This window comes from Neisseria sp. N95_16 (assembly GCF_002551535.2).
GTDB classification, from domain to species: domain Bacteria; phylum Pseudomonadota; class Gammaproteobacteria; order Burkholderiales; family Neisseriaceae; genus Neisseria; species Neisseria brasiliensis.
In genome coordinates, this window is the sequence record NZ_PDBT02000010.1 from 1 (window position 1) to 47,498 (window position 47,498).

Consider the following 47,498-nt stretch of genomic DNA (forward strand, 5'->3'; position numbering starts at 1 on the left):
TGAATTTAAAAAAGCTGAGTCCTGTGGCTTACAGAACCCAGCTTGAACAGGCTGTTTGAGAAAGATTATTAACTTGTCCAAGAATTGGGGGACAGTTCATTGTTTCAGACGGCCTGTTGTTTCACCTATTTTAAATACACAGCCTCACTTATTCAGCACGTTTGCCCTCTTCAGCCTCTTCCGCTTCTTCATAAGCTTCAACAATTTTCTGCACCAAAGGATGGCGCACCACGTCTTCGCTGGTGAATGTATGAAAATACAAACCTTCCACGTTGGCGAGTTTTTCGCGTGCGTCTTTCAAGCCGGATTTGATATTGCGCGGCAAGTCAATTTGGCTGATGTCACCGGTAATCACAGCTTTGGCGCCGAAGCCGATACGCGTCAGGAACATTTTCATCTGCTCGGGCGTGGTGTTTTGCGCTTCGTCTAAAATCACATATGCGCCATTGAGCGTGCGGCCGCGCATATAGGCCAGCGGCGCAATTTCAATCAAGCCTTTTTCCATCAACTTGGTGACTTTGTCAAAGCCCATCAAATCATACAGCGCGTCATACAAAGGGCGCAGGTAAGGATCGACTTTTTGCGCCAAATCACCCGGTAGGAAGCCAAGTTTCTCGCCCGCCTCCACCGCCGGACGTACCAACACAATGCGCTCGATTTGGTGTTTTTCCATCGCGTCCACCGCTGCGGCCACAGCCAAATAGGTTTTACCGGTACCGGCCGGGCCTAAGCCGAAAACAACATCGTGATTGAGCAAGGCGCGGATATAGCCGTTTTGACGTGGCGTACGCCCGCCGATGCTGCCGCGTTTGGTACGGAAATAGTATTGATGATCGCGGTGTTTTTCTTCATGTTTTTCATCGGCGGTTTTGGCTTCCACTGCAGCCAACTGAATCACATGATCGTCTAAATCGCCTTTTTCGGCGGTTTCGGCCAAAGCCAACAACGCGCGACGGCCTGCGTGGGCGAGTTCACCCATAAAAGTGAAATGTTCAAAACGGCGACTGATTTCAATATCCAAAGCCTTGGCCAAGGTCTCCAAATTGCCGTCGAGCGCGCCGCACAGGCGTTGCAGCACGGTATTGTCGATGCCTTCAAATTGCAGATGAACGGTATGGCTCATGTTTTTTCTTTTTCCAATCAAATAATTTCTGTTTCATTGTTATAAGGCTTAGTGGGCAAAAATTCAATGCACGGTGGTGAGTTTTTCATCATAAATTTGGCAATACTGATAAAAATAAAATACAATTCATTATCATTTATATTTTGAATCGCCGACAGGCCGTCTGAAAATTAACACAGAGACCTTTGCAAAACCCTAGATTTGAGTACAGTTCAAAGTTGTAGCAGCGTAGAAAGCGAAGACATATCACGAAGATAGGCAAGCTTTCGAGCAGCGCACAACGAAGAAATGTGCCAAAGATAGGGATTTTGCAAAGGTCTCACAAGGAGTTCATCATGAGTAACCTCTGGCAACAATATCAAGCCAACAAAGCCGCCCGCGAGGGCATGTATTTTCCGCGCGAAGGTGCGGCGGATTTGGGTGTTAGCGAAGGCGCATTAATGGCCGATGCGCCTCAAAGCGTGTATTTGGGCAGCAACATTCGCGACGTGGTGCTCAAGCTTCATTCTTTGGGAGAAGTGCAGTGCGTGGTGCGTAATGATGTCTGCGTGCATGAGAAACAAGGCGTGTATGAAAATGTTAGCTTAGCACCGACTTCGGGCATCGCGCTCAATATCGGTGGCATCGATTTACGGATTTTTCCGGCGCGTTGGCATCATGTTTTGGCGGTGACCAACCACAACGGCGATAAGGTTTCGCGCTCGATTCAGTTTTACGATGAATTCGGCACCGCGTTACAAAAAGTGTTTATGCGCGATGATAGCCGCATTGCTGCATGGGATGCCTTGATTGCCGAGTTCCAAACCGAGGGCAAACCGCAATTTGCCACTGCCGATCTGCCGCCGGTGGAGATTCCTGCCCCCTTGCCGGAAAACCGCATTGCCGCGTTTCAAGAGCGTTGGTTGGAAATCAAAGATGTGCATCATTTCAGCGGCCTTTTGGAAACCTTCGCGCTTGACCGCCAAGCGTCCTACCCTTACGCGCCGCAAGGCATGACGAAAAAGCTCACCCATGAAGCATGGCAATCGGTTTTAGAACAAGCACGCGATGCCGGTATCGAAATCATGATTTTCGCCGGCAACCGCGGCTTGGTGCAGATTCAAACCGGCAAAGTGCATCACATTGTGCGCGCGCGCGGGTATTTGAATGTGCTCGATGGCAAAGAAGAAGGCTTCAGTATGCACCTGAAAGACGATGAAATCGTCGAAACATGGGTCGTGTGCCGTCCGGTACGCGAAGGCTTTGTGACCTGCATTGAAGGTTTTGATTCCCGCCGCCGCACCGTGATCCAGATTTTCGGCCGCCGCCAAGAAGGCGAAACCGAGCTAGACAAATGGACAGAAATCACCAACAGCTTACCGACTTAAAATCCAGTTTAATATCAATAACTTTTTATTCAATTGACTAAAACAACCCAAAGGCCGTCTGAACATTCAGACGGCCTTTATTCACATAAAATTGATAATAACTTGCATTTTTTTAAATTTTTGTAAATAATAATTACTTCTATTCAATAAACACACACATTAATTATCATGAGACCTCGTATCTTAACTCTCAGTATCGCCGCCCTCTTTACCACTCCGCTTTATGCTGCCGAAATGGCACAACAAGAGCTGGAAACCGTGACCGTCACCGCCGACCGCACCGCACAGAAGCTTGATAAAGCCGCGCCGAATGTGGCCGTGATTACCCGCCAAACGCTCAATCAAGCGAATGCATCTAACCTTGACGACATCACGCTGTATGAAGCCGGTGTCAGCGTGCCGTCGGACAACAACCGCCGCGGCCATGCCGGTGTGAATATTCGCGGCATCGACGGCAACCGCATTCTGATGATGGTCGACGGCATCCGTATTCCCGAATCTTATGCCGGCGGCGGCACCAACGGCGCGATTTCCGGCCGCGATATGGTCGAACCTGACACTTTGAAGCAAGTCGATATTGTCAAAGGCCCTTATTCCGCGCTATATGGTAGCGATGCCTTGGGCGGCGTGGTGAATATGGCTACTTACTCGCCATCTGATTTTGTCGATGCTGACAAACGCAGCCATTTCGGCCTGAAATACGGCTACAAAAGCCGCGACCGCAGCCACGGTGTCACCGCCAGCATGGCCGGTTATCATGAAAATGCCGAAGGTTTGCTGATGCTGACCCGCCGTCAAGGCCATGAAACTGAAAACATGGGCAGCAATAAAAGCTATTCAACTTCCCGCACCGCCACCAATCCACAAAAAAACAACAGCTACAATATCTTAGCCAAAGGCAACATCGGTAACGAAACCCACCGCATAGAAGCTTTGTTTGAACAATTCTACCGCGCCAACGACACCAATCTGGCCAACAGTTTGGGTAGCAGCACCGTTACACGCAACAATATGGCCATCACCACCGACAACAGCCTGGCCACCGCACGCGACCGCGTGCGCCGTCAGCGCATGGAATTGGGCTACCGTTTCCGTGGCGAGAATGCATTGAAAGAAGCTTCAGTCAATGTGTATCAACAAAAACTGACTTCCGAAGACGATGCCGTCAATGCCAGCGTGACCAGCATCAACGGCCGCACCACCGCGGATTCAACCCGTTATTCTGATTACGGCTTTGATCAAACCATCCGCGGCATCAACAGCAAGGGCGTATGGGAAGCGCAAACCGGCGCAGTGAAACACACCATTGTCGCCGGTGCAGAATTCAAACACACCGAAACCGCCCGTCCGCGCGACAGCCTGACGGTAGATAACTTAACCGGTGCCACCAGCAAGGTGTACGCCGGCAGCACTTATCCCAATAAAACCTTTCCCGACAGCACACGCAAAACCTTCAGCCTGTATGCCCAAGACAGCTTAACCTTTGACAACGGCGTCGTGCTGACCCCTGCCATCCGTTATGAAAAAGACAAACTCAACACCCGCATCGACCAAGCCTATCTCAACGCCAATCCCGATGGCCAAGCCACCAGCTTCAGCGACCACACTTTCGCTCCCAGCCTGCGCTTGAGCGTGCCGATGGGCGAACGGTTCACCGGCTTTGCTAGCTATTCGCGCGGTTTCCGCACACCGCCTTTTGACAGCGCCACCATGTCTTTCTCTAACACCACCTACGGCTATGCTGTATTACCCAACAACAACCTGAAATCCGAATATTCCAATAGTTTTGAAGCAGGCTTGAAATACCGAGACGAACGCACCCGCGCGCAAATCACTGCGTTTTACAACCGCTATAAGAACTTTATCGACCGCACTGAAATCGGCACGGCAACGGTCAACGGCCGCAGCATTATCCAGTATCAATACCAAAATCTGGACAACGTCAAAACCTACGGTGCCGAACTGGCCGCCAGCCACAAGTTCACCGACAACTGGCGCGTCAACGGCAGCTTGGCTTGGATGAAAGGCGAACAGAAAGACGGCACGCCGCTCAACACTGCCTACCCACTCAACGGCGTATTGGGCGTGGATTATGTGCAAGAAAAATGGGGCGCCAACGCCAAACTGCGCTGGTCGAAAAAACACAGCCGCGTCAGCAGCGACAGCATTTTCCAAGCACCGGGCTACGGCGTGTGGGACATCGGCGCATGGTATAAACCAAGCAAAAACATCGAATTGGGCGCAACGGTGTACAACGTCGGCAATAAAAAATATTGGCAGCACGCCGATGTGGCCGGCATGAGTACCGCCAACGTGCTCGACCTCTACACCGAAAGCGGCCGCAATGTGGCGGCTACCTTGCAGATGAAATTTTAATATTCAGACGGCCTTTAAGATGGAAACAGGCCGTCTGAAACAATAATCAGAAAGACCCCGATATGAATTTCAAAACCTTAAGCTTATGCGCATTATTGTTTACCGCCGCCACTGCCCACGCCCAACGTATTGTGGTGCTCACACCCGATGTCGGCGACATCGTCGTGGCACTCGGTTCGATTAACGAAGTAGTCGGCCGCGACCAAACCGTGCAAAACCCTGTCTTAAAAAGCAAACCCAGCATCGGCATCCACCGCAACCTGAGCGCCGAACCGATTATCGCCGTGAAACCCGACATCGCACTTGGCACATGGATGGCGCAGCCTGCCGGTATTTTCGCCCAATTGAAAAAGGCCGGCGTGAATGCCGTCAACGTTGCGCCGACTGACGACATCAACACCTACCCGCAAAGCATCCGCACAGTAGGCAAACTCATCGGCAAAACCACCCAAGCTGAGCAGCTCGCGACTAAATGGCAGGCGCAGATGAAGCAGCAGCCGGCCAACGGCAAACGCTATCTCTTCAGCTACGACGGCCGCATCATCGCCGGTAAAAACACCGCTGCCGACGAACTCATCAAACGCGCCGGCGGCATCAACGCCGCAGCGGCCATTGATGGCATGAAACCAATGACGCGCGAAGCATGGCTGGCGGCCAAGCCTGATGTCATCATCATCGCCGACCACCACGCACAAACGCTGGGCGGCCTCAAAGGCTTTGCCGTGAAACCCGAAGTCGCCGCCTCGCCCGCCGCTAAAAACGGCAAAATCTATTTCTGGAAAGCCAACGACATGTTCCGTTACGGCTTGGATACACCGCAAGTGGTACAGCGTTTGAATGCATTGGGTAAATAAGCTCAAGGCCATCTGAAAACGGTTTGCTTTCAGACGGCCTGCAACCTTTAGGTAAACAGTAAAACAAAAACCATCAACCCAACCACAGCAATCCTCACCCCCACAGCAACCCGTACCCTCTCCCGCCCTGCGGGGGAGGGGATGGGAGGGGGCAAAATCGTTCCTGCCCGAAACCTTCGCCTAAAATTTAAAAGATTAATGTCCCCAACAATAAACCCAAAGGCCGTCTGAAACACTTTACCGACATGAAACCACACACCCTTATCCTGAATATCCTTCTCACCCTCGCCGCCATTTATATATGCAGCGGCATAGGCTTCGGCGAATGGCAATCACCGCTGCAAATGGACGAAACCGTTCAACAAATCCGTCTGCCGCGCATCTACACCGCTTTGCTGGTCGGCGCAGGTTTGGCAGCTTCCGGCGCGGCTTTGCAGGCTTTATTTGAAAACCCCTTGGCCGACCCCAGCCTGATTGGTACATCAGGCGGCGCGGCCTTGGGGGTGATTATTGTGTTGGCATTCGGTGGCGGTGTGATTGGCGTGCCGATGGCGGCATTTCTCGGTGCGTTGGGCGTTTGTTTGCTGATTTTGGCGGCGCATCGCTTATTCGGCGGCGGCACGCTGGGCTTGCTGGTGATGGGTTTTGTGTTGAGCGCATTTTCCGCTGCGATTGTGAGCCTGCTTCTGTTTCTTTCAGACGACATGGTGTTACGCAGCGCAACCACTTGGCTGTCGGGCAACTTGGCCGAATCGGGCTTCACTTCGCCCCTATTCGCCTTAATCACAATGGCGGCAGGCTTTATGATTTTACTGTTTTGCGGCAAGCGTTTGGATGTGTTGATGACAGGGGAAGACACGGCGGTCAGTATGGGCGTGTCGGTAGCGCGGTGCGGCTGCAAACTGTTATCGGCGCGGCTTTGATGACCGGTGCGGCGGTATCATTAGCAGGCATCATCGGCTTTTTGGGCATGATGATTCCGAATGTGCTGGCGCAAACGGTTGGTGGCAGCCGCAGCAAACTGATTGCCCTATCGGCTTGGTTTGGTGCGGTTTTCCTGTTGGTTATTGATGGCGCGGCGCGTTGGCTGACTTATCCGGTGGATGTGCCGGTGGGCATCATCATTGCGTTGCTGGGCGGGCCGTTTTTCCTGTATTTGTTTATCAAACCGTTGCGGAGCCGCTGATGAATGCTTCCTTTGAAATTCAGTCGCTGCAAGTCGCCATTCGCGGTAAAACCCTGCTTGAAGTGGACGCGCTTTCGTTCCCATGCAATCAAAACACCGCTATCATCGGCCCCAACGGCGCGGGCAAATCCACCCTGCTCAAAGCCTTAATCGGCCAAGCCGGCAGCGGCACAGTGAACCTTTTCGGCCAACCTGCCACACCACAAATCAAACAAGGCCGAGTGGCATGGGTCGGGCAACACGGCCAATACGCCATGCCGATGACCGTGCGCGAATACATTGCGTTATCTGCGTTTGCATACACAGGCCATCTGAAACAGACAGCCGCACAAACCGATGAATTATTGGCATATTTCGATTTAATCGATTTAGCCGACAAGCGCATCAGCCGCTTATCCGGCGGCGAACAGCAACGCGCCAACATCATCCGCGCGCTGTTGCAAAACGCACCCGTGTTGCTTTTGGACGAACCCTGCAATCATCTCGATATTCGTCACCAGCATAAATTGATGCAATATTTGCGCGAGCAACAAAACACGTTCAGCAGCATTATGGTGCTGCACGATTTGAATCTGGCTGCTCATTACGCACAACATATTGTTTTAATGAATCAAGGCAAAATCATCGCCACCGGCACACCACAAGACGTGATGCGCGAAGATTTGCTGCAACAGGTTTATCATTGGCCGATACGTTGCATCCGTGATGGGACAGGTTTGTATTTCCGCGCATAACATAGCCATTTAAAACCATAGCCATACAATATTGCCTGCGCTCTTATGTATTACTTGTACAAGGTGGTCGCTGTCGCCTTGCCTGATTTCTATTTGAAACAACTATAAAAGGCCGTCTGAATATTAATATTCAGACGGCCTTTTATTAACAATGATATATTTTACATAAACACCTATGAAAACTTGATGTGTTTTTCATCATATTTTCATACGCATTCATCTATCATTACAGTTTTACATCTAAGCGTTTCAATGCGACGCGTGATTCTTTATCGCCGACTGCGGCAGATTTTTGATACCATTCAATTGCTTCATGCAAATCTTCGCTTTCCGACATACGGCCTAAAGCAGTCATAGCAGGGGCAGAATAAGCATCACCTTGGCGGGCAGAAAGCTCATACCATTTCAAGGCTTGCTCGCGGTTTTGGGCGACACCAATGCCTTGTTCATAACAATAACCCAACCAGAATTGGCCGGTCACATCGCCCCATTGCGCGGCTTTGCTGAATTCGGCTACTGCACGACGGGCATTTTTTTCCACGCCGTAACCGTTTAAATACATCATGCCAATGTAGCGTGGTGCACTCATATGACCCGCTGCCGATGCTTGGGTGAAATATGTCATGGCTTCGGCGTAGCGATGTTGCTCATAAGCTTGTATGCCTTTTTCCACTAGATTATTGGTTTGTTGGCGTGTTTGGCTTTCGGTAATGTTTTTAGGCTGTGTGTTTTGGTTGGGTGCATGGCAGGCACTGAGGGCTATTGCCGTCATCAACAACGGTATCCATTTCATTGTGTCCCCCTTCATTCAGAATCCGTTTAAGCTATTTATTGAACATTATAGGCCGTCTGAAAAAATATTGTCGCTAAAATAGCTGTTTTTATGCGCTTTTTATGTTACATTACAATTCTTTGCGCGTATCGGCGCATTAATAACACTCGGTGTTGTATTCGCATTATCAATAAAATTTTGCGAAATCTAATGTTCTCATCTCCCTATATATAGGAATCACCATGCCTGCGCTTGATTTTATTCGCGACGACATTAAAGCCATGACAGCTTATCACGTTGCCGATTTACCGAAAGATTTTATCAAATTAGATGCGATGGAAAGCCCGTATCACCCGTTTGCCGGTTCGCCTGAGCTGTTAAACGAATGGACGGCGCTACTGGCTCAAGCCGATGTGCATCTCTACCCCAACCCTGCCGCCAGCGGCCTGCAAGAAGCTTTGCGCGAAGCTTTTGATATCCCTGAAGCAGCATCTGTGGCTTTGGGCAATGGCTCCGACGAATTGATTCAGTTCATCAGCCTGCTGTTGGCCAAACCGGGTGCAACCATGCTGGCGGTAGAACCGAGCTTTGTGATGTATAAACAAAACGCGGCTTTATTTGGCATGAACTATGTCGGTGTGCCATTAAATGACGATTTCACGCTTGATTTACCGGCCGTTTTAGCTGCCATTGACACACACAATCCCGCGCTAACCTTTATCGCCTACCCCAACAATCCGACCGGTGTGCGTTTTAAACGTAAAGAAGTTGAAGCCGTGATTCGTGCGTCAAAAGGCATTGTGGTAGTGGACGAAGCTTACGGTGCGTTTAGCGACGACAGTTTCCTACCGCAAGCCGGCAGCGTGGATAATTTGGTGGTGATGCGCACCGTCAGCAAAATCGGTTTTGCCGGTATCCGTATCGGCTATGCGGCCGGCAGCGCAAACATCATGAATGAATTGGCTAAAGTCTTGCCACCCTACAATATGAACCAATTAAGCTTGGCCACGGCAAAATTTGCCATGCAACACTTTGAAATCATTCATGACAATGTGCTAAAATTAAAAACCGAGCGCGAACGCATGTTTGCCGAATTATCCGCGATAGGCCGTCTGAAAGCCTTTCCGAGCAAAGCCAATTTCATTACCGTCCGCGTGCCTGATGCGGTCGAATTATTTGAAACCTTAAAGCAGAACAACATTCTGATTAAAAAACTGCATGGCAACCATCCGCTTTTGGATCAATGCGTCCGCGTGACCATCGGTTCGCCCGAGCAAAATGATGCCGTCTTAAATATTATCCGCAAGCTTTACGCTTAAACACGAGACTTGTCACCATGAATAAAACCAAACGCCATTTAGACAATCTATATTTACTGATTGAAGAAGCTGGCTCTCTCACCAAGCTGGCGCGCCAATGCGGTTATGAAAATGCCGCCTCTTTGTCCCAACTCAAACGCCGCTTGGAAGAACAAGTCGACGACGAAAAAGCCCGCGGTATCCGTCCAAGCTTGGCGCAGAAATTAGAACAAGGCATGAGCAAGCGCAAAGGCTGGCTTGACCGCGACCACAGCAAAGACCAAGAAAAAGCCGCAGCGCAAGAGCAGGAACAAGCGGCAGAAGCTGCTAACTTAACTCTCATCCAAGGTGGTATGCCGTCTGAAAACGATGTTGCACCCATCGCCACCGAAGGCCGCTATGTCAGCGTGACGCGCAACACGAGCGAAACCCAAATTACCGTACAGCTCAATCTGGATGGCAGCGGTATCGGCCGTTTCGACACCGGCGTGCCGTTTCTCGACCACATGCTCGACCAAATTGCCCGCCACGGTTTGATTGACTTGGATATTGTGTGCAAAGGCGATTTACACATCGACGACCACCACACCGTTGAAGACATCGGCATCACCGTAGGCCAAGCCTTAAAACAAGCCTTGGGCAACAAAATGGGTATTCGGCGCTACGGCCATGCCTACGTTCCTTTAGACGAAGCCTTAAGCCGCGTGGTGCTCGACCTCTCCGGCCGCCCGGGCTTGGAATACAACATCGAATTCACCCGCGCCATGATTGGCCGTTTTGACGTCGATTTGTTCAGCGAATTTTTTCACGGCTTGGTAAACCACAGCATGATGACACTGCACATCGACAACCTGCGCGGTAAAAACGCCCACCACCAAGCCGAAACCGTGTTCAAAGCCTTCGGTCGCGCCCTACGCATGGCAGTGGAATACGATGAGCGTATGAGCGGCAAAATGCCTTCGACCAAAGGCACTTTGACTGCTTAATTTAGCTATTCAAATCCAAGCTGTACATATTGGCCGTCTGAAACAGATTGTTTCAGACGGCCTTTTCTTTCTTTGCTATAATCGCGATTTCCCAACCCAATCATTTCTCCATCATGTCAAACGTTCTTGTGCTGCAACACTCCGATCTTTCACGCTGCGATTTAAGCGCATTGCAAAACCTTAATCTCGCTGCACCACAACACATGCCACACAGCTTGCGTTTTACTGTAGCCGAAGATTTTACCCTGCCTGCTGCCGCGAAATCCGAGCTTGACCGCCAAGAAATCGATGCCGCAGTCTTGCCCGATATGGCATTTAACGATTTGGGACTGATTGTCAGCGATATGGATTCCACGCTGATTACCATCGAATGCATTGATGAAATCGCCGCCGGTGCCGGCTTGAAAGCACAAGTAGCCGAAATTACCGAGCGAGCAATGCGTGGCGAACTGGATTTCGAGCAATCTTTACGCAGCCGCGTGGCTCTACTCAAAGGTTTGGACGAACAATTTTTACACGATGTGTATGAAAACGTATTGCAACTGTCGCCCGGTGCGGAATATTTATTGGCAGAATGCAAAAAACACGATGTGAAATTCCTGCTGGTTTCCGGCGGCTTCACCTTCTTCACTGAACGCCTGCAACAACGATTCGGCTTTGAATACCAGTTTGCCAATGTTTTGGAAATCATCGATGGCAAACTCACCGGCCAAGTCTTGGGCGATGTGGTGGACGCGCAAAGAAAACAAAATTTGTTAAAAGAATACCGCGATAAACTCGGCTTAACCGCTGCACAAACTTTAGCCATGGGCGACGGTGCCAACGACATTCCTATGCTGGAAGCCGCCGGTATCGGCGTAGCGTATCGCGCCAAGCCCAAAGCACAAGCCCATGCCGATGCCTGCATTAATTTTGGCGGATTAGAGCGCATACGCGGCTGGCTCCGCTAATCAACTTGACCAATTTAAAAGGCCGTCTGAAACATTAAGTTTCAGACGGCCTTTTGCTTGAATGTTTAACGTTTTTCCTGTTTGCGAATCAGGTAAACCGCCCAAACAGCAAAGATAATGGTTGGCAGTGCACCGGCCAAAAACGGCGGCACACCATAAAGCTGGCTGGTAAAGCCAAACAAGCGGCCGGCGAAGTGGAAGGCTAAGCCTAAGCAAATACCGCCGAACAGTTTCAAACCCATGTTGCCGTGGCGCGTGGTTTGCGGGGTAAAGGCATAGGCCACCAAAGCCATCACTAAGGCGGCGATCGGATACATCACTTTCCGCCACCAAGCAATCGAATAGCTCTGCGTTTGCTGATGGTTGTCTTTCAAATGCGCGATGTAGGTGGTGAGCTCGGACACCGACATTTGATCGGGATCGACCAACAGCACATCCAGCAATTTGCTATTAAGCGCGGTTTCCCAGCGTTGCTCGGCTGCGGTTTTGATTTCAATTCGGTCATCGTGAATCACGCTGTGGCGCACATTTTTCAACTGCCAGCTGCCATCGGCATTCAACACCGCCGATTCGGCTTCGCCTGCTTGCGCCAATTCGTATTGCTCGTTGTGCTGCCACACTTTAACACCCAGCAGGGTTTTATCCGGCAACATTTCGCGCACGTTGATGATGTTGTTTTTCTCTTTCAGCCATAAACCAGTATCGCCTGCAGTAAGCTTGCCGTTGATGGCGGTGATTTTCAGGTTTTCGGCGCGTTGGCTGAGTTTTGGTGCGACCCATTCGCCCAAGGCCACAGTAGCCAAGGCAAAAATCAAACCGAATTGCGCCAAAATAATCAACAGCTTTTTGGTGCTCAAGCCGCTGGCTTTCATCACCGTCAATTCACTGCCCGCCGCCAATTGGCTCAAGGAAATCAAGCCGCCGATTAATACTGCCAACGGCATCAGTTCATACGCGCGCGCCGGCATCTGCATCAGCACATATTGCGCCATTGTTGCGCCGTCGTAGCCGCCTTTGCCAAGGTTGCCGACTTCGTCAATCACTTCAAAAAAACTGTACAAAGCCAAAAACGCCAACAAAGCATACAAAGCCATCACGGCCATTTGGCGGATAATATAACGTGAAATCAGATTCATTTTCCGCCTTTCAAACTCAAGCTTTTCGCCACGGCTTGCCAAAACGGTTGCGCCGGCATATTGCGCACACGCAGCAACACCACGGCAATGGCAAACATCAACACGTGCATCGGAATCAGGCCGATGAAGAAATGGATTTTGCCGTCTTCCACCGCGTTGCGCAAAAAGGTCAGGCCGTTTTGATAAATCAGAAATAAACCGATGGCAATCAATATATTATAAGTATGACCGGTGCGCGGATTGAAATACGACAGCGGAACTGCCAGCATGGTCAGCAACAACACGCTAATCGGCAAAGACACGCGCCACATGAGTTCGGCTTGGTGCTGCGGATTGTTGCTACCGATCAATTGCGTGGTCGGAATGGTGCGGCGATGGGAAACCGGATCAACGATTTTCGGCGTAGTGCTGATAATCAGGCTCAGCTTTTCAAACGACACCTGATTGTAATCGGCCTGCCCCGGTGTGCCGCTGTAGCGGTAGCCGTTGCGTAATTCTAATGTGCGTTTATTATCGGTCAGCGCAAAATTGCCTTCTTTGGCAAACACGATGTTGTCGTTACCTTTGTCGTCTTGTTCGCGCAAAAACAGGTTTTTCATCACACCTGAATCGGTGTCGAAGGTTTCCACGAAATAAACGCGGTTGTTTCGCTTGCCTAAAGCGTTGAACTCACCCGCTTCGACTAAAGAAAGCTCTTGTTTCTGCTTCAAAATTTCGGCGTATTCGCGGCTGCGTAATTCTGCCCACGGCATCACCCAAAGCTGCATCACGGCAATCAACACGGCAAACGGCACGGCAAACTGCATCACCGGTTTAATCCATTGTTTCAAGGCCAAGCCGCTGGAGAGCCACACCGACATTTCACTGTCGCGCCAATAGCGGGTCAACACCGTCAAGGTACTGATAAACGCCGTCAACACCAGCAGCAGCGGCGTCATGCCGATGACCCAGAAGCCAACTAAGGCCAACACGGCATCGATCGCGACCCGTCCGTCGGCAGCGCGCCCGAGCAGGTTAATCGCCTGCGTCGACACCAATACCGCCAGCAGCACCACAAAAATGCCGACCGCGGTAAAGGACAATTCTTTAATAAAATTTCTTTGATAAATCATATGATTGCTATTTCAAGCTGGGCGGCACAAAGCCGGTTGGCAGGTTCTCGCTGTCTTTTTTGCAGGCCGTCTGAAACGCCATAACACAAACGCGCAGCCTGCCGACATCATGAAATAAGGTTTCAGACGGCCTGATGATGGAGTACAATCATTTCATCTTTTTCACACGGCAACAGGCCGTCTGAAACATCCGAACACCCACATTCAATCAGGAGAATAAACGTGGAATTTAGCACAAAAGCCGAAAAATTGCAGCCGAATCAGGCAGGCGCAGCGTTATTTGTTTGTACGGAAGAAGCCCAGCTCAACAACGACACCGCCCTTGCCCTGTTCCGCTCGCTGGAAGAAGGCCAATCTTTTGCCGAAACCAAAATCCCTGCTACTAACGGTTTGCAAGCCATCGCCGTAGTGTATCTGAAAGACTTAGAACGCGCCACGTTCGACAAAGCCGCTGCCGAAGCCGCCCAATGGGCGCAGAAGCAAGAGAAAGTCAGCGTTGATATTATGCCGTTTTGCGAAATCAACGCCCCGCGCGTGGCCGAAGCCTTTGCCGTAGCATTTGGCAACGCCGCCTACCGTTTCGACCGCTACAAAAAAGAAGCCAAACCGGCCAAGCTCACCCACACGACTTTCCACACCGAGCATGCTGAAAAAGTTAACCAAGCCGTAAAAGTAGCCGATGCACAAGTGTTCGGCCAAAGCCTGTGCCGCGATTTGGGCAATGCCGCGCCAAACGAATGCACGCCGGAATTTTTAGCCGCCACCGCCAAATCTGAAGCAGAGCGATTGGGGGCACAGGCGAAAATCATCGAAAAAGACTATATCAAAGCCAATATGGGTTCGTTTTGGGCGGTAGCAAAAGGCAGCGTGCAAGACCCTTATTTGGTCGAACTCTCTTACTTTGGCGCGGCAGACAAAGAAGCCGCACCCATCGTGTTGGTCGGCAAAGGCATCACCTTCGACACAGGCGGTATCTCGCTGAAACCGGGCTTGAACATGGATGAAATGAAATTCGACATGTGCGGCGCGGCCACCGTCATCGGCACCTTCTGCGCGGCCGTGAAACTTCAATTGCCGATTAACCTGATTGCGATTGTACCGACTTGCGAAAACATGCCATCGGGCATGGCCACCAAACCGGGCGACATCGTTACCAGCATGAAAGGCTTGAGCATCGAAGTGCTGAATACCGATGCCGAAGGCCGTCTGATTTTGTGCGACGCGCTCACCTACGCCGAACAGTTCAAGCCGAAAGCCGTCATCGACGTGGCAACCCTCACCGGCGCCTGCATCATCGCCTTAGGTCACGATGTCAGCGGCGTGATGGGCAACAATCAAGAATTAGTCGACAGCCTGCTGGCTTCGTCTAAAGAAGTCAACGACAAAGCATGGCAACTGCCGCTGTTTGACACCTACAAAGAACAGCTCAAATCCAACTTTGCCGACCTGCCGAACATCGGTACACCGGGCGCCGGCACCATTACCGCCGCCACTTTCCTGTCGCATTTCACCGAAGATTACCCATGGGCGCATCTCGACATCGCGGGCACGGCATGGAAATCCGGCAGCGAAAAAGGCGCCACCGGCCGCCCTGTTCCTTTGCTGTTGAATTACTTGCGTAATGTGAAATAAACTACATTCATCAATCAGGCCGTCTGAAAAGCATATTTTCAGACGGCCTTTTGTTATAATTCAACACGATTCAATCTTGCCCGATATTGCCATGCCCAAAGCCACTTTTTACACCCATGTCGCCCAACCTGCCGTTTTCGCCTGCCGTTTGGCTGCCCGCGCAATTCGTTATGGCGGCCGCGTATTGGTTTGGTCGGATTCGGCCGACGCGATTGCCCGTCTCGACCGCGATTTATGGCAGCAGGATGCGGAAAGTTTTATCCCGCACGAAATTTGGCAACCCCATGAAACGATGCCGTCTGAAACACCGGTTTTACTGGCTACCGGCCATACCTTACCCACGCTTCCTGCCGACATTACCGTTTTAAACCTATCGCCTGATTTTTGGACAGACGCGCTACAACCGCCCGAGCGTGTACTGGAAATTGTCGGCAACAGTTTGGAAGATTTGGCCGAAGCACGCGAACGCTTCCGTGCTTACCGTCAAAGCGGTTTCGACATTGAGCATCACAAAATGGAAGGCAAGGCATAAGTGTTCAGACGGCATAGGCCGTCTGAAATCCATCCATCATCTTTACAAATCCAACGATAATTTTTCAGACGGCCTGATTCATTTTCAGGCATTCTGGGCTATAATCACGTTTTCCTTTTTCATTCAAAGAAACAGCATTATGAACAAAACTTTCAAATTCAGCGCGCTGGCTCTGGCCGCCGCCTTGTCATTGGTTGCTTGTGAGAAAAAAGATGCGGGCGCAGCCCCTGCAGCAGCTTCTGCTGCTTCCGGTGCAGCAAACAGCGTGGATGCCATCGGCACACCGGCGCAACAAGCCAGCTACGCAATGGGTGTGGACATCGGCCGTTCTTTGAAACAAATGAAAGACCAAGGCACCGACATCGACCTGAAAGTATTCAACGAAGCTCTGCAAACCGTGTATGACGGTAAAGAGCCGAAAATGAATGAAATGCAGGCGCAAGAGGTGATGATGAAATTCCTGACCGAACAGCAGGAAAAAGCGCAAGCCAAACGCACTGAAGATGCCAAAGCCAATCTGGAAAAAGGCGAAGCCTTCCTGAAAGAAAATGCGGCTAAAGAAGGCGTGAAAACCACTGCTTCAGGCTTGCAATATGTGATGAAAAACGAAGGCACCGGCAAGAAACCGACCAAAGACGATGTGGTGACCGTAGAATACGAAGGCCGCTTGATTGACGGCACAGTATTCGACAGCAGCAAACAAAACAGCGGCCAACCGGTAAGCTTCCCGGTTAACCAAGTGATTCCGGGCTGGCAAGAAGCCGTACAATTGTTGAAAGAAGGCGGCGAAGCAACCTTCTTTATCCCTGCCAAACTGGCTTATGGCGAACAAGGTGCAGGCGATAAAATCGGCCCGAACTCAACCTTGATTTTCGATGTGAAGCTGGTGAAAGTCGGCGGCGTGGAAGACATGCCAGCCCAACCTGACGTACAAATCGAAAAAATCCAATAATCCTTTATCATGCCAAACAGGCCGTCTGAACATGTTCAGACGGCCTGTTTATATCAAAATCATGTCCCATTTTATTAACGGTTTTCTCATTTCTGCCGGCTTGATTATGGCCATCGGCGCACAAAATGCATTGGTGCTGAAACAAGGCTTGTTGCGCCAGCATGTTTGGCTGGTGGTGCTGTTGTGTTGGTTGTGTGACGTGGTGCTGATGACTTTAGGCGTGTTTGGCTTAAGGGCCTTACTCTCCGGCAGCCCGAAACTATCCGGTGCGCTGGCTTTGGCCGGCGGCTTATTTTTATTGGCCTACGGCGCCATGAGTGCCAAACGCGCATGGCAAGGCGGCAATTATCTCACGGTAGATACGGAAAACCACATTCCCCCTTCTGCCTTGAAAATCGCCGCAACCACACTGGCGCTGACTTTGCTCAATCCGCATGTGTACATCGATACCGTGGTATTGATTGGTGGCAGCGCAGCCAACTTGGATCAAACCGCCAAACAATTCTTTTTAGTCGGCGCCATCAGTGCCTCAGGTTTATGGTTCAGCGGACTGGGCTTCGGCTCGCGGCTGTTGTTGCCACTATTTAGACGCGAGCAAGTATGGCAGCTGCTCGACAGCCTAATTGCTTTGGTGATGTTTTATTTGGCTTTCGGGCTATTCAAACAGGCTTTTAATGCCCTTATTTAAGCTTCAAAGCCGCCTGAAAAAAGTTTCAGACGGCCTTTCCCATATCATTTACAATATCAACCTTAAACTTAACGCCGGTTAAATCAGGCTAAAATGCTTGTTCTCATCTCTCATTGGCTTTAATTTAACCCCATACAGAAAGTCTATGTCATGAAAAACGTTGTTATTTTGATTTCAGGTCGTGGCAGTAATATGCAGGCCATCGTCAACGCCCAAATCCCCAATGCCCGCATCGCTGCAGTATTAAGCAACAGCGAAAGCGCAGCCGGCTTGGCTTGGGCAGCAGAACGCGGCATTGCTACCGACAGCCTCAACCACAAATCATTTGAATCACGTTTGGCTTTCGACCAAGCTATGATGGCAAAAATTGATGCTTATCAGCCCGATTTAGTGGTGTTGGCCGGCTTTATGCGCATTCTCACCCCTGAATTTTGTGCCCATTACGAAGGCCGTTTGATGAACATTCATCCGTCGATTCTGCCCTCGTTTACCGGTTTGCACACTCATGAACGCGCCTTGGAAGCTGGTTGCCGCGTGGCCGGTTGTACCATTCATTTTGTGACTGCCGAATTAGACTGTGGCCCGATTATCGCCCAAGGCGTGGTGCCGATTTTGGATAACGACACTGCCGATGATGTGGCCGCACGCGTGTTAAGCGTCGAGCATCAATTGTTTCCAAAAGCCGTGGCCGATTTTATTGCAGGCCGTCTGAACATCCAAGGCAACCGCGTTTTAAACACCGACACACAGCCGCAATCACCTGCATTGCTGGCTTAATATCAGGAGAGAGAATGAAAAAAATCACTACCCTTACCGCTTTATTGGCCACCGCTTTGGCCGCGCCTACACTTATGGCGGCCGAGTTGCCGAAATCGGCGACCTTGCAATACTCAGGCAATCTGAATATTCCGGCCACCATGAATTTCACCCGAACCGGCAACAGCTACAAAATCGTATCAACGATTAAAGTGCCGCTGTATCAAATCCGTTTTGAATCGGCCGGCACCATTTCGGGTAATACGCTGAAGCCGACTTACTACAAAGAAATGCGCAACGGTAAGGTGTATGCTGATGCCAAATTCAACGGCAACCGCGTCACCTACGGCAAAGCCGACAGCAAACAAACCAAAACTGTTTCCGGCACTACCATGGATTTGTTCACGCTGGCATGGCAATTGGCCGCGAGCGACGCCAAGCTGCCAAGCGGTTTAAATGTCACCAACGGCAAAAAAATCTACCCGATCAGCAATATGCGCAAATCGGGTGACGCAAGTTACAAATTCAGCGGCGGCTCGACCCCTGTCAGCAATTATGTAGTGCATCGCGGCGATGATACGATTAACTATTCTTTTGCCACGAATTTAAACAATATCCCGGCGCAAATCGTCTATAAAGAAGACGACGGTAAATCGTATAATCTGCGTCTGACTAGTTTAAAAATTAACGGTAAAACCGTTAAGCCTTAATCAACATTACTTTATGTAGAACCATGCCGTCTGAAAGTTTCAGACGGCATGTTTTTTTGAAAGATTGATTAAACATCATTTCAGTTTACTCACTTAAATCTATAAAATAAAGGCCGTCTGAAAAAATATTTTTCAGACGGCCTTTTCTAGCTTAATCCATTATTTATTGGTGTTCAAATACAGATTAATCAAACGCTCAGTAGAACTGTCATGTTTTTGTAGTTCGCTCTCACCGGTCAGTTCCGCCAAAATGGTTTTAGCCAATTGCTTGCCCAATTCCACCCCCCATTGGTCGAAGCTGTTGATGCCCCAAATGGTGCCTTGCACGAAGGTTTTGTGTTCATACAAAGCAATCAGGCTGCCCATGTTGCGCGGGTTAACTTTGTCCATCAGGATTAAGTTAGTCGGGCGGTTGCCGGAGAAGGTTTTGTGTGGCACCAATTCTTCAACGCGCGCTTCATCCAAACCTTGCGCCTGCAACTCGGCACGCGCTTCTTCAGGCGTTTTACCACGCATGAAAGCTTCAGCTTGGGCAAATACGTTGGCCAACAGGATTTCGTGGTGGCCGCGCAGGTTGCTGCGTTTTTCCAAAGAGGCAATCAGGTCAATTGGCGTGATGTGCGTGCCTTGGTGCAGCGATTGGAAGAAGGCGTGTTGGCCGTTGATACCGGTTCCGCCCCAAATAATCGGCGATGTTTCATGTTGCACGGCTTGGCCGTCGAGTGTGACTTGTTTGCCGTTGCTTTCCATGTCGAGCTGTTGGATAAACTTCGGCAGGCGGTGCAGGTGTTGGTCGTAAGGGGCGATGACATGGCTGCCACCGCCATAATAGTTGATGTACCAAATGCCGATTAAGGCCAAAATCACCGGCATGTTGCGTTCCAGCGGTGTATTGTAGAAATGCTGGTCCATCAAGTGCGCGCCGTTGAGCATTTCGATGAAGTTTTCTTCGCCCAAAAACAGCATAATCGGCAGACCAATCGCCGACCACAAGCTGTAACGGCCGCCAACCCAATCCCAAAACTCAAACATATTGGCGGTATCGATACCGAATTCGGCCACGGCTTTTTTGTTGGTCGATACGGCGACAAAGTGCTTCGCCACCACGCTTTCATCACCGGCATGCGCCAAGAACCATTCACGTGCGGTCAAGGCGTTGGTTAAGGTTTCTTGAGTAGTAAAGGTTTTAGAGGCAATGATAAACAGCGTGGTTTCAGGGTGCACTTTTTCCAATACATCACGCAATTGCGAACCATCCACGTTAGATACAAAATGCATGCGCATGCGTGGATGGCCGTATTGTTTCAACGCGGTACACATCATCAACGGGCCTAAATCCGAGCCGCCGATACCGATATTCACCACATCGGTAATCACTTGATTGGTGTAGCCCAACCAATTGCCGCTGCGCACTTCATGTGCAAATTCGCCCATGCGGTGCAACACATGATTCACTTTCGGCATCACGTCTTCGCCATCCACCACAATCGGTGAATTAGTGCGGTTACGCAAGGCAACATGCAACACGGCGCGATCTTCAGTTGAGTTGATTTTCTCGCCATGGAACATCTGCTTGATACGCTCAGGCACACCGGCTTCGCGAGCCAAATCCAGCAATAAAGACAAGGTTTCGTCGTTGATGCGGTTTTTGGAATAATCCAGCGTCAAACCACCCACTTGCGACCAGTAACGTTCGGCACGTTGTGGGGCTTGCTCGAACATGGCACGCATGTGGTCGGTTTTGGTTTGGTCGAAATGCTTCCACAATTTCGACCAGCTTGGTAAGTCGTGAAGGTGTTTCATGATTTTTTAGTCCTTATCATATTCAACATGTTTATTGTGAATACTTCTTTTACTTTTTTGCAGTTGCAGACTGGCTTGGTCGCCCAAGCGTAAGGCCAAGCCGATGGCCAAAATGTCGATCACCGCCAATTGCAGCAGGCGCGACACCATCGGCGTGTAAAGCTCGGCATTTTCCTGCGTGGCCACGCTTAATACGCAATCAGCCAATTGCGCCAACGGTGATTCCGCACGCGTCACCGCAATCACGGCCGCACCATTTTGCTTGGCAATGCTGACCGCATCCAGCAATTCAATTGACGAACCGGTGTTCGAAATCGCCACCAGCACATCTTTATCGGTCAACACCGATGCCGCCATCAGTTGGGTGTGGGTGTCCACATAGGCGACGGTTGAAATGCCGAAACGGAAAAATTTATGCTGCGCATCTTGCGCCACAATACCGGAGTTACCCACGCCGTAAAATTCAACGCGACGGGCGTGCATTAAGGTTGCGATGGCGTTTTCTAATTCCGCCTCTTTCAGGTAACGGCGCTCGCCCAATAAAGACGCAGCAGCGTTGCCCAATACCTTTTCCACCACATTATTCATGTCGTCATCGGCATTCAATTCTTCATGCACATAAGGCATGCCCTCGTGGCCGATACTGGCCGACAAAGCCAATTTGAATTCCGGCAAACCTTTATAGCCCAAGCTGCGGCAGAAACGGATTACCGTCGGCTGACTAACCGAAGCGCGCTCGGCGATTTCCGCCACCGCCGCATGCACAAACCATTTTGGTTCAGCTAAGGCAGATTCGGCGACTTTACGTTCCGCGCCGGACAAGTTCGGCAATGACTCACTGATTTTACTTAACATGATGGTGATCCCTCTCCATTATCGCAATGTGACAGACTGGTTTTCTGCACTGCAAATTTATTTGCTTAAACAATTTTTCAAATGATTATCCAAAGCCGCAGCTGCGCCGGTGATACCCGGGAACTCACTTAACACAACATACACCGGAATGGCAGCCAAATAGGCTTCAAAACGGCCTTTATTTTCAAAGCGGCTGCGGAATGATGAATTTTTAAAATAATCCAACACACGCGGAATGATGCCGCCGCACAAATATACACCACCGCGCGCGCCCAAAGTCAACGCCAGATTCGAGGCAACCGTGCCCAACATGGCACAGAAAATATCTAATGTCTGACGGCACAAAGGCGATGTGCCGCTCAAGGCGCGATCGGTAATTTCAGACGGCGTCAGTTTGCTTGGTTTGGCTTTTTCTTTGGCAGCCAAGGCTTCGTAAATCAGGCTCAAGCCCGCGCCGCTCAAGAAACGCTCGGCAGAAACATGGCCGTATTTGTTTTTGGCGTATTGCCAAATGGTGACTTCCATGTCGTCAAACGGCGGGAAGCTGGTATGACCGCCCTCGCCTGCCAACGCCACCCAACCGGCCGGACTGTGTACTAAACCGCTCACGCCCAAACCGGTGCCCGGTCCAATCACGGCTTTAGGTTGGTGTTCAGCTGGTGCCTGACCGCCGATTTGCACCAAATCTTTGTCTTCGGTTTGGGTCACAGCCAAGGCTTGTGCAGTGAAATCGTTCAGGAAGATCAAGGTTTCCAAGCCCAATGCCTGACGGGTGGTTTCAATGGAAAACGCCCAGTGGTGGTTGGTCATCTGCACCCAATCGCCGACAATCGGATTGGCAATCGCCACTGCGGCATGGGCAACATTCGGCTGGCCGGTCAAGCGCAGGTATTCGCGTGCGGCATCGACAATGGTGTCGTAATCCTTACACGGCAACACATGTGCCTGCTCAATTTGCTGCGGCGCAACTTCCAGCGCAAAGCGGGCATTGGTACCGCCGATATCGGCAACTAAACGTGGGTAATCAGTTGGTATAGAAGACATGGCAATCCACTCTTTCGTTATTTAAAATCAGGCTGATTGGGTATGTTTCATTTGGCTCTTCCGCTGCTTTGTCAAACACGGCTTTTTTATCTGTACCCTGAATGGCCAAAAACACATTCAAGGTATTCAAAATCGCATCCAAGGTCATGCTCACGCGCTCGTGTGGCGCGGTGATTGGTGTGGTATGAATCAGGGTCAGATTGTTTTCCAGATTAATCGCTTCCGGCAATTGCGGCGCTTGCGGGAACAACGAAGCGGTATGGCCATCGCCGCCCATGCCCAACACCAGCACATCAGGATGCTTGTATTGTTTCAAAGCGTAGTCCACCACAGCTTGCGGACGTAATTCAATTTCAGCTTTACCGTCTTCTATCATTGGAATCCACTGCGCTGCAGCAGCTTTGTTTTGCAGCAAATGTTCGCGTACCAAACGGGTATTGCTGTCAGGGTGAGTGGTCGGCACAATGCGCTCATCCACCAAGCCGATGCTCACATTGGCCCAATCCAAGTCTTTTTGCGACAAGGCTTCAAAAAAAGCAATTGGCGAGCGGCCGCCGGATACCGCCAATACGGCATTGCCTTTTTCATTTAAGGCATTTTGCAATTCGATCGCCACCGCATCCGCTTGTGCGCGGGCGGCAACTGCTGCGTTTTCATATTCGTGCCAAGTAAACATCGTGCGCTCCTTTCGTTGTTCAGTCGGCCTTCAAATCAATAGGCCGTCTGAAACATTAAGTGAATTCTTGATTGAATCAAGACGGGTATAACACTTGGCAATCATTTCAGACAGCCTAATCAATATGTAATCTTTAAACCATCTGAACGATTCTTCCAACCGACAACATATTTTCAGACGGCCTATTCAATTGAAGGCCGTCTGAAAAATATTACTGCTCTTCGTGCCACTTGTTGCCGTCGCGCGCCAACAATTCGCGCGCTGCTTCAGGACCCCATGAATGAGCGGCATAACCGTGTGGCGCTTGGGTATTTTGCGCCCAGTTATCCAAAATCGGCATCACATATTCCCATGCTGCTTCCAATTCGTCACGGCGGTTGAACAAGGCCAGATGGCCGTTAATCACATCCAGCAACAAACGCTCGTAAGCCTCCGGACGGCGGCCTGCCAACTGTTTATCCAAATCGATGGTCATCGGTGTTACTTCGACATTATTGCCCGCACCCGGCGTTTTCACTTGCGCACACAAGCGCACGGAATCAAACGGCTGCAACTCAATCACCAAGCGGTTGGCAAACGGCTTGCTGTTCGGGAAAATATGGTTGTCTAAATCACGGAAATTCAACACAATTTCGGCCACTTTATCGGCCATGCGTTTGCCGGTACGCAAATAAAACGGCACACCCTGCCAACGTTCATTGTCGATCTCGGCTTTAATGGCCACATAAGTTTCAGTGAAGCTTTCAGCCGGCACATCCACTTCCTGCAGATAACCTTTCATGTCGCCTGCTTCAGTGTATTGACCGCGAACCACATTTTCATTTACCGACTCAATGGTCAATGGTTTCAACGACTTAATCACTTTTACTTTTTCATCGCGCACATCATCGGCATCCAAGCTTTTTGGCGGTTCCATCGCGGTCATGCACAACATTTGCATCAAGTGGTTTTGCACCATGTCACGCAAGGCACCGGTGATGTCATAAAACTCGCCACGCTCTTCCACGCCCAATTGCTCAGCGATGGTGAGTTGCACGCTTTTAATATATTTATTATTCCACATCGGCTCGAACATCACGTTGGCAAAGCGCAAGGCCAATACGTTTTGCAGGCTTTCTTTGCCCAAGTAATGATCGATGCGGTAGATTTGTTCTTCTTTGAAGTATTTACCCACATCATTATTGATTTGTTGTGACGATGCCAAATCGGTGCCCAGCGGTTTTTCCAATACCACACGCACATTGTCGGCATTCAAGCCTACCGCTGCCAGATTTTCACAGGCTCGTGCAAAGAATTTCGGGGCGGTTGAAAGATAAACCACCACACTTTCGGTTTCTGCACGGGATTTGACTTTTTCGCCCAAAGCGGCGAAGTCTTCAGAGCGGGTAACGTCAACAGTAAGATATTCGATGCGTTTGATGAAAGATGCCCATTGTTCATCAGAAAAATTTTGTTTCACATGGATTTTTGAGTTGGTTTCGACTTTAGCCAAAAAGCTTTCGGTATCCATTTCGCTGCGACTTACACCCAAAATGCGGCCTTGCGGATTCAACAATCCGGCCACATGTGCCTGATACAGACACGGCAGCAATTTGCGCATGGCCAAGTCGCCTGTTGCACCGAACAACACCAAATCAAAATTTGTTTGAATACTCATTGTTTCATCTTTCATCAAGAAGAGGCTCAAATGCCATTTTAAGAAATATTTTTTATAAAACCCACAAACCTTAACGTGACAAATCCGCATAAAATCAGATACATTGAAGCATATTGATGATTTGGCTGCATATTGCCCGTTGAAAATCCAGCGAAACCAGTAAATTCGTAGTAATACTACACACTGCTACAGATTTTGTCTATCGCCATTTTCAGAATTTATTTGACCTAGTTTAAGTTTTTAACACATTCGCGATTACAGTTGCTTACAATTGACCAAAACTAAGACTTGCATCAAATTTCATACAGATAAATCAGATTAACTGTAACAAAACTACAATATTTGTATTATAATATTGATTACATTATATCAGTTTCCATTCTTTCAGACGGCCTCAGCAGCCGCCCATATAAAACCGAGTCGCATGACGGCCAAAAAAGGAGCCATACATGAGCCACACTCCTATCCATCCCAAACTGGCGGAAATTACCCAGCGTATCATCGACCGCAGCCAAGCAACGCGTGCCAAATATTTAGCTAAAATCCGCGCTGCCAAACAACAAGGCCGCTTGGAGCGCAACCAATTGGGTTGTAGTAACCTTGCCCACGGCTATGCCGCCATGCCCAAAAGCATCAAAATCGAAATGCTGCAGGAAACCGTGCCAAACTTAGGCATCATCACCGCTTACAACGACATGGTTTCGGCGCACCAACCATTTAAAGATTTCCCTGATTGGATTAAGGACGAAGCACAAAAATACGGCACCACCGCGCAAGTTGCCGGCGGCACACCGGCCATGTGTGACGGCATCACACAAGGTTATGCCGGTATGGAATTGTCTTTGTTCTCGCGCGATGTGATTGCAATGAGCACGGCAGTGGGCATGTCGCATCAAATGTTCGACGGCGGCCTGTATATGGGTGTGTGTGACAAAATCGTACCCGGCCTGATGATTGGTGCTTTGTCGTTCGGTCATGTTCCGGCAGTATTTTTACCGGCAGGCCCGATGGCCAGCGGCATCAGCAATAAAGACAAAGCGCGTACCCGCCAATTGTTTGCCGAAGGCAAAGTAGGCCGCGATGCCCTACTCGAAAGCGAAATGGGCTCGTACCACAGCCCCGGCACCTGCACCTTCTACGGCACCGCCAATTCCAACCAAATGATGATGGAAATGATGGGCGTGCATTTACCGGCGGCCGCATTTGTGCATCCTTATACCGATTTGCGCGAAGCCCTTACCCGCTACAGCGCCGCCCACTTGGCACAAGGCATCCGCAACGGCACTGCCCTGCCATTGGGCGAAATGTTGACGGAAAAATCATTCATCAATGCCCTGATCGGCCTGATGGCGACCGGGGGTTCGACCAACCACACCATGCACTTAGTCGCCATGGCGCGTGCGGCCGGTGTGATTTTGAACTGGGATGATTTTGACGAAATTTCTTCTATTATTCCATTGATGATTCGCGTGTATCCGAACGGTAAAGCCGACGTCAACCACTTTGCTGCAGCCGGCGGTTTGCCGTTTGTGATTCGCGAATTGCTGGATGCAGGTTTGCTGCATGACGATGTTGACACCGTAGTCGGCCACGGCATGCGCCACTACACCCAAGAGCCGTTCTTAATTGACGGCAAACTGGAATGGCGCGAAGCACCAACCGAAAGCGGCAATGACGACATCTTGCGCAAAATCGACAATCCGTTCTCACCTGACGGCGGTTTGCGCCTGATGCAAGGCAACATCGGCCGCGGTGTGATTAAAGTATCGGCCATCCGCGAAGGCTGCCGCATCATCGAAGCCCCTGCCATCGTGTTCAACGACCAGCGCGAAGTATTGCAAGCTTTTGATCGCGGCGAACTCGAGCGCGATTTCGTGTGCGTGGTGCGCTACCAAGGCCCGCGTGCCAACGGTATGCCGGAATTGCACAAACTCACCCCACCTTTGGGCATTTTACAAGACCGCGGTTTCAGCGTTGCCCTGCTGACCGACGGCCGTATGTCGGGCGCATCAGGCAAAGTGCCGGCTGCCATCCACATGACCCCTGAAGCCTTGATGGGCGGCGGCATCGGCAAAATCCGCACCGGCGATTTAATCCGTTTTGATTCTGTGACCGGCGAACTGAACGTCTTAACCAACGAAGCCGAATGGGCAGCACGCGAAGTCGAGCAAATCGATTTGAGTGCCAACCAGCAAGGTTGCGGGCGAGAATTGTTTGCCAACTTCCGCAGCATGACCAGCTCGGCAGAAACCGGCGCCATGAGTTTCGGCGGCGAATTTGCCTGAATCTTTTTCAGACGGCCTGCTGATGAATCTTCAACGCCGTCTGAAACCTATTAACGAAGCGAACTTATTTTCAAGGAACAAACATGTCTGCAACACTCACCCCACGCGAAATCTTAAGCGCAGGTGCGGTTATCCCTGTGATGGCGATTAACGATTTATCTACGGCCGTTGACTTGGCACACGCCTTGGTTGAAGGCGGCATTCCCACGCTGGAAATTACTTTGCGCACACCGGTCGGCGTGGATGCCATCCGCCTGATCGCCAAAGAAGTGCCTAACGCCATCGTCGGCGCAGGCACGGTAACCAACCCCGAACAACTCAAAGCCGTGGAAGATGCCGGTGCACTCTTCGCCATCAGCCCGGGATTGCATGAAACCTTGGCTAAAGCCAGCCATCAAAGCAGCATTCCGCTGATTCCGGGCGTAGCGACACCGGGCGAAGTGCAATTGGCCTTGGAACACGGCATCGATACCCTGAAGCTGTTCCCCGCCGAAGTGGTTGGCGGCAAAGCCATGCTCAAAGCTTTGTTTGGTCCTTACCCTGATATCCGCTTCTGCCCGACCGGCGGTATCACTTTGGAAAGCGCACCTGAATACTTGGCCTTGCCGAATGTATTGTGTGTCGGCGGCTCATGGCTGACTCCAAAAGAAGCAGTGCAAAATAAGGACTGGGATAGCATCACCCGCTTGGCAAAAGAAGCTGCGGCACTAAAAGCTTAACCCCCCCTATCAGAAACACCTAAAGCGAAGCCAGTGATTTTGGTTTGTATTCGGGGATGACTTTTGAAAACCGAAATAATCCAATATGGTTTGGCCGCTATTACGGCATTTGTCTAACTCATAGCGGTCACTTACGTCGCATCATTTCCCAATGACCTCCATCCGCTCACTTGGATTTAAATTTTGAAAAATACGAGGCTTCCAAACAACAGGCCGTCTGAAAATTCAGACGGCCTGTTTCATAATAATCATATTGTTTTATTTGATTTAGTCATATGTTTCACAACTAATATCACGGGGTTTGCAGAACATTTCATGATGTCGGGCCAAACACTGTTTGCGCACCTCCAATTTGGCACGCCCCAAACTACTATGTTCGCTTCGATAAGTTTGAGTAAACGGAGTCATACTACAAACATGCACTTTACCGTTATTTTTTACCAAACTGCGATCGACATCATGCACACCGATAACAACCGGAACTGGCTGAACAGCCACTCCTTCATAAACCGGAATGGCACAACCGCCCAAAGCCAATATTGCCACCAATAGGGCAGTATGGGCTGAATTAACGGTTTTCATATGAATGATTCCTTTCATTAACTCAATTCATTACCTTTACTGAATATAACATTTAAATAATTTAAGGATTGTCATTATTTTTAAAAAACCGGTTAAACAATCAAAAAAAACTTTAATTCATACTACCCGCTGCCATTACTTTGGCAACACCAAAAAACTGATCAATAATTCTTTGAACAAAAAGCCAAACACACCCAAGCCCAACACTAGAAACAGCATGATCATGCCGAATTTTCCGGCTTTTGACTCTTTGCCTAAATTCCACACAATAAAACCAAGAAAAATCACCAATACTGTCAGGCAAATTTTCAATGCCCATGCGGAAAATACCGCTTCATCCATAACCACTCCTTATGATTCTCACTAATTTTTCAGACGGCGCCGTTGCTTACAAAAGGCCGTCTGAAACAGAATAATCCGCACATCAAGCACGTAAAGCCTGATTCAAATCATCAATCAAATCATCAATATATTCTAAGCCGACCGACAAACGCACCAAGCCTTGTCGGATGCCGGCGGCAAGCTTGTCTTCCGGCGACATACGCGCGTGGGTGGTTGTCCACGGATGGGTAATGGTCGAGCGTACATCACCTAAGTTGGCCGTACGTGAAAATACATTCACACTGTCAATCACCTTCCAAGCCGCATCTTGGTCGGCCAGTTCGAAACCGACCACAATGCCACCGCCGTTTTGCTGGCGCTCAACCAGTTCACGCTGCGGATGGTCGGGCAAACCGGCGTAATATACCGCATTCACCTGTGGTTGCTGTTGCAGCCATTGCACCACCTTCAACGCATTGTCGAATTGTTTTTCCATGCGGATGGAAAGCGTTTCAATACCGCTCAACAATTCAAACGAATTAAACGGCGAAATCGCCAAACCGCAAGAGTTGGCATATACCGCCACCTGATTCATCAAGGCTTCCGAACCGGACAACACACCGCCTGCCAGACGGCCGTGGCCGTCAATCGCTTTGGTTGCGGATTGCACGGAAATGTCAGCACCGCATTGCAAAGGTTGTTGTCCGAATGGCGACATCAAACTGTTATCCACCACCAGTAAAGCTTCGTTTTCGTGTGCCAACGCCGCCAAGGCCGGCAAGTCAGCGACTTCACTCAAAGGGTTAGACGGTGTTTCCAAAAAAAACAGCTTGGTGTTACCCTTTACTGCTGCACGCCATTCGGCCACATCAACGGTCGACACATAGCTTACCTCGATACCGAAGCGCTGCACCACGGTATCGATAAAACCGACGGTCGTACCGAACAAACCGCGGCTGCAAATCACATGGTCGCCCGCACTCAAAAAAGTTAAAAATGCCGCCTGAATCGCCGACATACCGCTCGATGTCGCCACTGCGCGCTCAGCACCTTCCAAAGCCGCCACGCGTTTTTCAAAAGCAGCAGTGGTCGGGTTGGCAGTACGGGTGTAGGTGAATCCTTTTACCTTTTTGGAAAACAAATCCGCCGCGTGCGCCGCACTTTCCCACATAAAACTACTGGTTAAAAACAATGCTTGGTTGTGTTCGTTGTAAGCGGTTTGCTCTTTGCCGGCGCGGATGGCCAAGGTTTGCGGGTGAAGCTTTTTCGTCATGGTTGAATCCTGAATGTCCAAGGCCGTCTGAAAACGGAAATAAAAAAAGCAGCATGGTGTTTGCTGTATCGGCCTGCATGTAATTTGTTAATATTTTGCGCCGATTTTGCTTTGGTTTCAAGAACAAAAGCCGCACAAAATCAGATATTCGTTATTAAAATAAAGCTAACATCAGCTATTCTATTTCTGAATAACTCAGGCCGTCTGAAAGCAATATGATTTCAGAAGGTCTTAAACAATCATTGGTAAATCTTGCCGTTGTGTTTCAACCAGCCGTCAATATGCCGACCGTTGGGGTCATGGTGCGTCCAATGAATCACGCCGCCTTGTTCCGACCATTCATACACGCCATAGAAGCGGACGGTATCGCCTTTTTTCAAGCCTTTGATTTTATCGGCCAAATCGATATTGTGTGCCACCAATAAGGTTTGGCCGCTGGATAATTTCAAAATAAAGCGTTGATGGCGCGAACCTTTGTTGTCATCAGGCAAGGTTTTTTTTACCACGCCCTCGCCTTCAATTTGCAGGTTGTTGCGTCGTTGTTCAAATGCGCTCTGCAACACGGCTTCGGCATTGGTGCTGCCCGTTGCACTGCCGGAACGTGTTTGATCTTGTGCAGACGGCCTTGACTGCGTTTGCCCCTGCTTCGGCTGTTGCGCCGTATCCTGCCATTTTTGATAGCCGAAAAACGCCGCAGCGGCAATGACAATCCAAATCCATTTATTCATTCGGTTTACTTCTCACGCTTGTATTTCATTTCGTATTTTAAATCAGCCAACACTTTTTTGACATTGTGATCGAGCAAATCCTCCACCAAGGCCGGCGCTTGTTCGTTTAAGGTTTGCTGCAAATTGTAAGAGAGCAAAGCCATTTGTTTTTGCAGCGCCACGCGAATCATGCCGTTGACCGCATCGGTCACGTGCGGACGCATGCGCTTAATCAGGCGGTCGGCCAATCCTTGTTCGGAAATGCAAAACACTTCTCGGCGGCCGATGGCTTGCGGATTCAATACATTGATATTCACCACCACTTTTTGTTCGGCCACATCATCAAGGCCGTCTGAATGCTCGGCTTCATTCATCTTTTCAGACGGCATGGTGTCTTCGCTTTCGGCTTGCGACTCAGGAAATTCAACGGTTTGGCGTTTCGGATTGAGCCACACGGTGCGGGTCGATTCGATGTGTTTCTCGGAAGCGCGCATTTGCAACGCGCTTTGCGCGCTCAACCAGTTTTCCTGTAGCAGCACCATATCATCGGTTTCGATGTCTTCATGCTGTGCTACTTCGGCATTATGCTCTTCCTGCCATTTGCGCATGTATTCCCGCAATACCTTATCGCGCGATTTTTGGTCGAGTTCATAAGGTTTGTCGGCTTTGGCGGCAACATTCTGGCGCGCGTCTTTCGATTCGCGAATCAAGGGCGCGTGGGTGTAGGGCGCGTTAATCTGACGGGTCTGGCGTAATTGTTCCAACCGGCGTTCCCAGTTGAAATCGTTTTCCGTTTGTGATGAAGGATTTGGCTTTTTGGTATCCATTTTTATCTCGTTGCAATTTCCGTTTCGCAATCAAACCGCTTGATTTGCTATAATGCGGCATTCTATCAGATTCCTAAGGAATAGACATGAGCAGCATTGAGCAACGATTAGAATTTTTGGAAGAGTCAAACGAAGTTTTGCGTATGCAGAATCACGTTTTGGCCACCGCACTCAAAGGCCTGATTCGCGCCCTGCCCGGCGACACCGCTCAAGACGTGGTCGAATCCATCCAACTGGCGTTTGAAGACGCTTTGGCCGAACTCAACTACGAAGACAGTCCGCACACGGATTTGTTCCACGACGTGACTTACGCCTTTTTCCGTGAAGAAGAACGCTGATTCAAGCGGATAAACGGCAAAAAGTTTATGCTGCGCATTGCCCTGTCATTATAGACTTATGCTAAAATCGCGCTTTATTTTATTTAATTTCGATTCACCACATAGAGGAGACTCACCATGAACATGAAAAAATGGATTGCCGCAGCCATCGCCTGCTCGGCACTGACCTTGGGCGCATGCAGCGGCCAAAGCAAAGACACCACCGCCGCTGCACCTGCTGCTGCCGACCCAAATAAAGTATACCGCGTAGCCATGAATGCCGAATTCGCGCCATTTGAATCACGCGATGCCAACGGTAAAGTGGAAGGCTTCGATGTTGACTTGATGGATGCCATGGCCAAAGCCGGCAACTTCAAAGTGGAATACAAACACCAGCCTTGGGAAAGCCTGTTCCCAGCATTGAACAACGGCGACGTGGATATCGTGATGTCAGGTGTAACCATCACCGACGACCGCAAACAATCGATGGACTTCACCGATCCGTATTTTGAAATTACCCAAGTGGTGTTGGTACCGCAAGGCAAACCGATTTCTTCATCAGAAGATTTGAAAAACCTGAACAAAGTCGGCGTGGTAACCGGCTACACCGGCGACTTCTCTGTATCTAAACTGTTAGGCAACGACAGCCCGAAAATCGCCCGCTTTGAAACCGTGCCATTGGTGATCAAAGAATTGGAAAACGGCGGTTTGGATGCCGTAGTGAGCGACAGCGCTGTGATTGCCAACTATGTGAAAAACAACCCGACCAAAGGCATGGACTTCATCACCCTGCCTGATTTCACCGTTGAAAACTACGGCATTGCTGCCCGCAAAGGCGACGAAGCTACTGTTCAAATGCTGAACGACGCATTGAAAAAAGTACGCGAAAGCGGCGAATACGAGCAAATCAAAGCCAAATACTTTGCTGACGAAGCCAAGAAATAATTTGATTTGATGCGGTAAAATATAAACAAGGCCGTCTGAAAAATAATATTTCAGACGGCCTTGTTATTACAAAATCGCTTAGGATAAAATCAGAAGCGAATGGCATTTTCTGATAAACACTATCCTGTTTACCTAAAAATAAACCAACCAATAAAAAGGCCGTCTGAAACATCAAGTTTCAGACGGCCTTTACCTTTAATTCAATTACTTCACTGCCAACTTAGCCACGCCGCCCATATACGGCTGCAAGGCGGCAGGAATGTTGATGCTGCCGTCGGCATTTTGATGGTTTTCCAAAACAGCCACCAAAGTGCGGCCAACCGCCAGACCCGAGCCATTTAAAGTATGCACCAAACGGTTTTTGCCGTTTTCATCTTTGAAACGCGCTTTCATACGGCGTGCTTGGAAATCTTCGCAGTTAGAACAGCTGGAAATCTCGCGGTAGGTATTTTGCGCCGGCACCCACACTTCTAAATCATACGTTTTGGTTGCGCCAAAGCCCATGTCGCCCGTGCATAAGGTAATCACGCGGTAAGGCAGTTCCAACGCTTTCAAGATATTTTCCGCATGGGCGACCATCTCTTCCAAAGCTTGGTAAGAATCTTCCGGACGCACGATTTGCACCATTTCCACTTTATCGAACTGGTGCTGGCGGATCAAACCGCGCACGTCTTTACCATACGCACCGGCTTCCGAACGGAAACAAGGCGAATGCGCGGTCAGCTTCAGCGGCAATTCACTTTCAGCTACGATGCTGTCGGCCACGGTATTGGTGAGCGTCACTTCCGCAGTCGGAATCAGGTATTGCGTTTTCTTGCTTTCATCACCGCCGCGGGTGACATGGAACAAATCTTCCGCAAATTTCGGCAACTGACCCGTGCCCTGCAAGGTTACATCATCAACGATATACGGCGTGTAATGCTCGGTGTAGCCGTGTTGCAGCGTGTGCGTATCCAACATAAATTGCGCCAAGGCACGGTGCAAACGCGCGATTTGACCTTTCATCACGGTAAAACGCGCACCCGACAAACGCGCACCACCTTCAAAATCCAAGCCGAGCGGTTCGCCCAAATCGACATGGTCTTTAATCTCAAAGTCAAATTCACGCGGCGTGCCGACTTTACGCACTTCCACGTTTTCCGTTTCATCCTTACCCGCAGGCACGCTTTCATGCGGCAGATTCGGGATGGTCAGCAACCAAGCGTCCAATTCCTGCTGCACGGCCTCCAAATCCTTGGCAGCCTGCTCCAAATCCACCTTAATTTGTGCCACCTGATCCATGGCCGCCTGAGCTTCATCATGTTTGCCCTGACCTTTGAGCGCACCGATTTGCTTGGAAATACTGTTGCGCGCCGCCTGCAATTCCTCAGCCTTGACCTGAACCGCCTTACGCTGCTCTTCCAAAGCCTGAAAACGCGCCGTGTCAAATTCATAACCACGCGCCGCCAGACGAGCCGCTACCGCATGGGTGTCATTACGCAAAAGTTGGATGTCTAACATGAATCTCTCTCGATAGCTAAAAATATGAATAGCGGTATTGTAAACCAAATCCGAAGTATTTTCAGCAGCGTGAAAACTGTGTGAAATGGGAAAGGCCGTCTGAAAATGTGATACCATGTTTAATCAAACAAAAAAACTAAAGCCCTGCTGAAACCAGCAGGGCTTTAATCGAAATCTGGCACGCCCACGGGGATTCGAACCCCGGTTGCCGCCGTGAAAGGGCAGTGTCCTAGGCCTCTAGACGATGGGCGCGTAACCGAAGACGAGACTATACCTAAGCCGTTTTATACTGTCAACATAGCCGCGCGATTATTTTCATTAGGCCATGTTTTTCAGACGGCCTTTATCCATTTTTGCGGCTAAAATCTGTATAATGAAGGCGTTTTAAGGAAAGGAAAATCAGATGTGGTTTAAGCAAATCAGTTTTTACCCTGTCAACAAGGAAAAACTGCCTGAATTGGAGACTTTGGCGGCTAAACTGGGCGAAGCGGAATTTACCCATTGCCAAGGTTTGGATTGGTTCAGCGAAGGCTTTGCCGCACCGGTTTCTTTCTCGCCGGAATTGGTTTTCCCGGCAGATTACACTTGGCGCGTGGCTTTGAAAAAAGAAGAGAAAGTCTTGCCTGCCGGTGTGATCCGCGATATTTTGGACGACAAAGTTTTAGAAATCCAAAACAATGAAGGGCGCAATGTCGGCCGCAAGGAAAAGCAGGAATTGAAAGACATCATCACCGATGACCTGCTGCCGCGCGCGTTTACCCGTTCCAGCCGCACGCAGGCGGTGTTGGATACGCGGCATGGTTATTTGCTGGTGAACAATGCTTCTTCTGCCAAAGCGGAAAATCTGTTAACCAAATTACGCGAAGCCTTGGGCGGCTTGGAAGCGAGCCTACCGAATACCAAGCAGTCGCCTTCTTCGTTGATGACTTCTTGGCTGCTTGATGGCCATTGCGAAGGTGGTTTTGAGTTGGACAGCGATTGCGAACTCAAAGGCGTGGGCGATGTGGTGCCAACGGTGAAAGTATCCAAGCAGGATTTGACCGCCGATGAAGTGGTGCAGCATGTAAAAAACGGCAAAACAGTGACCCAACTGGGCTTGGTGTGGCGCGAGCAGATTGCGTTTATCCTGACGCAGGATTTCACGCTCAAGCGCATTCAGTATTTGGATGTGTTGCAGGAAGAAGCGGAAAACAACGGCGATGATGCCGCCAGCCTGACTTTTGCTTCGCAAATTTTGATGACCGAAGCGCTCAGCACTATGTTGGAAGAATTGGTTTCTTATTTAGGCGGCTGGCAGGAATAATTTCAGACGGCCTGATCAATAGGCCGTCTGAAACCATTAAGGAGTGGTTTATGTTGAAATATTTAGCGTTTTTGCCTTTAGGCTTGGCATTGTGGCAACCGGTAAACGCGGCAGTCATCGACCCTTACCAAATCAAGGGCTGCCGTTACGAAGGCGAAGTAGATAAGGCCAATACGCCACACGGCAAAGGCAGCTGGGCTTGCCAAGACGGTCGCAGCTACCAAGGCCAGTTTAAAAACGGCCGCTTCGAAGGCAAAGGCACTTACACCGTCAACACCAGCAAAACGGTATTTCTCGAGCCGTTTTCCGTCAACAGCACCCGCCTGAATAATATGGTGTTAACCGGCCAATTTAAGCAGGGTTTTGCCGAAGGTCAATTCCAAGTCACGCAAAACAACGAGCCGTTGTTTGTCATCACCTTTGATAAAGGCATGATGAAAGACGTCAAATTAACCAATCAACCTAAGAAAAAATAGTATTCAGACGGCCTTTTTTATATAGGCCGTCTGAAACCATCATCGCTTACAAGGAATCAGCATGAGCATTAAATCAGACAAATGGATTCGCCGCATGAGCGAAGAACACGGCATGATTGAGCCGTTTGAACCGAACCAAATCAAAGAAATCAACGGCCAGCGCATTATTTCCTACGGCACATCGAGCTACGGCTACGACATCCGCTGCGCCAACGAATTCAAAATTTTCACCAACATCAACAGCACCATCGTCGACCCGAAAAATTTCGACCCGAAAAACTTCGTCACCGTCGAAGACGATTGCTGCATCATTCCGCCAAACTCATTCGCACTGGCGCGCACAGTGGAATATTTCCGCATTCCGCGCAATGTGTTGACCGTGTGCTTGGGCAAATCAACTTACGCCCGCTGCGGCATTATTGTCAACGTCACCCCGTTTGAGCCGGAATGGGAAGGCTATGTGACGCTGGAATTTTCCAACACTACCCCGCTTCCGGCCAAAATCTATGCCGGCGAAGGCGTGGCGCAAGTGTTGTTCTTTGAGAGCGACGAAGTGTGCGAAACATCTTACAAAGACCGCAACGGCAAATACATGGGTCAAACCGGCGTGACTTTGCCGAAAACTTGATGTGTATTCAAATAAATACCAATCAAAAGGCCGTCTGAAAACTTAGTTTTCAGACGGCCTTTTGATGATTTATTTAAAACTTATCGTGGCAAATATGTCATCGGGTCAACTGCTTTACCGCTAATCCGCACTTCAAAATGCAGCTTCACGCGATCGCTGTCGGTGCTGCCCATATTGCCGATAGGCTGACCCGCGCGCACGTTTTGGTCTTTTTGTACCAAAATATTGTCGTTGTGCGCATAGGCGGTGATGGTTGAAGTGTTGTGGCTGATTAAAATCAATTTGCCGTAGCCGCGCACACCTTCGCCAACGTAAATCACTTGGCCGGCCGCAGCGGCTTTCACGGTTTGGCCGCGATAGCCTGAAATATCGATGCCTTTGTTAGTGACGCCGTTGTAACGTTGAATAATGCTGTTGCTGCCGTTATCCACCGGCCATTGCAGTTGCAGGCGGTTAACCGGTGTCACCGAACGTGAAGCGGAAGGATTGGCGGCGGCATCACGGCGCACTCGTAAAACTTGGCCAACTTCAATTTTGGAAGAATTCGGCAAATTGTTCCAAGCAACCAAGGTTTGCACATTTTGGCCGTATCGCTTGGCGATGCGGTATAAGGTATCACCGGATTGAACGCGGTAATAGCCTTCCGGCACCGGTTTGGTTTGGTTGGAAGCACAGGCAGCGAGCAGCGCCACCATGCCGGTGAGCAAAATCGTTTTGCCGCGGGTTGAGATGGTGAGAAGTGTCTGTGTGTTCATAGGGCATAAGGATACCAAATCTGCCGTTTATCCGCCATGACCGAGCTTGGCGCATAATGTCGGTGTGATTGCGGTCGGTATGTTTGGCAAAAATATTGAAAGGCCGTCTGAAATGCTGTTCAGACGGCCTTTTCATCCAAACCAGCCGTTTCAGTCATCTTTTAAAACGTAAAAAATCCAAGCTCTATAATCCTCGCCTAAAGCCCAGTCTTTAACATTCCGTTTACTTACTTTTACTGCTACATAAGCTTACGCGTTTTCACATTTTGCCACCTTGAAAGGCGGCGCAAACACCTTTATGTTAATATCTCAAACTAACGCTAAAATCCACAAGGAACCAACCATGCAATTTTTAGGTATCGGCTTTTTGGTACTGATCTTTTTAGAAATCATGTCAATTGTTTGGGTTGCCGATTGGCTCGGTGGCGGCCTGACCTTTTTGCTGATGATTGCCAGCTTTGCACTCGGCGTATTCATGTTGCGCCGCACCGGTATGTCGGGCGTGTTGTTGGTGGGTGCGACCATGCGCAGCGGCAAAGATATTTCCATGTATCAGCTTTTGTGGCCGATTCGTTTTGCATTGGCCGGTTTGCTGTTGATGAGCCCGGGCTTTGCGTCTATGCTGGTCGCGCTGATTTTGTTGCTGCCGATTAAAGGCAAACCGATTGCCGACATGAGCATGCATACCGCCACTTTCGATCCTAATCGCGCGCACAATCCGTTTACCCAGCAATCAACGCAACCGAAAGACGACGACATCATCGATGCCGAATACACCACCGTCACCCGCGTTGATCCGCGCAGCAAAACCAAAGATTACATCGAACACAAACTCGATTAATCTGCCCCACTCCAAACAGGCCGTCTGAAAATGAATAATTTTTTCAGACGGCCTGTCTATTTACAAGGCGGCAATGTTATACTTAGACGATTATTGATTTGCATTTAGGCAGGCGCTGCGTTTAGCGTCTGAGCTTGAACGCGAGAACAAGATGAGCAGAATCCAGCAAACCTTTGCCGATTTAAACGGTGCCAAAGCCCTGATTCCCTATATCACCGTCGGCGACCCTGATACAGACACCACGCTTGCACTGATGCACAGCTTGGTGGAAAACGGTGCCGGTATTTTAGAATTGGGCGTGCCTTTTTCCGACCCGATGGCCGACGGCCCAACCATTCAACGCGCTGCCGAACGTGCTTTGAAAAACCATGTTTCGCTGAAAGATGTGTTGAGCGTGGTGCGCCGTTTCCGTGAACAAAACAGCCGCACGCCGGTGGTTTTGATGGGCTATCTCAACCCGATTCACAAAATGGGCTATGAAACCTTTGCCCAAGCTGCGGCCGAAGCCGGTGTGGACGGCGTGTTGACCGTGGATTCTCCGGTCGAAACCATCGAACCGTTGCAAAAGGCGCTGGAATCACGCGACATCGACTGTATTTTCCTGATTGCCCCAACCACCACCGAAGCACGCATTCAAACCATTGCCAAATTGGCCGGCGGCTTCGTGTATTACGTTTCCTTAAAAGGCGTGACTGGTGCGGCCAGCTTGGATACTGATGAAGTTTCGCGTAAAATAGAGCTTTTGCGTAAATATATCGACATTCCGATTGGCGTCGGTTTTGGCATCAAAAATGCCGAAAGCGCCCGCAAAATCAGTGCTGTGGCCGATGCTGTGATTGTCGGCAGCCGCATCGTGAAAGAAATCGAAGACAATGCAGGCCGCGAAGCAGAATCGGTCGGCCTGTTGGCGAAAGAATTAAAAGACGCCATCCGTTAAGCCAGACATCCGCCTGAAGATTAAAGGCCGTCTGAAACATCCTTTAGGAGTCATCCATGAGTTGGTTAGATAAAATCCTGCCACCCAAAATTAAACGCGATGGTGCTGAAAACGCATCATCTACCGTGCCGGAAGGCTTGTGGCACAAATGCCCTTCTTGCGCCGCGACCATTTATTCTTCCGAGCTAAAACAAAACGATATGGTCTGCACCAAGTGCAACTACCACAATCCTTTGTCTGCCCGCGAACGCTTAAACCTGCTGTTGGATGAAAACGGCCGTGAAGAAATCGGCGCACAGGTTAAGCCGACCGATGCGCTGAAGTTTAAAGACAGTAAAAAATACCCTGACCGCCTGAGCGCCGCCAAAAAACAAACCGGTGAAGACGATGCCATGGTGGTCATGAAAGGCACCATGAACGGCTTACCGGTGGTGATTGCCGCGTTTGAGTTCCGCTTTATCGGCGGCTCGATGGGTTCGGTTGTGGGTGAACGCTTTGTGCAAGGTGTGCGCCGCGCTGTGGCCGACAATTGCCCGTTTATCTGCGTGGCCGCTTCAGGTGGCGCGCGTATGCAGGAAGGTGTCAACTCGTTGATGCAAATGACCAAAACCAGCGCCGCCCTGCATTTATTGAGCGAAAAAAGCCTGCCGTTTATTTCCGTGTTGACCGACCCGACCATGGGCGGCGTATCGGCCAGCTTTGCCTTTTTGGGCGATGTGGTTTTGGCCGAACCGAATGCCTTAATCGGCTTCGCCGGCCCGCGCGTGATTGAACAAACGGTACGCGAAACCTTGCCGGAAGGATTCCAACGTGCTGAATTCTTGTTGGAAAAAGGCGCAATTGACCAAATCGTTGACCGCCGCGACATGAAAACCCGCATTTGCGATTTGATTACTTTGCTCACCCGCCGCGGTAAAATTACCGCAGCTTAATCGGTTAAGCATCACAAAAAGGCCGTCTGAAAACCATGGTTTTCAGACGGCCTTTTTGCTGGGCAAATTTATTACAGTAAAGCGCGAATATCTGATTCAATTTCAGATGGCTTCACGCTCGGGGCAAAACGCACCACGACTTCTCCATTGCGGTTGACCAAAAATTTGGTGAAATTCCATTTAATGTCGCTGCCTTCACGCTTCTCGCCAATCGAAGCCAGTTTCAGCAATAAATCTTTGAATACATGGTTGGCCTTGTCTTCCGGCTTTTCAGATTTGAGATAAACATAAAGCGGCGCAGCATTTTCGCCGTTGACATCAATCTTATCGAAAATCTTGAATTTAGTGCCGAATTTCATTTGGCAGACTTGGGCAATCTCACTACTGCTTTCCGGTGCTTGCTCACGGAATTGGTTGCATGGAAAATCCAAAATTTCCAAGCCCTGCTCGGCATATTGCGCATAGAGTTGCTGCAATTCTTCATATTGCGGGGTTAAGCCACAACGTGTGGCGGTATTCACGATCAGCAATACTTTGCCTTTGTAATCGCTCAAGCTCACTTCTTGACCTTGGGTATCTTTTACCACGAAATCGTACACTTTCATCTTGCGCTCCTTGATTGATATGACTTCACTATAAGGCCGTCTGAACAGAAACACAAGTTTTAGACGCTTGAGACTTTTGCAAAACCTCAAGAAGCCCTAAAGGCCGTCATTCCCGCGCAGGCGGGAATCCATCGCAATATCTAAGAAACCTATTTTATTCAAAAGCTTGTCATTCTGAAAAATGGATTCCCGCCTGCGCGGGAATGACGTCAGTTTAATATGTACTAGCTTTTCGAAAGAGTTTCGCAAAGGTTTCGGCCTTTAAAATAAAAAACACCGCTTTAAAAGCGGTGTTTTCAAATGCATAAATATTATTTACGCAGACCCAAACGAGTAATTACGTTACGGTAAGTTTCAGGTTTGGTACGACGCAAGTAAGTCAACAGACGACGGCGCGCGCTCACCATTTTCAACAAGCCACGACGGCTGTGGTGGTCTTTAGGGTTAGCTTTGAAGTGAGGGGTCAAGTCGTTGATGCGGAAAGTCAACAATGCAACTTGTACTTCAGAAGAACCGGTATCGCCTTCTTTACGTTGGAAATCTTTAACGATTTGCGCTTTTTGTTCTACGGTCAATGCCATGATGGAATACTCCAAAAATAAAAAGAACCTTTAAGGTTCGGACAAGTTTGCCAAGCCGAAACTGATGCAAACTCCTGATATCTTTTTCAAAGATGGCTGAATTATGCCATATTTCGGATAATGTTGCACGTTTTAATTGCAACTTTGCTGCTTTAGCGACAAAAAAGTGGCGATGCCTTGCGACATCGCCCAAGCTGCTTTGGTGATATAAAACGCCAAAAAACCTTTATTTCGCTGACGCGGCGCAGCGGAAACCTAAATTATGCAAACCGTATTTGGGTTGCAGGCTGGTGCGGATACCGAATCGCAAGAATGCGGCATAGTTGGTCGGATCGGTCGAGCCCAAAGAGGCTCCGCTACAGAACATGGAGCTGTCTGCCGAACCGGAATTCAACAGGCTGCTGTTGAAATCTTCCGTCCATTCCCAAATCAGGCCGTGCATATCGTGCAAGCCATAATAATTGGGTTTACCCATGCCGACATTGCGCAAGCCATTGCGACCGCCATCGGCATACCAATCTAAGATGGTGCGGTTGTAGCTTTCTTCGTTAGAACCGTTTTTCTGAGTGGCCGATGCCAAGCCGGCCAATTCCCATTCGTCGATGGTCGGCAGACGTTTGCCTTGTGCAGTGCAGTAGGCATTGGCGGCAAACCATGAAACATTGGTCACTGGGTGTTTCATTTCATTAGGTTTTGGCGCATAGGCGTTGCTGCCGGTTTGGTTCCAATGTTTCAAATAAGTCGGCTCGACTTGCTTTTTATTGGCCTTGCCTTTTTGCCATTGCGGATGCTTTTTCACAAATTCGGCAAACTCGGCATTGGTTACCGGATATTTGTCGATTTTGAATGACTTAACATGAATCATCGGGGTATCTTTTTTCAGATACAGCGGACGATAGCTGCCCGCCTCGATGGTGGCCATTTCAGCCGCCATCGCGCTGCCACAGACCAATAAGCTCATAACGAATAGTGAAATGGTTTTCATGATGTGTGCCTTTATGATTATGGTGAAAATCTATTTTTCAGACGGCATAGTGTTTATCAGGCCGTCTGAAAAATAAACTTAGGGTTTGATAGGCCGTCTGAAAGATTTCAGACGGCCTGAAACTGAGTTATTTGTTTTTGATTTCAGCCACTTCGGCAGCAGATACTTGACCGCCATTATTACCAAAGCTGTTCAAAACATAAGTTACTACGTTGGCAATGTCTTGATCGCTTAATGGCACAGCAGGCATCACGCCGTTGTATTCTTTGCCGTTCACTTTAATTGCGCCATTCACGCCTTTGGTTACAGCATGAACCAGTTTGGTGTTGTCTTTGGCAAAGTAATCCGATTTTTCCAATGGCGGGAATGTACCTTCCACACCTTTACCTTCTAAGCCATGACATGCCATACAGTTGGAATCATAAACAGCCTTACCCAACTTGATTTGCTCGTCTTGCGACAATTCGGCAGCAGCGGCAGGCTCAGCTTCAGCAGCTGGTTCGGCTTCGGCGGCCGGTGCCGGAGTTTCAGCAGATGCTGGTGCTTCAGCAGCTGGTTGTTCGGCGGGAACAGCTTCAGCAGAGGCCGGAGTTTCAGCCACAGGCGCGGTTTCTACCGGTTTTTCAGCAGCAGGTTCAGAACCGGAACAGGCTGCCAATACGAATACGGATGCCAATAAGGCTGCGATGGTTTGGCGTTTCATGATGGTATTCCTTTTGCGTTAACACGCTGTATTGTTATATTTATGTAAAAAGCCACCGTTATCCTAGTTTGAGCCAAGATAACAGTGGCTTTTTTATTGCTTTACTGCTTTCAATTGCTACTGTGTATTAGTAAGCATTTTGTGGTGCAGAAGCTTCAGCGGCCGGAGCAGGTGCTGCTGGAGCAGAAGCGGCAGCGGCTGCAGGTGCGTCAGCAGGTTTGTACTCAGTATCGCTCAATTTTTTGGTCATGATTTCTGGGTTTTCTTCACCCTCTACTTTCAATTGACCCAATGCACCTTTGTTGAACGCGCGGAAGATAGAGTGGTCAACCAAGGTGTAGCTGCCTGGGATATCCACTTTAAATTCTACGATTGCGGCGCCACCGGCAGGAACGATGGTGCTTTGTACGTTTTCGTTAATCAGTTTACCGCCTTCAACATATACTTTGTCGAAGATTTCGCCGATGACGTGGAATGAAGATACCAAGTTAGGACCACCGTTACCTACGTACATACGCACAGTATCACCAGTTTTGGCTTTCAGTGCATTGTCACCAGCAATCGCGCCAACGTGACCATTGAATACAACATATTCAGGTTGTTCTTTAACTGCTTTGTCCATATCAAAGGCTTGCAGACCTTGGGCGCCGTATTTACCTTTGGTATAGAAGTCGCCTTGCACGATGTAGAACTCTTTATCCACTTTTGGCAGACCTTCTTTAGGTTCAACCAAAATCAAACCATACATACCGTTGGCGATGTGCATGCCCACAGGCGCAACCGCACAGTGGTAAATGTACAAACCGGCTTGCAATGCTTTAAAGCTGAAGGTTGAAGTGCGGCCAGGAGCAGTAAAGGTTGCTTCAGCACCACCGCCAGGACCGGTTGCAGCGTGGAAGTCAACGTTATGCGGAACGGTAGAAGAAGGATGGTTAGAGAATTCTACTTCTACGGTATCGCCTTCGCGTACACGAATCATTTGGCCTGGAACGTCACCATTGAAAGTCCAGTAGTGGTAATCCACACCGTCAGCCATTTTCATGGTTTTTTCTACGGTTTCCATTTTCACACGAACTTTAGCAGGATGATCGCGATCGATGGCAGGTGGCACTTCAGGTGCATGGGTAACAATTGCATCAATTACCGGCAACTCACCAGCAGGGGTTTCGGCAGCAGCAGATTGCTCAGCAGTTGAAGCAGCAGATGCAGAAGCTTCTGCAGTAGCAGCCGGCTGTTCGGCCGGTTTTTCTGCTGCTTGCTGACCGCAAGCAGCCAAAGCGAATACAGAAGCGATGATTGCAGCTAAGGCTTGGCGTTTCATAGTGATTTCCTTTTTTGAAGAAATGTTAATTGGCTTGTTGTTTGAACCCATTATGTAGCTTTATGAATTTACGTATCTTGACCTAAATCAATTAATTCATAAAATATGCAATTTTTAATCAAAATTTCATTTCAAATCACTACTCTTTTATGCTCAAAGTCATAGATAAGCAGCAAATTTTCAGCCAAATCTTACCGATATATTTCCAATAAAAAGACTAAAAAAGCTTAAATTTAATTTATATCAACCTTTTAATGATAAATATCCATAGAAATCGTTTTACTAAAGTATAAATCATGCTACAATCTTTAACATTCATATTTGATGAATTAAATAAGCCATTTACCATTTACCAAAACAAGGAGTACTAAAATGGGACAGTACAAGAAACTTTGGCTACTGCTGATTGCAGTGCTGACAGTCTGTTTCACCATTCTTGGTTATATGGGTAGCGAGATCTATAAGAAAGCACCTCCTTACCCTGAACAAGTCGTTACCACTTCCGGCAAAGTGTTGATGACCAAAGACGACATTCTCGCCGGCCAATCCGCTTGGCAAACCACCGGCGGTATGGAAGTTGGTTCCGTATTGGGCCACGGTGCCTACCAAGCACCTGACTGGACTGCAGACTGGCTGCACCGCGAGCTGGTGGCATGGTTAGACTTGACTGCCCAAGCTGATTACGGCAAAAAATTTGATGAGCTGACTGCTGAAGAGCAAGCTGTATTGAAAACCCGTTTGCAAGATGAATACCGCGTTCAAAGCTCTGTAAAAGAAGACGGCTCGGTAGTCATCAGCGATACGCGCGCTAAAGCCATCGAAACCATTCTGCCTTATTACCACGGCGTTTATGGCGACGATCCTGCGCTGCAAACCACCCGTGAACACTTTGCAATGAAAAACAACACCTTGCCAAGTGAAGAAGCGCGTGAAAAATTGTTTAATTTCTTCTTCTGGACTGCATGGTCTTCTTCAACCAACCGTCCTGACGAAGTGTTTACCTACACCAACAACTGGCCGCACGAACCTTTGATCAACAACGTGCCGACTACTGAAAACTACATGTGGTCGTTCACCAGTATCGTTCTGTTGCTATTGGGTATTGGCTTGCTGATGTGGGGTTACTCATTCCTGACCAAACACGAAGAAGTAGAAATCCCGACTGAAGATCCGGTAGCGAAAATTGCGCTGACACCTTCTCAAAAAGCTTTGGGTAAATATGTATTCCTGACTGTTGCATTGTTCTGTGCACAAGTATTGCTGGGCGGTTTGACTGCGCACTATACTGTTGAAGGGCAAGGTTTCTATGGCATCGATAAAGCATTGGGCATTGAAATTTCTGACTGGCTGCCTTACTCGCTGACCCGTACTTGGCACATCCAATCGGCGATTTTCTGGATTGCCACAGGCTTCCTGACGGCCGGTTTGTTCTTGGCGCCAATCGTCAATGGTGGTAAAGATCCTAAATTCCAAGTAGCAGGCGTTAACTTCCTGTATATCGCCCTGTTTATCGTGGTAGTTGGTTCATACGCCGGTAACTTCTTCGCCTTGTCACACATCATGCCGCCTGAATTGAACTTCTGGTTCGGCCACCAAGGTTACGAATACTTAGACTTGGGCCGTTTCTGGCAACTTCTGCTGATGGTCGGCTTGCTGTTGTGGCTGTTCCTGATGTTGCGTTGTACCGTAAACGCCTTCCGCGAAAAAGGCACCGACAAAAACTTGCTGGCGATTTTCGTAGCGTCTATGGTTGGTGTGGGTGTGTTCTACGCACCAGGCTTGTTCTACGGTGAAAAATCTCCAATTGCCGTGATGGAATACTGGCGCTGGTGGGTGGTTCACTTGTGGGTAGAAGGCTTCTTCGAAGTATTTGCTACTGCCGCATTTGCCTTTATTTTCTACAACATGGGCTTCGTACGCCGCAGCACCGCAACTGCTTCTACTTTGGCCGCCGCCGCCATCTTCATGATGGGTGGTATCCCAGGTACTCTGCACCACTTGTACTTTACCGGTTCGACTTCTGCCTCTATGGCCATCGGCGCATGTTTCTCTGCCTTGGAAGTGGTACCTTTAGTATTACTGGGTCGTGAAGCTTACGAACATTGGTCTTACCAAAACACTACTGAATGGGCAAAACGCCTGCGTTGGCCGCTGATGTGTTTCGTGGCCGTAGCATTCTGGAACATGATTGGTGCCGGTGTATTCGGCTTCCTGATTAACCCGCCGATTTCATTGTTCTACATCCAAGGCCTGAACACCACCGCAGTTCACGCACACGCAGCTTTGTTCGGCGTATATGGCTTCTTGGCACTGGGCTTCGTATTACTGGTGGCCCGCTACATCAAACCGGAAGCACAATTTGACGACAAATTGATGACTTGGGGCTTCTGGCTGCTCAACGGCGGTTTGGTCGGCATGATTGTCATCAGCCTGTTGCCAATTGGCGCCATCCAAGCTTGGGCTTCTGTATCACAAGGTTTGTGGTATGCCCGTAGCGAAGAATTCCTGCAGATGGAACTCTTGGATACCTTACGCTGGGTTCGTACCGCAGCTGACTTGGTGTTCATCGGCGGCGCATTCTGTGTCGCATGGCAAGCCACCAAAATGGTATTCAGTCGCAGCAAATAATGTTTGATTGCTGACTTTAAAGGCCCTTACATTCGCATTTCAAGTGCAACGCTCAAATGCCATTGGCAAGGGCTGCTGAAAACAGATCACCCGGTGTCTCATAGTCCAATGTCTTTCTCGGTCGGCGG

At 49.4% G+C, this 47,498-nt stretch carries 45 protein-coding genes, 1 tRNA gene and 1 pseudogene; 25 read left to right on the forward strand and 22 right to left on the reverse strand.

What is annotated here, in order from left to right:
• Positions 1–148: 148 nt before the first annotated feature.
• The gene (locus CRG49_RS02605; protein ID WP_095502453.1) at positions 149–1,123 is read right to left on the reverse strand and encodes a PhoH family protein; all 975 of its coding nucleotides are present in this window, start codon (positions 1,121–1,123) and stop codon (positions 149–151) included.
• A gap of 335 nt (positions 1,124–1,458) precedes the next feature.
• On the opposite strand from CRG49_RS02605, the gene CRG49_RS02610 reads away from it, so the two are divergent.
• The 5 genes and pseudogenes from CRG49_RS02610 to CRG49_RS02630 all read left to right on the forward strand — a co-directional run bounded on the left by CRG49_RS02610 (position 1,459) and on the right by CRG49_RS02630 (position 7,640).
• A complete protein-coding gene (locus CRG49_RS02610) occupies positions 1,459–2,490 on the forward strand; it encodes a ChuX/HutX family heme-like substrate-binding protein (RefSeq protein WP_095502454.1) in 1,032 nt (343 codons plus the stop codon).
• Between the two features lie 168 nt (positions 2,491–2,658).
• Positions 2,659–4,866: a TonB-dependent hemoglobin/transferrin/lactoferrin family receptor gene (locus tag CRG49_RS02615; protein ID WP_095502455.1), complete on the forward strand. Its 2,208-nt coding sequence runs from the start codon at positions 2,659–2,661 to the stop codon at positions 4,864–4,866.
• Positions 4,867–4,928: 62 nt separating this feature from the next.
• Positions 4,929–5,720: a hemin ABC transporter substrate-binding protein gene (locus CRG49_RS02620; RefSeq protein WP_095502456.1), complete on the forward strand. Its 792-nt coding sequence runs from the start codon at positions 4,929–4,931 to the stop codon at positions 5,718–5,720.
• A gap of 245 nt (positions 5,721–5,965) precedes the next feature.
• Positions 5,966–6,906, forward strand: a pseudogene (locus CRG49_RS02625) (FecCD family ABC transporter permease).
• Positions 6,906–7,640, forward strand: coding sequence for an ABC transporter ATP-binding protein (locus tag CRG49_RS02630; protein ID WP_095502458.1), 735 nt, complete (start codon positions 6,906–6,908; stop codon positions 7,638–7,640). Before CRG49_RS02625 ends, CRG49_RS02630 begins: the two are co-directional and overlap by 1 nt.
• A gap of 226 nt (positions 7,641–7,866) precedes the next feature.
• On the opposite strand, the gene CRG49_RS02635 is transcribed toward CRG49_RS02630, so the two are convergent.
• Positions 7,867–8,433 (reverse strand): tetratricopeptide repeat protein, encoded by a 567-nt coding sequence (locus CRG49_RS02635; RefSeq protein ID WP_095502459.1) that lies wholly within the window; start codon positions 8,431–8,433, stop codon positions 7,867–7,869.
• Positions 8,434–8,654: 221 nt separating this feature from the next.
• On the opposite strand from CRG49_RS02635, the gene hisC reads away from it, so the two are divergent.
• The 3 genes from hisC (at position 8,655) to serB (ending at position 11,646) form a co-directional block, all read left to right on the forward strand.
• Positions 8,655–9,731, forward strand: a complete 1,077-nt coding sequence (gene hisC, locus CRG49_RS02640) for a histidinol-phosphate transaminase (protein ID WP_095502460.1) — start codon at positions 8,655–8,657, stop codon at positions 9,729–9,731.
• Positions 9,732–9,748: 17 nt separating this feature from the next.
• A complete protein-coding gene (hisB, locus tag CRG49_RS02645; RefSeq protein WP_095502461.1) occupies positions 9,749–10,696 on the forward strand; it encodes an imidazoleglycerol-phosphate dehydratase HisB in 948 nt (315 codons plus the stop codon).
• A 113-nt stretch (positions 10,697–10,809) separates the two neighbouring features.
• Complete coding sequence (serB, locus tag CRG49_RS02650) at positions 10,810–11,646, forward strand: phosphoserine phosphatase SerB (RefSeq protein ID WP_095502462.1); 837 nt, start codon at positions 10,810–10,812, stop codon at positions 11,644–11,646.
• A 65-nt stretch (positions 11,647–11,711) separates the two neighbouring features.
• On the opposite strand, the gene lptG is transcribed toward serB, so the two are convergent.
• Together lptG and lptF are read right to left on the reverse strand one after the other, a co-directional pair.
• Positions 11,712–12,782: an LPS export ABC transporter permease LptG gene (gene lptG / locus CRG49_RS02655; RefSeq protein ID WP_095502463.1), complete on the reverse strand. Its 1,071-nt coding sequence runs from the start codon at positions 12,780–12,782 to the stop codon at positions 11,712–11,714.
• Positions 12,779–13,894 (reverse strand): LPS export ABC transporter permease LptF, encoded by a 1,116-nt coding sequence (gene lptF / locus CRG49_RS02660; protein ID WP_095502464.1) that lies wholly within the window; start codon positions 13,892–13,894, stop codon positions 12,779–12,781. Before lptF ends, lptG begins: the two co-directional genes overlap by 4 nt.
• A gap of 222 nt (positions 13,895–14,116) precedes the next feature.
• Here lptF and CRG49_RS02665 point away from each other — a divergent pair, with 222 nt between their 5' ends.
• The 6 genes from CRG49_RS02665 to CRG49_RS02690 all read left to right on the forward strand — a co-directional run bounded on the left by CRG49_RS02665 (position 14,117) and on the right by CRG49_RS02690 (position 19,164).
• Positions 14,117–15,526, forward strand: coding sequence for a leucyl aminopeptidase (locus tag CRG49_RS02665; RefSeq protein WP_095502465.1), 1,410 nt, complete (start codon positions 14,117–14,119; stop codon positions 15,524–15,526).
• Between the two features lie 91 nt (positions 15,527–15,617).
• On the forward strand, positions 15,618–16,058 hold the full coding sequence (locus CRG49_RS02670) for a DNA polymerase III subunit chi (RefSeq protein WP_095502490.1): 441 nt from the start codon (positions 15,618–15,620) through the stop codon (positions 16,056–16,058).
• Between the two features lie 139 nt (positions 16,059–16,197).
• Positions 16,198–17,010, forward strand: a complete 813-nt coding sequence (locus CRG49_RS02675) for an FKBP-type peptidyl-prolyl cis-trans isomerase (RefSeq protein ID WP_095502466.1) — start codon at positions 16,198–16,200, stop codon at positions 17,008–17,010.
• A 61-nt stretch (positions 17,011–17,071) separates the two neighbouring features.
• Positions 17,072–17,698: a LysE/ArgO family amino acid transporter gene (locus CRG49_RS02680; protein ID WP_095502491.1), complete on the forward strand. Its 627-nt coding sequence runs from the start codon at positions 17,072–17,074 to the stop codon at positions 17,696–17,698.
• Positions 17,699–17,848: 150 nt separating this feature from the next.
• Complete coding sequence (gene purN, locus CRG49_RS02685) at positions 17,849–18,475, forward strand: phosphoribosylglycinamide formyltransferase (protein WP_095502467.1); 627 nt, start codon at positions 17,849–17,851, stop codon at positions 18,473–18,475.
• Between the two features lie 14 nt (positions 18,476–18,489).
• Positions 18,490–19,164, forward strand: a complete 675-nt coding sequence (locus CRG49_RS02690) for a DUF3108 domain-containing protein (RefSeq protein ID WP_095502468.1) — start codon at positions 18,490–18,492, stop codon at positions 19,162–19,164.
• 159 nt (positions 19,165–19,323) lie between these two features.
• On the opposite strand, the gene pgi is transcribed toward CRG49_RS02690, so the two are convergent.
• The 5 genes from pgi to zwf form a co-directional block, all read right to left on the reverse strand.
• Positions 19,324–20,967 carry a glucose-6-phosphate isomerase gene (gene pgi / locus CRG49_RS02695; protein ID WP_095502469.1) on the reverse strand — a complete coding sequence of 548 codons (1,644 nt, stop codon included), beginning with the start codon at positions 20,965–20,967 and terminating at the stop codon, positions 19,324–19,326.
• A gap of 6 nt (positions 20,968–20,973) precedes the next feature.
• Positions 20,974–21,822, reverse strand: coding sequence for an SIS domain-containing protein (locus tag CRG49_RS02700; protein WP_095502470.1), 849 nt, complete (start codon positions 21,820–21,822; stop codon positions 20,974–20,976).
• 57 nt (positions 21,823–21,879) lie between these two features.
• Entirely contained in the window at positions 21,880–22,866 is a 987-nt protein-coding gene (locus CRG49_RS02705; RefSeq protein ID WP_095502471.1) for a glucokinase, read from the reverse strand.
• Positions 22,847–23,542: a 6-phosphogluconolactonase gene (pgl, locus tag CRG49_RS02710; RefSeq protein WP_095502472.1), complete on the reverse strand. Its 696-nt coding sequence runs from the start codon at positions 23,540–23,542 to the stop codon at positions 22,847–22,849. Before pgl ends, CRG49_RS02705 begins: the two co-directional genes overlap by 20 nt.
• 211 nt (positions 23,543–23,753) lie before the next feature.
• Positions 23,754–25,199: a glucose-6-phosphate dehydrogenase gene (gene zwf, locus CRG49_RS02715; protein ID WP_095502473.1), complete on the reverse strand. Its 1,446-nt coding sequence runs from the start codon at positions 25,197–25,199 to the stop codon at positions 23,754–23,756.
• A 449-nt stretch (positions 25,200–25,648) separates the two neighbouring features.
• Here zwf and edd point away from each other — a divergent pair, with 449 nt between their 5' ends.
• Together edd and CRG49_RS02725 are read left to right on the forward strand one after the other, a co-directional pair.
• Positions 25,649–27,484, forward strand: a complete 1,836-nt coding sequence (gene edd, locus CRG49_RS02720) for a phosphogluconate dehydratase (RefSeq protein WP_095502474.1) — start codon at positions 25,649–25,651, stop codon at positions 27,482–27,484.
• Positions 27,485–27,567: 83 nt separating this feature from the next.
• Complete coding sequence (locus CRG49_RS02725; RefSeq protein ID WP_095502475.1) at positions 27,568–28,203, forward strand: bifunctional 4-hydroxy-2-oxoglutarate aldolase/2-dehydro-3-deoxy-phosphogluconate aldolase; 636 nt, start codon at positions 27,568–27,570, stop codon at positions 28,201–28,203.
• A 267-nt stretch (positions 28,204–28,470) separates the two neighbouring features.
• Here CRG49_RS02725 and CRG49_RS02730 read toward each other — a convergent pair whose 3' ends face one another.
• From CRG49_RS02730 to CRG49_RS02750, 5 genes are all read right to left on the reverse strand, one after another.
• Positions 28,471–28,785: a hypothetical protein gene (locus CRG49_RS02730; RefSeq protein ID WP_195690034.1), complete on the reverse strand. Its 315-nt coding sequence runs from the start codon at positions 28,783–28,785 to the stop codon at positions 28,471–28,473.
• Positions 28,786–28,920: 135 nt separating this feature from the next.
• Complete coding sequence (locus CRG49_RS02735) at positions 28,921–29,127, reverse strand: DUF2788 domain-containing protein (RefSeq protein WP_095502476.1); 207 nt, start codon at positions 29,125–29,127, stop codon at positions 28,921–28,923.
• 82 nt (positions 29,128–29,209) lie between these two features.
• Positions 29,210–30,379 (reverse strand): O-succinylhomoserine sulfhydrylase, encoded by a 1,170-nt coding sequence (metZ, locus tag CRG49_RS02740; RefSeq protein WP_095502477.1) that lies wholly within the window; start codon positions 30,377–30,379, stop codon positions 29,210–29,212.
• 239 nt (positions 30,380–30,618) lie between these two features.
• Entirely contained in the window at positions 30,619–31,107 is a 489-nt protein-coding gene (locus CRG49_RS02745; protein ID WP_095502478.1) for a DUF3465 domain-containing protein, read from the reverse strand.
• A gap of 5 nt (positions 31,108–31,112) precedes the next feature.
• Positions 31,113–31,913, reverse strand: coding sequence for a hypothetical protein (locus CRG49_RS02750; protein WP_095502479.1), 801 nt, complete (start codon positions 31,911–31,913; stop codon positions 31,113–31,115).
• A gap of 86 nt (positions 31,914–31,999) precedes the next feature.
• On the opposite strand from CRG49_RS02750, the gene CRG49_RS02755 reads away from it, so the two are divergent.
• On the forward strand, positions 32,000–32,251 hold the full coding sequence (locus CRG49_RS02755) for a hypothetical protein (RefSeq protein WP_095502480.1): 252 nt from the start codon (positions 32,000–32,002) through the stop codon (positions 32,249–32,251).
• Between the two features lie 117 nt (positions 32,252–32,368).
• A complete protein-coding gene (locus CRG49_RS02760) occupies positions 32,369–33,175 on the forward strand; it encodes a basic amino acid ABC transporter substrate-binding protein (protein ID WP_095502481.1) in 807 nt (268 codons plus the stop codon).
• A gap of 204 nt (positions 33,176–33,379) precedes the next feature.
• Here the strand turns inward: CRG49_RS02760 and serS are convergent, their stop codons facing one another.
• Positions 33,380–34,675, reverse strand: coding sequence for a serine--tRNA ligase (gene serS / locus CRG49_RS02765; RefSeq protein ID WP_095502482.1), 1,296 nt, complete (start codon positions 34,673–34,675; stop codon positions 33,380–33,382).
• Between the two features lie 176 nt (positions 34,676–34,851).
• Positions 34,852–34,927, reverse strand: a tRNA-Glu gene (locus CRG49_RS02770).
• A 151-nt stretch (positions 34,928–35,078) separates the two neighbouring features.
• Here CRG49_RS02770 and CRG49_RS02775 point away from each other — a divergent pair.
• The 3 genes from CRG49_RS02775 (at position 35,079) to dcd (ending at position 37,082) form a co-directional block, all read left to right on the forward strand.
• Positions 35,079–35,978 carry a recombination-associated protein RdgC gene (locus tag CRG49_RS02775; RefSeq protein ID WP_095502483.1) on the forward strand — a complete coding sequence of 300 codons (900 nt, stop codon included), beginning with the start codon at positions 35,079–35,081 and terminating at the stop codon, positions 35,976–35,978.
• Between the two features lie 50 nt (positions 35,979–36,028).
• A complete protein-coding gene (locus CRG49_RS02780; protein WP_095502484.1) occupies positions 36,029–36,454 on the forward strand; it encodes a hypothetical protein in 426 nt (141 codons plus the stop codon).
• Positions 36,455–36,515: 61 nt separating this feature from the next.
• On the forward strand, positions 36,516–37,082 hold the full coding sequence (dcd, locus tag CRG49_RS02785) for a dCTP deaminase (protein ID WP_095502485.1): 567 nt from the start codon (positions 36,516–36,518) through the stop codon (positions 37,080–37,082).
• Between the two features lie 80 nt (positions 37,083–37,162).
• Here dcd and CRG49_RS02790 read toward each other — a convergent pair whose 3' ends face one another.
• Complete coding sequence (locus CRG49_RS02790) at positions 37,163–37,837, reverse strand: peptidoglycan DD-metalloendopeptidase family protein (protein ID WP_095502486.1); 675 nt, start codon at positions 37,835–37,837, stop codon at positions 37,163–37,165.
• Positions 37,838–38,180: 343 nt separating this feature from the next.
• Between CRG49_RS02790 and CRG49_RS02795 the strand changes: the two genes are divergently transcribed.
• The 3 genes from CRG49_RS02795 to accD all read left to right on the forward strand — a co-directional run bounded on the left by CRG49_RS02795 (position 38,181) and on the right by accD (position 40,547).
• A complete protein-coding gene (locus tag CRG49_RS02795) occupies positions 38,181–38,678 on the forward strand; it encodes an FxsA family protein (RefSeq protein WP_095502487.1) in 498 nt (165 codons plus the stop codon).
• A gap of 151 nt (positions 38,679–38,829) precedes the next feature.
• Positions 38,830–39,615 (forward strand): tryptophan synthase subunit alpha, encoded by a 786-nt coding sequence (gene trpA, locus CRG49_RS02800; protein ID WP_095502488.1) that lies wholly within the window; start codon positions 38,830–38,832, stop codon positions 39,613–39,615.
• A gap of 56 nt (positions 39,616–39,671) precedes the next feature.
• Positions 39,672–40,547: an acetyl-CoA carboxylase, carboxyltransferase subunit beta gene (gene accD, locus CRG49_RS02805; protein ID WP_095502489.1), complete on the forward strand. Its 876-nt coding sequence runs from the start codon at positions 39,672–39,674 to the stop codon at positions 40,545–40,547.
• A gap of 71 nt (positions 40,548–40,618) precedes the next feature.
• On the opposite strand, the gene CRG49_RS02810 is transcribed toward accD, so the two are convergent.
• The 5 genes from CRG49_RS02810 to nirK all read right to left on the reverse strand — a co-directional run bounded on the left by CRG49_RS02810 (position 40,619) and on the right by nirK (position 44,742).
• The gene (locus tag CRG49_RS02810; RefSeq protein WP_095503574.1) at positions 40,619–41,152 is read right to left on the reverse strand and encodes a glutathione peroxidase; all 534 of its coding nucleotides are present in this window, start codon (positions 41,150–41,152) and stop codon (positions 40,619–40,621) included.
• Positions 41,153–41,463: 311 nt separating this feature from the next.
• Positions 41,464–41,733, reverse strand: coding sequence for a 30S ribosomal protein S15 (gene rpsO / locus CRG49_RS02815; protein WP_095503573.1), 270 nt, complete (start codon positions 41,731–41,733; stop codon positions 41,464–41,466).
• 226 nt (positions 41,734–41,959) lie between these two features.
• The gene (locus CRG49_RS02820) at positions 41,960–42,718 is read right to left on the reverse strand and encodes a formylglycine-generating enzyme family protein (RefSeq protein WP_095503572.1); all 759 of its coding nucleotides are present in this window, start codon (positions 42,716–42,718) and stop codon (positions 41,960–41,962) included.
• Positions 42,719–42,845: 127 nt separating this feature from the next.
• Complete coding sequence (locus CRG49_RS13475; RefSeq protein ID WP_095503571.1) at positions 42,846–43,421, reverse strand: cytochrome c; 576 nt, start codon at positions 43,419–43,421, stop codon at positions 42,846–42,848.
• A gap of 127 nt (positions 43,422–43,548) precedes the next feature.
• Complete coding sequence (gene nirK, locus CRG49_RS02830) at positions 43,549–44,742, reverse strand: copper-containing nitrite reductase (RefSeq protein WP_095503570.1); 1,194 nt, start codon at positions 44,740–44,742, stop codon at positions 43,549–43,551.
• Between the two features lie 372 nt (positions 44,743–45,114).
• Here nirK and CRG49_RS02835 point away from each other — a divergent pair, with 372 nt between their 5' ends.
• Positions 45,115–47,370, forward strand: a complete 2,256-nt coding sequence (locus CRG49_RS02835; protein WP_095503569.1) for a nitric-oxide reductase large subunit — start codon at positions 45,115–45,117, stop codon at positions 47,368–47,370.
• Positions 47,371–47,498: the final 128 nt, after the last annotated feature.

Coding starts and splice junctions, on each gene's coding strand:
- CRG49_RS02605 (WP_095502453.1), bottom strand. CDS start 1,123: ATGAGCCATACCGTTCATCTGCAATTTGAAGGCATCGACAATACCGTG.
- CRG49_RS02610 (WP_095502454.1), top strand. CDS start 1,459: ATGAGTAACCTCTGGCAACAATATCAAGCCAACAAAGCCGCCCGCGAG.
- CRG49_RS02615 (WP_095502455.1), top strand. CDS start 2,659: ATGAGACCTCGTATCTTAACTCTCAGTATCGCCGCCCTCTTTACCACT.
- CRG49_RS02620 (WP_095502456.1), top strand. CDS start 4,929: ATGAATTTCAAAACCTTAAGCTTATGCGCATTATTGTTTACCGCCGCC.
- CRG49_RS02630 (WP_095502458.1), top strand. CDS start 6,906: ATGAATGCTTCCTTTGAAATTCAGTCGCTGCAAGTCGCCATTCGCGGT.
- CRG49_RS02635 (WP_095502459.1), bottom strand. CDS start 8,433: ATGAAATGGATACCGTTGTTGATGACGGCAATAGCCCTCAGTGCCTGC.
- hisC (WP_095502460.1), top strand. CDS start 8,655: ATGCCTGCGCTTGATTTTATTCGCGACGACATTAAAGCCATGACAGCT.
- hisB (WP_095502461.1), top strand. CDS start 9,749: ATGAATAAAACCAAACGCCATTTAGACAATCTATATTTACTGATTGAA.
- serB (WP_095502462.1), top strand. CDS start 10,810: ATGTCAAACGTTCTTGTGCTGCAACACTCCGATCTTTCACGCTGCGAT.
- lptG (WP_095502463.1), bottom strand. CDS start 12,782: ATGAATCTGATTTCACGTTATATTATCCGCCAAATGGCCGTGATGGCT.
- lptF (WP_095502464.1), bottom strand. CDS start 13,894: ATGATTTATCAAAGAAATTTTATTAAAGAATTGTCCTTTACCGCGGTC.
- CRG49_RS02670 (WP_095502490.1), top strand. CDS start 15,618: ATGCCCAAAGCCACTTTTTACACCCATGTCGCCCAACCTGCCGTTTTC.
- CRG49_RS02675 (WP_095502466.1), top strand. CDS start 16,198: ATGAACAAAACTTTCAAATTCAGCGCGCTGGCTCTGGCCGCCGCCTTG.
- CRG49_RS02680 (WP_095502491.1), top strand. CDS start 17,072: ATGTCCCATTTTATTAACGGTTTTCTCATTTCTGCCGGCTTGATTATG.
- purN (WP_095502467.1), top strand. CDS start 17,849: ATGAAAAACGTTGTTATTTTGATTTCAGGTCGTGGCAGTAATATGCAG.
- CRG49_RS02690 (WP_095502468.1), top strand. CDS start 18,490: ATGAAAAAAATCACTACCCTTACCGCTTTATTGGCCACCGCTTTGGCC.
- pgi (WP_095502469.1), bottom strand. CDS start 20,967: ATGAAACACCTTCACGACTTACCAAGCTGGTCGAAATTGTGGAAGCAT.
- CRG49_RS02700 (WP_095502470.1), bottom strand. CDS start 21,822: ATGTTAAGTAAAATCAGTGAGTCATTGCCGAACTTGTCCGGCGCGGAA.
- CRG49_RS02705 (WP_095502471.1), bottom strand. CDS start 22,866: ATGTCTTCTATACCAACTGATTACCCACGTTTAGTTGCCGATATCGGC.
- pgl (WP_095502472.1), bottom strand. CDS start 23,542: ATGTTTACTTGGCACGAATATGAAAACGCAGCAGTTGCCGCCCGCGCA.
- zwf (WP_095502473.1), bottom strand. CDS start 25,199: ATGAGTATTCAAACAAATTTTGATTTGGTGTTGTTCGGTGCAACAGGC.
- edd (WP_095502474.1), top strand. CDS start 25,649: ATGAGCCACACTCCTATCCATCCCAAACTGGCGGAAATTACCCAGCGT.
- CRG49_RS02725 (WP_095502475.1), top strand. CDS start 27,568: ATGTCTGCAACACTCACCCCACGCGAAATCTTAAGCGCAGGTGCGGTT.
- CRG49_RS02730 (WP_195690034.1), bottom strand. CDS start 28,785: ATGAAAACCGTTAATTCAGCCCATACTGCCCTATTGGTGGCAATATTG.
- CRG49_RS02735 (WP_095502476.1), bottom strand. CDS start 29,127: ATGGATGAAGCGGTATTTTCCGCATGGGCATTGAAAATTTGCCTGACA.
- metZ (WP_095502477.1), bottom strand. CDS start 30,379: ATGACGAAAAAGCTTCACCCGCAAACCTTGGCCATCCGCGCCGGCAAA.
- CRG49_RS02745 (WP_095502478.1), bottom strand. CDS start 31,107: ATGAATAAATGGATTTGGATTGTCATTGCCGCTGCGGCGTTTTTCGGC.
- CRG49_RS02750 (WP_095502479.1), bottom strand. CDS start 31,913: ATGGATACCAAAAAGCCAAATCCTTCATCACAAACGGAAAACGATTTC.
- CRG49_RS02755 (WP_095502480.1), top strand. CDS start 32,000: ATGAGCAGCATTGAGCAACGATTAGAATTTTTGGAAGAGTCAAACGAA.
- CRG49_RS02760 (WP_095502481.1), top strand. CDS start 32,369: ATGAACATGAAAAAATGGATTGCCGCAGCCATCGCCTGCTCGGCACTG.
- serS (WP_095502482.1), bottom strand. CDS start 34,675: ATGTTAGACATCCAACTTTTGCGTAATGACACCCATGCGGTAGCGGCT.
- CRG49_RS02775 (WP_095502483.1), top strand. CDS start 35,079: ATGTGGTTTAAGCAAATCAGTTTTTACCCTGTCAACAAGGAAAAACTG.
- CRG49_RS02780 (WP_095502484.1), top strand. CDS start 36,029: ATGTTGAAATATTTAGCGTTTTTGCCTTTAGGCTTGGCATTGTGGCAA.
- dcd (WP_095502485.1), top strand. CDS start 36,516: ATGAGCATTAAATCAGACAAATGGATTCGCCGCATGAGCGAAGAACAC.
- CRG49_RS02790 (WP_095502486.1), bottom strand. CDS start 37,837: ATGAACACACAGACACTTCTCACCATCTCAACCCGCGGCAAAACGATT.
- CRG49_RS02795 (WP_095502487.1), top strand. CDS start 38,181: ATGCAATTTTTAGGTATCGGCTTTTTGGTACTGATCTTTTTAGAAATC.
- trpA (WP_095502488.1), top strand. CDS start 38,830: ATGAGCAGAATCCAGCAAACCTTTGCCGATTTAAACGGTGCCAAAGCC.
- accD (WP_095502489.1), top strand. CDS start 39,672: ATGAGTTGGTTAGATAAAATCCTGCCACCCAAAATTAAACGCGATGGT.
- CRG49_RS02810 (WP_095503574.1), bottom strand. CDS start 41,152: ATGAAAGTGTACGATTTCGTGGTAAAAGATACCCAAGGTCAAGAAGTG.
- rpsO (WP_095503573.1), bottom strand. CDS start 41,733: ATGGCATTGACCGTAGAACAAAAAGCGCAAATCGTTAAAGATTTCCAA.
- CRG49_RS02820 (WP_095503572.1), bottom strand. CDS start 42,718: ATGAAAACCATTTCACTATTCGTTATGAGCTTATTGGTCTGTGGCAGC.
- CRG49_RS13475 (WP_095503571.1), bottom strand. CDS start 43,421: ATGAAACGCCAAACCATCGCAGCCTTATTGGCATCCGTATTCGTATTG.
- nirK (WP_095503570.1), bottom strand. CDS start 44,742: ATGAAACGCCAAGCCTTAGCTGCAATCATCGCTTCTGTATTCGCTTTG.
- CRG49_RS02835 (WP_095503569.1), top strand. CDS start 45,115: ATGGGACAGTACAAGAAACTTTGGCTACTGCTGATTGCAGTGCTGACA.